The sequence below is a fragment of the Serratia sp. OLAL2 genome (assembly GCF_002752475.1).
GTDB lineage: Bacteria > Pseudomonadota > Gammaproteobacteria > Enterobacterales > Enterobacteriaceae > Serratia > Serratia bockelmannii.
Map to the genome: position 1 here is coordinate 1 of NZ_MSTL01000016.1, position 56,101 is coordinate 56,101.

A 56,101-nucleotide genomic window follows, 5' to 3' on the forward strand; every position below is an offset into this window, starting at 1 on the left:
TTACTGCATGAATTTTACTTCAGTTAGTCACTCTTCAAGACTTGATATTTTTTTGCATCCGAAGATGCTGGATATCGTCTTGTGGAGTGCCCACACAGATTGTCTGATAAATTGTTAAAGAGCAGTGCCGAGAAACTCATCGGCGCGGGCTGCGTATATTACGCTTTTCGCCCTGAGAGTCAAGCGTTTATTTCGCCTTCTTCTCGCTGACCCGGCGGCTTGTCAGTCGTTGTTCCCGGTCAGTGGAGGCGCATTATAGGGAGTTCTCGGCGGGCCGCAACCCCTAAATGCAAAAAACTTTTCAAGCGTTCAAATAATCACCAAAAACGCCTTTTTAGGATGTTTATTAGTCAGAAAATACCGGTTTTAGCACAGTAATAGCGGCAAACCCTGTAAACAGGGACAAACGAAGGTAAAGAAAAGGGAGCGGTCACCCGCTCCCTTTCATCTTTATTACGCTTAATTGCCGTTATTGTCGGGCAACGATATGGTCGTTTTCCACATCCAGCGTTACCAGCTTGCCGGGGATCAGCTTGCCAGACAGGATTTGCTGCGCCAGCGGGTTCTCGATCTCCTGCTGAATAGCACGCTTCAACGGACGCGCACCATACACAGGGTCGTAACCGGTTTTGCTCAACAGAGCCAGGGCCGGTTCGGTCATGGTCACTTCGTAACCGCGCTCTTCCAAACGCTTGTACAGACGCGACAGCTGAATCTTGGCGATCGCGGCAATGTGTTTCTCGCCCAGCGGGTGGAACACCACCACTTCGTCGATACGGTTGATGAACTCCGGACGGAAGTGGTGACTCACCATCTCCATCACCGACTCTTTCATCTGCGCGTAGTTCATCTGACCGAAATGCTCCTGGATCAGATCGGACCCCAGGTTGGACGTCATGATCACCACAGTATTGCGGAAATCGACGGTACGGCCTTGACCATCGGTCAGGCGGCCGTCATCCAACACCTGCAACAGAATATTGAACACGTCCGGATGCGCTTTCTCGACTTCATCCAGCAGAATCACCGAATAAGGCCGGCGACGTACGGCTTCCGTCAGGTAGCCGCCCTCTTCATAACCGACATAACCTGGAGGCGCACCGACCAGACGCGACACGGAGTGTTTCTCCATAAACTCGGACATATCGATACGCACCATAGCGTCGTCGCTGTCGAACAGGAACGAAGCCAGTGCCTTGCAGAGCTCGGTTTTCCCCACCCCGGTCGGGCCGAGGAACAGGAACGAACCGATCGGCCGATTAGGATCGGACAGCCCCGCACGGCTGCGGCGGATCGCATTGGAGACCGCGCTGACCGCTTCGTCTTGGCCAATCACTCGCGAATGCAGTTCTTGCTCCAGGCGCAGCAGCTTGTCGCGCTCACCTTCCAGCATTCTGGCCACCGGGATCCCGGTGGCACGCGCCAGCACTTCAGCAATCTCCGCATCGGTCACCCGGTTACGCAACAGCTTCATGCTCTTGCCTTCGGCCTGCGTAGCGGCGGCGAGCTGTTTCTCCAGCTCAGGGATCTTGCCGTACTGCAGTTCCGACATCCGCCCCAGATCGCCGACGCGGCGCGCCTGCTCCAGGGTGATTTTGGCCTGCTCGAGTTCAGCCTTGATGTTCTGGGTGCCGGAGAGCGACGCTTTTTCCGCTTTCCACTCTTCTTCCAGCTCAGAATATTCGCGCTCTTTCTGCCCCAGCTCATCGCTGAGCATGTCCAGGCGTTTCTTGCTGGCGTCGTCAGACTCTTTATTCAGCGCCTGCTGTTCCAGCTTCAATTGGATGATGCGGCGCTCAAGCCTGTCGAGCGACTCCGGCTTGGAGTCCATCTGCATGCGAATGCTGGACGCCGCTTCGTCGATAAGGTCAATAGCCTTGTCCGGCAATTGACGATCGGCGATATAGCGGTGCGAAAGCGTTGCCGCCGCCACGATGGCCGGGTCGGTGATTTGCACGTGGTGGTGCAGTTCATAACGCTCTTTCAGGCCGCGCAGGATAGCGATGGTGTCTTCCACGCTCGGCTCCGCCACATACACTTTCTGGAAACGACGTTCGAGCGCCGCATCCTTCTCTATATATTGACGATACTCGTCGAGCGTAGTCGCGCCGACGCAGTGCAGCTCGCCGCGCGCCAGCGCCGGTTTGAGCATGTTGCCTGCATCCATCGCGCCATCCGCCTTACCGGCGCCGACCATGGTGTGCAGTTCGTCGATAAACAGGATAACGCTGCCTTCCTGCTTGGCCAGATCGTTGAGCACGCCTTTCAGACGCTCTTCAAACTCGCCGCGATATTTGGCCCCGGCGATCAAGGCGCCCATATCGAGGGACAATACGCGCTTGTGCTTCAGCCCTTCCGGCACTTCGCCGTTAATGATGCGCTGCGCCAGGCCTTCGACGATGGCGGTTTTACCCACGCCAGGCTCGCCGATCAGCACCGGGTTGTTTTTGGTACGACGTTGCAGCACCTGGATGGTGCGGCGGATCTCTTCGTCACGGCCGATCACCGGATCAAGCTTGCCCTGCTCGGCGCGCTCGGTCAGATCGATAGTGTATTTCTTCAATGCTTGCCGTTGGTCTTCGGCGCCTTGATCTTCCACGCTGTCACCGCCTCTCATTTGTTCAATGGCTTTGCTGATTTTGTCGGCCGTCGCACCGGCCGCTTTCAACAAGTCGGTCAACGAGCCGCGATCTTCCAGCACCGCAAGCACAAACAGCTCGGAAGAAATGAATTTGTCCGCGCGCTTCTGCGCCAGCTTGTCGCACAGGTTCAGGACGCGCACCAGCTCATGGGACGGTTGAACGTCGCCACCGGTGCCTTCTACCTGCGGTAAACGGGACAGCGCCTGTTCGATCTCGGTGCGCACACGCCCGGCATCGATACCTGCGGAAGTTAATAGTGGACGAACCGTGCCCCCTTCCTGATTAAGCAGGGCGCTCATCAGATGTAGCGGTTCAATAAACTGGTTGTCGTGCCCAAGGGCTAGTGACTGGGCATCGGCGAGGGCAAGCTGGAATTTGTTGGTAAGACGATCCAGACGCATAACACCTCCAAGATGGGTCGAAATTGCTACTGGAGATTAAATGAGGTCATCCCTCAAATTTTCAAGGTTATCTCGACGCTAAATTTTCGGTACAACGCCATGCGTCGTTGGATCGTCCTAATTCAATAGGTTATATCAGCCAGATTAAACTTGCCAGACGTCCGGTTATTCCGTCGCGTCGATAGGAGAAAAAATGGCTCGTTTCGTTAACCGTGCAGCGATCGCCACCATAGATGGCCTGAACGCCTGCACGCAACAAGCGTTGGCGAGCCAGCAGGTAGATATTAGCCAAAAACTTATCGCCGTGCGGGGTAAATGCCGCTGCAGCTTCAGCATCTTCCGCCATGAAAGCGGCCCGCACCTCTGGCCCGACCTCAAACTGCTGCGGACCGATCGCCGGCCCCAGCCAGGCGCTAATCTGGCTCGGTGCGGCGCTGAACGCCGCCACGGTTTGCTCCAGCACGCCGTGGCACAATCCGCGCCAGCCGGCGTGGGCGGCAGCCACTTCGTCACCGTGCTGCGAGCAGAACAACACCGGCAGACAATCCGCCGTCATCACGGCACACACCTGCCCCGGCACATTGCTGTACACCGCATCCGCCCGCAAATCGGCAGGTGCTTTCCCCGTCAACGTCACCACGCGAGTGCCGTGCACCTGCTCGAGCCACACCGGCATCTGCGGCAAACCGGCGGCGATAACCAATCGTTCCCGATTGCGCTTCACCGCTTGCTCCTCGTCACCGACGTGGGTGCCGAGGTTCAGCGAGTCATAAGGTGGCAGGCTGACGCCGCCGCCGCGCGTGGTACTGCAAGCTTTAACGCCGGGAGGCAACGGCCAGTCAGGCAGAATGAGCGAGCTCATTACCAGTCCATCTGATCTTTGAATTCTTCGGTGTCCGCCTTCAGCGCGTTGATCAGATCAACCATGTCCTGCGGCAGCGGCGCATGCCACTCCATCTGGATGCCGCTGATCGGGTGGTACAAACGCAGCATGGTGGCGTGCAGCGCCTGACGGTCAAAGCCACGCAGCGTGCTGATGAAGGCTTCCGAAGCGCCTTTCGGCGGACGTGGACGGCCGCCGTACAGCGGATCGCCCACCAGCGGATGGCTGATATAGGCCATGTGCACGCGGATCTGGTGAGTACGGCCGGTTTCCAGGCGCAGGCGCAGGCGAGTATGCGCACGGAAGTGTTCCATGATGCGGTAGTGCGTTACCGCCGGCTTACCCATCGGGTGCACCGCCATGTGGGTACGCTTGGTGGAATGGCGCGCGATAGGCTCTTCTACCGTACCGCCGGCGGTCATGGTACCGATCGCCACCGCTTCGTATTCACGGGTGATTTCGCGCGCCTGCAGCGCTTCCACCAGCCGGGTTTGCGCCGGCACGGTTTTCGCCACCACCATCAGGCCGGTGGTGTCTTTATCCAGACGGTGCACGATGCCGGCACGCGGCACGTCGGCGATTTCCGGATAATGATACAGCAGCGCATTGAGCACCGTGCCGTCTGGGTTACCGGCACCGGGATGCACCACCAAATCGCGCGGCTTGTTGATCACCAGGATGTCGCTGTCTTCATAGACGATATCCAGCGCGATATCCTGTGGCTCCCAACGCGCCTCTTCTTCAATCTGTGCATCGATGGCGACTGTCTCTCCGCCCAGCACCTTCTCTTTCGGTTTATTTGACGTTTTGCCATTGACCTTCACCCGATCGCCCAGGATCCACTCTTTTATGCGAGATCGTGAATAATCAGGGAACAATTCGGCCAAAGCCTGATCTAAACGTTGTCCGAGTTGAGATTCGGCCACCGTTGCGGTGAGTTGTACTTGTTGTGCCATATGCAGCTTCTTCGTTAACGTTGGGTTTTCACGGCGATGCCGTTTAATATAATGTGCTATTGTACCTGGTCTTTGTCGGGAGCTTAACGGACAGTCTCCCGGAATAACACCCTGAGGATAATCAAAACGTCATGACGCGTATGAAATATCTGGTGGCGGCAGCCACGTTGAGCCTGGCGCTGGCAGGTTGCTCCACATCCAAGGATGCGGTTCCCGACAACCCACCTTCGGAAATCTATGCTACCGCGCAGCAAAAACTGCAGGACGGTAACTTCAAGGGCGCGATTACGCAACTCGAAGCGTTAGATAACCGCTATCCTTTCGGGCCGTATTCCCAGCAGGTCCAGCTGGATTTGATTTACGCCTACTATAAGGCCGCCGACTTGCCGATGGCTCAGGCATCCATCGATCGCTTCATGCGTCTGAACCCGACGCACCCGAACATCGATTACGTGATGTACATGCGCGGCCTGACCGACATGGCGCTCGATGACAGCGCGCTGCAGGGCTTCTTCGGGGTTGACCGTTCTGACCGCGATCCTCAGCACGCTCGCGCTGCGTTCCGCGACTTCAGCCAGTTGATTCAGCAATACCCGAACAGCCAATACGCGACCGACGCCAACAAGCGTTTGGTGTATTTGAAAGACCGCTTGGCCAAGTATGAGCTTTCGGTGGCGGAATACTACACTAAACGCGGTGCTTACGTCGCGGTCGTTAATCGCGCCGAGCAGATGTTGCGTGAATTCCCGGATACCAAAGCGACGCACGACGTGTTGCCGCTGATGGAAAATGCCTACAAGCAGCTGCAGCTGAACGGCCAGGCTGACAAAGTGGCCAAAGTGATCGCCGCCAACCCGCAATAAGCGCGCGTCGGTAACGGCAGAAAAACAAAACGGCAGCCTCGGCTGCCGTTTTCATTGGCGTCGACCTGGTTTTCACTGGAAAAATACACAAGTAAAAACACGGTGTTAGCTAGCGCTCCTCACCGGTCAACTCATCGATAATGCGCCATCCGGCGGCAACTCTCAAGCATTAGATAGCCAATTCAAATGCTGAATCACAGATTGAACTAACTTTGCAAAAAGTGACAAAAAATCGTGATTTACATCACGCATTTAAACAAAAAGCGGGGTATGCTGGGTTCACCAAGACGGAAAGACAGAGAGGTAAGTTATATGACATTGAACATTACCAGCAAACAAATGGATATCACTCCCGCAATCCGCAATCACGTCGAAGACCGTCTCACCAAACTGGAAAAATGGCAGACCCAGCTGATAAACCCACATATCGTCTTATCTAAAGAACCGCAGGGGTTTGTCGCCGACGCTACCATTACCACGCCTAACGGCCCGCTGGTCGCCAGCGCCAAACATGATGACATGTACACCGCCGTTAATGAGCTGATCGCCAAGCTGGAACGCCAGTTGAACAAGGTGCAGCATAAAGGCGAAGCGCGCCGCTGCAATGCCAGCGTGAAAGACATCGTGCCGGAAGTCACGCAAGAGCAGGAATAACCGTCCGACAGCGATTGCCGCATCAAACGCGCCCGAGGGCGCGTTTTTTGTCGGGTATTTTTGTTGACGGGGTAAAAGCCAGCGGTTACTTTAAAACCTGTTCGCATTAACCTTAGGTAGACCATGCCACGCACACCGTTTTTCTTCGCATTCTTTTTTACCTTCCCCTGACTGGGAGGCGTTTCGTCGTGTAAGAAAGAATGCGAAGACGAACAACAAAGCCTCCTGGAAACAGGAGGCTTTTTTTATGGCTGTTTTACAACGAATAAGAACTGAAGGCGGAAGCTGATTATGACTGACAACCCGTTATTGGTGCTGCGCGAGCGCATCAGCGCACTGGACTTGAAACTGTTGGCCCTGCTGGCGGAACGCCGTGAGCTGGCGATCGAAGTCGGCAAGACCAAGCTGCACTCTCATCGCCCGATCCGCGATAAAGAGCGCGAGCGCGATCTGCTGGATGCGCTGATCGCCGCCGCCAAGCCTTACGACCTGGACGGCTTTTACGTCACCCGCCTGTTTCAACTGATCATCGAAGATTCCGTCCTGACCCAGCAGGCGTTGCTACAGCACCAGCTCAACCCCGTCAGCCAACATTCCGCCCGCATCGCCTTCCTCGGCCCAAAAGGCTCTTACTCACATCTGGCAGCACGCCAATACGCTGCCCGCCACTTCGATCAGCTGATCGAATGCGGCTGCCAGAAGTTTCAGGATATCTTCACCCAGGTGGAAACCGGCCAGGCGGACTATGCGATTCTGCCTATCGAGAACACCAGCTCCGGGTCGATTAACGAGGTGTACGATCTGCTGCAGCACACCAGCCTGTCGATCGTCGGCGAACTGACCAACCCGATCAATCACTGCGTTCTGATTGCCGGCGACAGCGATCTGAGCCAGATTGAAACCGTCTACAGCCACCCGCAACCGTTCCAGCAGTGCAGTCAGTTCCTGAACCGCTTCCCACACTGGAAAATCGAATACACTGAAAGCACAGCGGCCGCGATGGAGAAAGTCGCCAAGCTGAATTCGCCGAAGGTGGCTGCTCTGGGCAGCGAAGCCGGCGGCGCACTGTATGGGCTGCAGGTGCTGGAACACAACCTCGCCAACCAGCAGCAGAACATCACCCGTTTTATCGTCCTGGCGCGCAAAGCGATCGACGTCTCCGAACAGGTGCCGGCCAAAACCACGCTGATCATGGCGACCGGCCAACAATCCGGCGCACTGGTCGAAGCGCTGCTGGTACTACGCGACAACGGCATAATCATGACCAAGCTGGAGTCACGCCCGATCAACGGCAATCCGTGGGAAGAGATGTTTTATATCGATGTGCAGGCCAACCTACGCGCCGAGGCGATGCAAAAAGCGCTGCGCGATCTGACGCCAATCACCCGCTCGCTGAAGGTGCTGGGCTGTTACCCGAGCGACACCGTGGTGCCGGTCAACCCATCCTGAAACCATAAAAAAAGGGTTCGGCTTGGCCGAACCCTTTACGTTTACTGCCCGCGTTTCACTGCCGGCTGTCGTTAGCCTGCCGCAACAGCGTGCGGCTCTCCACCAGAAAGCGCTGGGCGTAATCGCCGAACCAATGCTCTACCTTGCGGAAGCTATCGATAAACGCCTGTTTGTCGCCATGCTCCAACAGCTTGATCGCCTCGCCGAAGCGCTGGTAGTAACGCTTAATCAGCGCCACGTTTTCTTCCGACGACATGATGATGTCAGCGTACAGCTGCGGATCCTGCGCGAACAGGCGGCCAACCATCGCCAGCTCCAGCCGGTAGATCGGCGAGGAGAGCGCCAGCAGCTGCTCCAGTTGCACGTTCTCTTCCGCCAGGTGCAACCCGTAGGCGAAGGTGGCGAAGTGCCGCAGCGCCTGAATAAACGCCATATTCTGATCGTGTTCGACCGCGCTGATACGATGCAGCCGCGCCCCCCACACCTGCAGCTGTTCAAGCAGCCATTGGTAAGCCTCCGGTTGGCGGCCATCGCAGTAAACCACCACCTGCTTCGCCACGCTGCCCACGTCCGGACCAAACATCGGATGCAACCCCACCACCGGGCCGCTGTGCGCCGCCAACATCGCATGCAGCGGACGATTCTTCACCGACGCCAGATCCACCAGAATGCAGTCGTCGGGCAACGGCGGCAGGCGGCTTATCACCTGCTCGGTCACATGGATCGGTACGCTGACAATCACCATACCGGCGTCGGCCAACAGCTGTTCCGCCTGCGGCCAATCTTCCTGATCCAATACCCTGACCTGATAACCCGACAGCGTCAGCAGACGGTTGAACAGCCGGCCCATCTGGCCGTTGCCGCCGATGATGACGATCGGCCGCAGCTGCGGGCACAGAGTTTTAAAACCTTTATCGTTCTCGCTGACGTACGATTCGCGCATCACACGGCGCAAGACGTCCTCGATCAAATCCGGCGGCACGCCGAGGTTTTCCGCCTCCTGGCGGCGCGAGGCCAGCATCGCCGCCTCGCGTTCCGGCACATAAACCGGTAAACCGTGGCGGCTTTTCACCTCACCGACTTCCGCTACCAGATGCAGGCGTTTCGCCAGCAGATCCAGCAACGCTTTGTCCACCTCGTCGATTTGATCGCGCAGTGCGGTCAGTTCTGCCACCATAACTTACTTTTCTCCCGTACGGGCCGTCAGCGCAGCGCCGAGTTCCTGATGCATGTGGCGCAGCAGCGTTTCCGTGCTCTCCCAGTCGATGCAGGCGTCGGTGACGGATACGCCGTAACGCATGTCAGCACGCGGCTGTTCGGAAGACTGATTGCCCTCATGCAGATGGCTCTCCAGCATAATGCCGGTAATCGAGCGGTTACCCGCTTTAATCTGCTCCACCACGGACTCGGCCACCGCCGGCTGACGGCGATAGTCTTTATTCGAGTTGCCATGGCTGCAATCTATCATCAAGGACGGATGGAGTCCCGCCTCGAGCATCTGTTTTTCACAGGCCGCAACGTGCTCGGCGCTGTAGTTCGGGGTTTTACCGCCGCGCAGGATCACGTGCCCGTCCGGATTGCCCTGAGTCTGCAGCAGGCAAACCTGGCCCGCCTGGTTGATGCCGACGAAGCGATGCGGCATGGCAGCGGCGCGCATGGCGTTGATGGCGGTGCCCAGGCTGCCGTCGGTGCCGTTTTTGAACCCGACCGGCATCGACAGGCCAGAAGCCATTTCACGGTGGGTCTGCGATTCGGTGGTACGCGCACCGATCGCCGACCAGCTGAACAAATCCCCCAGGTACTGCGGGCTGTTCGGATCCAACGCTTCGGTAGCCAACGGCAAGCCCATGCCCACCAGATCCAGCAACAGGCGACGCGCGATATGCAAGCCTGCTTCAACGTCAAACGAACCGTCCATGTACGGATCGTTGATCAAACCTTTCCAGCCGACAGTGGTTCTGGGTTTTTCAAAATAAACGCGCATAACGATATACAGCTGATCGCTCAAGTCAGCCGCCAGGGTTTTCAAACGACGGGCGTAGTCCAGTGCCGCATCCGGATCGTGGATCGAACAAGGCCCACACACGACCAACAGGCGATGATCGCCCCCCTGCAAAATGTTGGCGATGGTGTTACGCGCGGTGGCGATTTCATTTTCGTCGTCGGCGCTGAGCGGGAACTGGTTCTTCAGCTCCTCCGGCGTGATGAGAACCTGTTCTGCACTGATGTGTACGTTATTGAGCGCGTCTTTTTGCATGATGCTATTCCTGTCGTTTGGCGTTATGCGTTGAAATGGAACATTGAGCGTTTCAGGGCTCTACCCTATCACGATATGTAAAGTTTTCAATCCAATTTCCGTAAATAAAAAATTACCATAATTTCTCTTATGAGAGAACATGCATAAACACATCAAGAAAATACAATAAAAACAAACAAATTCAATTAAATAATAAATTCACGAGCGCCTCAAAACGCACCTATTCGCCTTCCCGGCGAAAGCCCCGCACCGTAAACATATATGTACAACTTGTTTTACAGGCAAGATACGCCGCCCGTCTCGGCGCCAACGAACGGGCAGGCGCGGATACCGTCAGACTCAGCACGAAATGCCGCCGAAAGCGATGAATTTCAGTAGAAGAAAAGCGAATAAATGAGGAATAAAAATTAAAAACTTAAGCTAATAGCGGCTATTTTTGTCGCTGAAATGAACCGATATAATGTGACCGTCATCAACAATAACCACCCTTAACAACTGGATCCAAGATGCTCTCTTCTCGCGCTCGTCGCGCTTTTCCGCTGTATATTTGCTGCTTAACGACTTTCACCAGTGTTTCAGCCTTTGCCGACAATACGCTTTTCACCGCGATGGACGATCCGGCCACCGCCAAGAAACCATTCGAAGGCAACGTGCAGGCGGGCTACAACGCCCAGTCAGGCAACTCGCAGAGCTCCACCCTGCTTGCCAACACCAACATGACCTGGTTCAACAGCGATGCGGCGTACAGCCTGTGGGGGGCGGCTAACAACACCACCTCCTCCAACGTGCGCTCGTCCGAAAAATACCAGGCCGGTGGCCGTACGCGCTATAACCTGACCGATCGCAACTACCTGTTCGGCCAGGCCGGCTGGCTGAGCGACCGTTTCAACGGTTACGACTCACGCTCCACGCTGACCGGCGGCTACGGCCGTCAACTCCTCAACGGGCCGCTTAGCGATCTGCGGGTGGAATTCGGTCCCGGCGTGCGCCATGACGAATACCATGGCGGCGGCCGCTCGACCAAAGGGTTGGCCTATGGCGCGGCCAACTATTCCTATCAGCTGACCGACAACACCAAGTTCATTCAGGGCGTTTCCGCACTGGCGAACGAAGAAACCACGCTGAACTCGGAAAGCGCGTTGAACGTGGCGATCAACGATCGCTTCTCGCTGCGCGTGGCTTACACCGTGACCTACAACAGCAAACCGCCGGCCTCGGCGCCGAAGAACACCGACACGACGACCTCGGTCACGCTGGTCTACGGCCTGTAATTTCCCCCCAATATTTCTCAAAGCCCATCATTGATGGGCTTTTTTTATGCCTGCCGCCCTCTTTTGCACAATCTGCTAAAAATATTCACCCCACCCATTGACGACTTTAGCAAATAGCTTAATACTGTATGCATATACAGTAATTATTATACAGCCTCGGGGCATGATGGATTTCGATAGAGAGTGGCCAGAAACGCATCGATAGCCGCCACAGCTCCCGAGAGACTGTAAACAAAGCGAGCATAAGCTATGGAGAAAATCACCTCATTCATCACCTACGCCATGGCGTTGTTTCTCGCCTGGCTCGGCAAGCTGTCACCGCAGGACATTGCCTTTCTAGTCGGTGCGGCGGTAGGCATCGGCACGTTTCTGGTGAACTGGTACTACCGACGTAAAAGCCTGCAGATCTTGAAGGCTATTGAACGCAATGCGGCATCACGGAGGAAAATTTACGATGAATGCAATCGTTAAGCGCTGCAGCGTCGCCACCGTTTTGGCCATCGCCGTGCTATTGCCGTCATTTGGCGAGCTGCAAACCTCAGAAGCCGGCCTCAGGCTGATCGCCGATCTCGAAGGCTGCCGCCTGTCGCCTTACCAGTGTAGCGCCGGGGTGTGGACACAGGGCATTGGACACACTGCCGGCGTCATCCCAGACAAGATGATAGATGAACGCAAAGCCGCGGTGGATTTGGTAGACGATGTTCGCCGCACCGAACGCGGCATGGCCGCTTGCCTGCCGCATACGCTCTCGCAACAAACCTATGACGCAGTGATCGCCTTCGCCTTCAATGTGGGCGTCGGCGCAGCCTGCCACTCTACGCTGGTCGCGCTGCTGCAACAGCGCCAGTGGCGGCAGGCCTGCGATCAGTTACCACGCTGGATTTACGTAAACGGAAAGAAAAATAAGGGGCTGGAACAGCGACGCGCCATGGAACGCGCACTGTGCTTGCAGGGGATTGCCTCATCATGACGAGTTCGCTCGCCAAAGGGTGATGCCACAACAATTTCACTTAATTTGTTCAAGGGGGTTCTTATGATGCACTGTCCACTATGCGGTCACGTGGCCCACACTCGCTCCAGCCGCTATCTGAGCGAGTCGACCAAAGAGCGTTACCATCAATGCCGCAACATCAATTGCAGCTGCACGTTCGCCACGCACGAGTCCGTCGCGCGGGTGATCGTCAAACCTGGCGATGACATTATCCCGGCGCAGCCTCACCCGCCGGAGAGTCAGCATAAACAAAGCGCCGCGGCGCTATAATGCAAAAAGCTTGCTTATGCAGGCTTTATTATGTTGGCGGCGCGCAGACAAAATCTCGCAAATGTAACCAGTCGAGATTTAAGATAAAAAAAGGGGTTGGCATAATGCCAACCCCTGATAACTATTAACTTTTGGATGCAGCGTTAGCCAACGCGGTTCAGACGCTCTTTGATACGAGCAGCCTTACCAGTACGCTCACGCAGGTAGTACAGTTTAGCTTTACGAACGGCACCACGACGTTTCACAGCAATGCTGTCGATTACTGGGGAGTGAGTCTGGAATACGCGCTCAACACCTTCGCCGTTGGAAATCTTACGAACAGTGAATGCAGAGTGCAGACCGCGGTTACGGATAGCGATAACCACGCCCTCGAATGCCTGCAGACGTTTTTTGCTACCTTCAACGACCCATACCTTCACTTCCACGGAATCACCCGGACGGAATGCAGGTACGTCTTGTTTCATCTGCTCTTGTTCAAGTTGCTTAATAATGTTGCTCATAATATGTCTCTTACCCTAGGTAAACTGATATATCGGTCCCGTCTGTTGTCAGACGTTTCCTTCATAGTCCTGTTGCCTGGCCTGATGTTCCCGTTGGAACTCAGCCAGCAACACCGCTTGCTCGTCAGTCAGAGCTAGGCTTTCTAGAAGTTCAGGTCTTCTAAGCCAGGTTCGGCCCAGCGACTGCTTTAAGCGCCAGCGACGTATCTCGGCATGGTTACCCGACAGCAGAACTGGCGGTACCTCCATCCCTTCCAACACCTCTGGGCGGGTATAGTGCGGGCAGTCCAGCAATCCGTCGGCGAAGGAGTCTTCCTCCGCTGAGGCCTGATGGCCCAGCACACCCGGTATGAAACGGGCGACTGAATCAATCAGGGTCATTGCCGGCAGTTCCCCGCCGCTGAGAACGTAATCGCCGATTGACCATTCTTCGTCAATTTCGGCTTGGATTACGCGCTCGTCTATCCCTTCGTAACGGCCGCATACCAGAATCATCTTCTGATTGGCCGCCAGTTCGCACACGCCGGTTTGATCCAGCTTGCGCCCCTGAGGTGACAGATAAATCACCTTTGCTCCCTCGCCTGCCGCTGCTTTCGCCGCATGAATGGCTTCCCGTAAAGGTTGCACCATCATCAGCATTCCCGGGCCGCCGCCGTAAGGGCGATCGTCCACGGTACGATGCCGGTCGTAGGTGAAGTCGCGAGGACTCCAACACTGCACGCTCAGCAGGCCATTTTTTACTGCCCGGCCAGTCACCCCGTAATCGGTGATAGCGCGGAACATCTCAGGAAACAGGCTTACAATACCGATGAACACAAGCCAATCCCCTTACCGTTATTCCACTTGCTTCGACCGTTTGATCCGGGGGTCAAAAACCAGGATCCCAATCTGCCTCAATCACGCGGGCAGTGAGATCGACTTTCTTGATAACCTGCCCATGAAGAAACGGAATCAACCGCTCCTTCATGCCGAACGCATCTTTCAGGTTCGCTTTCACAACCATCACATCGTTCGAGCCGGTTTCCATCATATCGATGACTTTACCCAGCTCGTAGCCGGCGGTGGTGACTACCTGGCAGCCCATCAGGTCTTTCCAGTAGTAATCGTCACCCTCCAGCGGAGGAAGTTGCTCAGAATCCACCATAATCTCGCGATTAGTCAGCAGATTCGCCGCGTCCCGATCGTCAATGCCTTTGACCTTGATGATCAGATCCTGACTGTGGCGCTTCCAGTCTTCCAACTCGATATGCTGCCACTGACCCGCCTGCTGGATAAACCACGGCTGATAGTCAAAAATGCTTTCGGCGTTCTCGGTGGATGAAAACACTCTGAGCCAACCACGAATGCCGTAAGCGGACCCCATTTTACCGAGTACAATCGGCTGCTTAGGCGCTACCGGTTTGAGTTGCTTGCTCATTGCCACCACCGCGACAGATTAAGCTGCTTTCTTAGCGTCTTTGATCAGCGCGTGAACGCGATCAGAAACGGTTGCACCCAGACCAACCCAGTGCTCGATGCGGTCCAGGTCCAGACGCAGTGCTTCAGCCTGACCGGAAGCGATCGGGTTGAAGAAGCCAACGCGCTCGATGAAACGACCATCACGAGCGTTGCGGCTGTCGGTCACTACTACTTGATAGAACGGACGCTTTTTAGCGCCGCCACGTGCCAAACGAATTGTTACCATAACATCCTCTTTAGTTAATAAAACAGCCGGGCCCCATTGAGGGACGGGGCCCGGTTGCAATATAAAAAGCCCGAAAATTTTACTCATTTTGGCGCAAAAAGCAATCTAAAGCGTCGATCGCAGGGGACAACTTTTGCAGCCTGTCAAATTTCGGGCGGTTTTCACCGCGAACGGCGAATGCTGAAAGCGCCCGCACTCAGCGTGCGGAGGCCCATCAGCGGCCTGGGAAGCCCGGTGGCATCATACCTTTCATGCCGCGCATCATCTTCGCCATACCGCCTTTCTTCATCTTCTTCATCATACGCTGCATTTCGTCGAACTGCTTCAGCAAGCGGTTGACGTCCTGCACCTGCATGCCGGCCCCCATCGCGATGCGGCGCTTGCGCGAGCCCTTGATGATTTCAGGTTTGGCGCGCTCTTTCAGCGTCATCGAGTTGATGATCGCCTCCATGCGCACCAGCACTTTGTCGTCCATCTGCGATTTGACGTTGTCCGGCAGTTGGCCCGCGCCCGGCAGCTTGCTCAACATGTTGGCCATACCGCCCATGTTGCGCATTTGCTTGAGCTGCTCCAGGAAGTCGGTCAGATCGAAACCGTCGCCCTTCTTCAGCTTGTTGGCCAGTTTCTCCGCCTGCTCGCGGTCGACCTTGCTTTCGATATCTTCGATCAGTGACAGCACGTCGCCCATGCCCAGGATGCGTGATGCCACGCGATCCGGGTAGAACGGCTCCAGCGCTTCGGTCTTCTCGCCCACGCCGAGGAATTTGATCGGCTTGCCGGTGATGTGGCGGATGGACAATGCGGCACCGCCGCGCGCGTCGCCGTCGACCTTGGTCAGCACCACGCCGGTCAGCGGCAGCGCTTCGTTAAACGCCTTGGCGGTATTGGCGGCGTCCTGGCCGGTCATGGCGTCAACCACGAACAGGGTTTCCACCGGCTTGATCGCCGCGTGCACCTGTTTGATCTCGTCCATCATCGCTTCGTCAACGTGCAGACGGCCGGCGGTATCGACGATCAGTACGTCGTAGAATTTCAGCTTGGCCTGTTGCAGCGCGCGATTGACGATGTCGATCGGTTTTTCTTTAACGTCAGACGGGAAGAAATCGATGCCGACACCTTCCGCCAGCGTTTCCAGCTGTTTGATCGCCGCTGGGCGATAAACGTCCGCGGAAACCACCAACACTTTCTTCTTCTGTTTTTCTTTCAGGAACTTGCCGAGCTTACCGACGCTGGTGGTTTTACCGGCGCCCTGCAGGCCCGCCATCAGCACCACCGCCGGCGGCTGGGCCGCCAGATTCAGCTCGGTGTTGACTTCGCCCATCGCGGCGATCAGCTCACCCTTGACGATCTTGACGAACTCCTGCCCCGGCGTCAGGCTCTTGTTGACTTCATGACCAACCGCGCTTTCTTTGACGCGGTTGATGAAGTCGCGCACCACCGGCAGCGCAACGTCCGCTTCCAGCAATGCCATACGCACTTCACGCAGGGTTTCCTTGATATTCTCTTCGGTCAGCCGCCCGCGGCCGCTGATATTGCGCAACGTGCGCGACAATCGATCGGTTAAATTTTCAAACATCGTCTCATGCTCAACGTGTAATGACAGGCCGCTCCGGCGACACAATTGCGCCGATGATAACACGAAGCGCGGCGGATCTCTGCCTCAGCGTTGGAGATAGGTTGGAGTGAAACGCGCGCAACGTTATACTGACACTCCTATTAACCACGCCGAAGCAAAATTAAACGCTATGCCAGTTTTCTCCATTGTGGCTTTGATGGCCTACCTGCTCAGCCTTGGACTGATCATTCCCAGCTTGTTGCGGAAGAACAGCGCATACCGTCGACTGGCCCTCGTCTCGGCGGTGGTGGCGCTGATTTGCCACGCCATCGCGCTGCAGCAGCGCATCTTTGACGTCAGCGCCGGGCAGAATCTCAGCCTGCTGAACATTGGTTCCATCGTCAGCCTGATCATCTGCTCGGTGATGACCTTCGTCGCCTCGCGCGATCGCGGCTGGTTCCTGCTGCCGATCGTCTACAGCTTTGCGATGATCAACCTGGCCTTCGCCAGCTTTATGCCCGGCGAGTTCATTACTCACCTGGAAGCCAGCCCGGAATTGATGGTGCATATCGGCCTGGCGCTATTCTCTTACGCCACCCTGATCATCGCCGCGCTCTACGCCTTGCAGCTCGCCTGGCTCGACTACCTGTTGAAAAACAAGAAGCTGACCTTCAGCGCCGACATGCCGCCGCTGATGAGCATCGAGCGCAAGATGTTCCATATCACCCAGATCGGCGTGGTGCTGCTGACGCTCACCCTGTGCACTGGCCTGCTGTACATGGATAATCTGTTCAGCAAAGAGAACGTGCACAAAGCCGTGCTGTCGATCATGGCCTGGTTCGTGTATATCGTGCTGTTGTGGGGCCATTACCATGAAGGCTGGCGCGGCCGCCGCGTCGTCTGGTTCAGCTTCGCCGGCGCCTTCCTGCTGACGCTCGCCTACTTCGGCAGCCGTCTGATTCAGCAGGTAATGGTGCGCTAAGCCAGCCCGGCCCAATTCTCCCTCTCTATAAGGAATACTGCATTGGAGCATGTGTCGACGGGGACCCTCATCATTATCCTGGTGATCATGATCGTGGTCTCCGCTTACTTCTCCGCTTCCGAAACCGGCATGATGACGCTCAACCGTTATCGCCTGCGTCACCTGTCCAAACAGGGCAACCGCTCGGCACGTCGGGTGGAGAAGCTGCTGCAAAAACCGGATCGGCTGATCGGCCTGGTGCTGATCGGCAACAACCTGGTCAACATCCTCGCCTCGGCGCTGGCGACCATCGTCGGCATGCGGCTGTATGGCGATCTCGGCGTGGCGATCGCGACCGGCATACTGACCTTCGCCGTGCTGCTGTTCGCCGAAGTGCTGCCGAAGACCTTCGCCGCACTCTATCCGGAACGTATTGCCTTCCCCAGCAGCGTCCTGCTGGCCCCGTTGCAAAAGGTGATGTTCCCGCTGGTCTGGCTGCTCAACGGCATCACCAGCCTGACCTTGCGCCTGTTCGGCATTCGCACCAACGTGCGCATCAGCGACGCCGTCAGCAAGGATGAGCTGCGTACCATCGTGCGCGAATCCCAGTCGCAGATCTCCCGCCGCAATCAGGACATGCTGATCTCGGTGCTGGATCTGGAAAAGGTGACGGTCAACGACATCATGGTGCCGCGCACAGAGATCGTCGGCATCGACGTCAACGACGACTGGAAGTCGATCATGCGCCAGCTGACCCACTCGCCGCACGGCCGCATCGTGCTGTATCGCAGCTCGTTGGACGACGCGATCGGCATGCTACGCGTGCGCGAAGCCTACCGCCTGATGACCGAGAAAAAAGAGTTCAACAAAGAGAACCTGCTGCGCGCCGCCGATGAGATCTATTTCGTACCGGAAGGCACGCCGCTCAACGTTCAGTTGGTGAAATTCCAGCGCAATAAAGAGAAGGTCGGCATCGTGGTCGACGAGTACGGCGACATTCAGGGCTTGGTCACGGTGGAAGACATTCTCGAAGAGATCGTCGGCGACTTCACCACCTCGATGTCACCGACGCTGGCAGAAGAAGTCACGCCGCAGAGCGACGGTTCGGTCTTGATCGACGGCACTGCCAACGTGCGCGAGCTGAACAAGGCCTTCAACTGGACCTTGCCGGCCAATGAAGCCCGTACCGTCAACGGTATGCTGCTGGAAGAACTGGAAGAGATCCCCGAAATCGGCACCCGGGTGCGTATCGGCCATTACGATATCGACATTCTCGACGTACAGGGCAACATGATCAAACAGGTGCGAGTCACGCCGATCACCTCGCTGCAGTCCAGCGTCGGCCATCACTAACCGCAGGCCAGAACGTAAAAAAGACGCGAAATCGCGTCTTTTTTTATCTCTGCGGGAAACTCGCGGCTAGATATGCAGTTCCTGCAGTTTCTCTTTCGGCAGCGCCAGCTCGTCGTTGTGGTTAACCACCACGTCGTTATCCAGGATGTGCTTGGCGATCTCCTGCGCTTCTTCCAGCGAGTGCATATGGTAAGTGCCGCACTGGTATTCGTTCAGCTCAGGGATTTTGCGCTGGTCAGTCACTTTCAGCACGTCGGCCATTGCCGCTTTCCAGGCATCGGCAACGCGCTGCTCTTCCGGCACGCCGATCAGGCTCATGTAGAAACCGGTACGACAGCCCATCGGGGAGATGTCGATAATCTCCACGCCCTGGCCGTTCAGGTGGTCGCGCATAAAGCCGGCGAACAGGTGTTCCAGCGTGTGAATGCCGCGTTCGGGCATCACTTCCAGGTTCGGGCGGCAAAAGCGCAGATCAAACACCGTGATGGTATCGCCATGAGGCGTTTTCATGGTTTTCGCAACGCGGACAGCCGGGGCTGCCATACGGGTATGATCGACGGTAAAGCTATCCAGCAATGGCATTTCGCTACCTCCTCGTAAAAGAGCATTTATTTCGAAACTTTTTTTCCTAACCGGGAAACCTTTTCCAACCCTGCGAGTCTGAGTATGTGAAAGACGCGCATTTGTTATCATCATCCCTGTCATCAGAGATGCATATTTGGCCACATTGATGTGGCCTTTTTCTTTTTCAGCTTCCGCCGTTTTGCTTCAGGAACGCTTCAAAGCTTAGCGTATCATTGGCTTCTATGTCGCGTTGGCGCTGCCACGAGGCTTCCCGCTCTTTATCCAGCTCGGCCTCATTCAGGATTTCCAACGGTTCTTCCAGCAACGTCTGGCGATACTGCTCCGCCAGCTGCAGACCGACGCGCCCAGTGCCTTCCGCCTTCATCGCCTTCAGAATGCGCGCGGAGAAGGTCAGCTCAGGATCGTCGAACGCGGCGACCAGCTCATCGCACACCTGCTGGTATTGACGGTTGCCGGCTTCGCCGTCCAACACTTCCGCGACCCGACGCAGATCGGCGAACAGCGCCTTACCCACTTTTTCCAGCGGCTCATGGCTGGCACCACAGCCGATGCCGATGGTCTGGCCCGGCTTGCGCCCTTCCAGAATCACCCGGTTCCAGTTCTTGCGCGTGCACAGCAGTTCATCGCTGCTCATCTCCGGCGCATCGGCCAGCGCGCACCACACCAGGAACAGATCCAGGAAACGCGCCTGCACCGCATCCACGCCGATCGGCGAGAACGGGTTGATATCCAGCGAACGCACTTCGATATATTCGATACCGCCGCGCAGCAGCGCGTCTGACGGCGTCTCGCCGCTTTTGGTCACGCGCTTCGGCCGGATCGGCGCATACAGCTCGTTTTCGATTTGCAGCACGTTACTGTTCAACTGCAGGTAGCGGTCACCCTCTTTCACGCCCAGCTTGGCGAACTCTTCGGAAGGCGTAACGATCGCCCGCTTCAGACCGGCCACATAGCTGTGCAGATCGTTGAAGGTGATGCCCAGATTACTCTGCGACTTGTTGGTGTAACCCAGGTCGCTCAGACGCAGCGAGGTGGCGTACGGCAGATAGCACATCCCCTGCTCGGTGCGTTCGAACGGCAGAGTGGTCTCGCGCCCTTTGAGGAACGAAGAACAAATGGCCGGCGATGCGCCGAACAGATACGGGATCACCCAACCGAAACGGTAATAGTTGCGGATCAGGCGGAAATACCCCGCCGAGATCTGCTCTTTACCGCTTTCTGCGTCCTGCACGCCAGCCCAGGCCTGCCAAAACTCCAGCGGCAGCGAGAAGTTGTAGTGCACGCCGGAAATGGTCTGCATCAACGCGCCATAGCGATTCTTCAACCCTTCGCGGTACAGCGTCTTCATGCGGCCGATGTTCGACGAACCGAACTGCGCCAGCTCAATATCCTGCTCGGCTTCGATAAAGCACGGCATGCTGAGCGGCCACATGCGCTCATCGCCAATATTGCGCGCCACGTAGCGATGAATATCGCGCAGGAACGTCAGCAGGTGATCGATATTGTCATCAACCGGCGTAATAAACTCTAACAGCGCCTCGGCGAAGTCCGTGGTGATCCAGTGGTGCGTCAATGCCGCCCCCAGCTTTTCCGGATGCCCGGTGGTCGCCAAGGTGCCGTTCGGCGTGACTCGCAGCGTTTCACGCTCGATGCCGCGACGAATGCCTTTTAATGCCTGAGGATGGGCTTCCAACCAAGAAAGCGCCTGTGATACGTCCGGGATCAAATTGACCTCCCGCTTCTAAAAACAATAACTCGTAAGCATACTGAATCCGCACCCGAGAGAATATTGAGTTATATTCACTTGGTTACTGCCACCAGGCAATGCCCTGTACCGTTATCATAGCCAAAACGATGTAACGCAGCGCCTTTCCGATACACAGAAACAGCGCGACAGAGCCCCAGGGCATGCGCAGCCAACCTGCCAACACGCACAACAAATCGCCCACCACCGGCACCCAGCTGAGCAGCAGCGCAGCCGGGCCGAAGCGTTGCAGCCACCTGAGCGCCGTTGCCAGCCCCCGCTGTGGTTTCAACGCCGGTAACAGGCGCCCGATAATGACATTGGTCAAGCCACCCAGCGTATTGCCCAAGGTCGCGGCCAATACCAGCAACTCCGGCGAGACGCGACTCTGGGTCAGCAAGGCGACCAGAACGATTTCTGAATTTCCCGGCAGCAGCGTCGCACTGAGGAAGCTACTGCCAAATAACGATATTACGGCTAGCGTACTACTCACAGCGTGCGGACGTCTACCACAGCCATACCGGCACTTTTCGCCGCCTGAATGCCAAATTCGGCATCTTCAAACACCACGCATTTTTCCGGCGGCACGCCGATCAGTTCAGCACAGCGTAAGAAGGTATCCGGCTCCGGTTTATGGCGCTGTACGTCGTCCGCGCCGACGATCGCGTCGAAGCAGTCGAACAGGCCGAGATGACGCAGCAGCATTTCCGCCATGCGGTGCTCGCTGCCGGTACCGACCGCCATCGGACGGCGACCGTGATAGGACTTCACCACCTCGATCAGCGGCAAGGGACGCACGCTATCCAGCAGCATCGCTTCCACCGCGCGGGTTTTCTCCGCCGCCAGGTGATGGGGATCGAGGTCGGCCTGATGGCTGGCGATAATCGCCTGAGCGATGCGCCAGGTCGGCGAACCGCTCAGCGCCACCATGGCCGTTTCATCAAACGTCATGCCATAACGGGACAACACTTCATGCCACGCTTTACGGTGCGTTGGCTCGGTGTCCAGAATCGTGCCGTCCATGTCGAAAATAAGACCCTGATAGCGGTCGTACATCGTTACTCCATGATCGTTGAGGAAAGAAAACTACTTTAGCGTAAAGCCGATGGGTTGTCGCTGACTGCGTCATAGCGGAATGTGCTGTGCCTAATCGTACACAAAGGGGAAAGAGGGGGAGATAGATAAAGGCTGAAAAGCGAAAAACCCGCCGAGGCGGGTTTCTCTTAGATGGTGCATCCAGGAGGATTCGAACCTCCGACCGCTCGGTTCGTAGCCGAGTACTCTATCCAGCTGAGCTATGGATGCATGTCTATTTTTTTACTGCTTGCCTGCTTCGCTAACGAAACACGACAGAAAGAATGGTGCATCCAGGAGGATTCGAACCTCCGACCGCTCGGTTCGTAGCCGAGTACTCTATCCAGCTGAGCTATGGATGCACAGGAATTCTTTTTTGATACCGTATGGTACGTTGTTACTACCCCACCATACTGCAAAATATGGTGCATCCAGGAGGATTCGAACCTCCGACCGCTCGGTTCGTAGCCGAGTACTCTATCCAGCTGAGCTATGGATGCAAATGGCGGTGAGGCGGGGATTCGAACCCCGGATGCAGCTTTTGACCGCATACTCCCTTAGCAGGGGAGCGCCTTCAGCCTCTCGGCCACCTCACCATACGCTTCTTTCGAATTGTGCCTAACTTGCTTTGGATAAGCTCATCGGCACTGCGTGGCGCACATATTACTTTCTCCGACTTTTAAGTCAAACAATTTTTCCCAACTCATGCGCGTTTGCACAATTCACACCCAACATGGGCGATTTCACGGCAAAAAGGGCGTTTTATCAACAGGCAACCGCAGCGTCTGTGGCAACAAAGCAGGAAACTCACCGGGAAAATAATCACGAAAAAGAGAGGGGAGAACGAAAGAAGTGGGTAAAACGATGCAGTAGCGTCTCGTCTGGCAACGAGACGCTGCTTCGGAATCAGTAAGTCGTCTGCTGAGACTTCTCTGCCTGAATGCGCTGATAGATTTCTTCACGGTGAACCGAAACCTCTTTGGGGGCATTCACACCAATACGCACCTGGTTGCCTTTTACCCCTAGCACAGTGACCGTAACCTCATCGCCAATCATGAGGGTTTCACCAACTCGACGAGTCAGAATTAACATTCTTTGCTCCTTGAAAGATTAAAAGAGTCGGGTCTCTCAGTTTCCCCGTCATTATCCATCATATGTGGTGAAAACGTAAGCCGCGCAATCCACAATAAGTGTAAGCAGACTTGGTCCCACCTCAGATAATGGTAAGTTTAGCCGACCTGAAAAACTTTGTTCCCGCAATTGTAACTAAATTGTGTTAGCACAGTATGAAAACGCCATAATCAACAAAGTATTATGGCGTTTGTGCGTGCTATTTATTTATGTTCACAGCTTCGAGGCCACCCAGGCTTCTACGCTGTTTAACGCCGCTGGCAGGGCGTTGATATCCGTCCCCCCCGCCATCGCCATATCAGGGCGACCACCGCCCTTGCCGCCGACCTGCTGCGCCACGTTGCCGATCAACTCGCCGGCTTTCACGCGGTCAGTCAGATCCTTGGTCACGCCCGCGACCAGGCTGACTTTGTCATCAGCCGTCGTCGCCAACACGATAATGGCCGAACCCAATTGATTTTTCAGGTCATCCACCATAGTGCGCAGCATTTTGGCTTCGACATTGTCCAACTGGCTGACCAACAGCTTCACGCCGTTAACCACTTTCGCCTGACTGGACAGCGACGCGCTTTCCTGCGCCGCCTGCTGATCTTTCAGTTGCTGCAGTTCTTTTTCCAGCACGCGGGTGCGATCGAGCACCGAGCGCACTTTATCGGTCAGGTTGTTGCTATCGCCCTTCACCAACTGCGCAACGTCTTGCAACAAATCGCTTTGCTGATGCAGCGTAGCTATAGCGCCAGCACCAGTTACCGCTTCAATACGGCGAATGCCCGCCGCGGTGCCCGACTCGCTCAGAATGCGGAACAGGCCGATATCGCCGGTGCGGCTGGCGTGGGTGCCGCCGCACAGCTCGGTGGAGAAGTCGCCCATGCTCAGCACGCGAACGTTGTCGTCGTACTTCTCACCGAACAGCGCCATCGCACCCTTCTCTTTGGCATCTTCCAACGCCATCAGCTCGGTCTGCACCGGCAGGTTACGACGCACCTGCTGGTTAACCAGATCTTCCACCGCGCGAATTTGTTCCGGCTTCATCGCTTCGAAATGCGAGAAGTCGAAGCGCAGGTATTTGTCGTTAACCAGAGAGCCTTTCTGCGCAACGTGCTCGCCCAACGTTTGGCGCAGCGCAGCGTGTAGCAGGTGGGTCGCGGAGTGGTTCAGGCGGATGCTGTTGCGGCGCTCAGTGTCGATCTGCGCGTCCACGCGATCGTTCAGCTTCAGCGAACCTTGCGCCAGCTTGCCTTGATGGCCGATAGCCTGACCGTATTTCTGGGTGTCGTTGACCACAAACTCGGCGCCTGCGGTTTTCAGCACGCCTTTATCGCCGACCTGGCCGCCGGATTCACCGTAGAACGGCGTCTCGTCCAGCACCACCACCGCCTCTTCGCCAGCGTTGATCTGATCGACCGGCTGGCCGTCGCGGAACAGCGCAATGACCATCGCCTGCTGCTCGTCGTGATCGTAGCCGCTGAACTGGCTGCTGCCGTCCACACGGATCAGGCTGTTGTAGTCGGCGCCGAAGCCGCTGGATTCGCGCGCGCGGCGGCGCTGTGCTTCCATCGCCTCTTCAAAGCCCGCTTCGTCGACTTTCAGACCGCGCTCGCGGCAGACGTCAGCGGTCAGGTCCACCGGGAAGCCGTAGGTATCGTACAGACGGAAAGCGGTTTCGCCGTCCAGGGTATCGCCCTGCAGCTTGGCCAGCTCTTCATCCAGCAGCGCCAGACCACGCTCCAGCGTACGGGCAAACTGCTCTTCTTCGGTTTTCAGCACCTGCTCCACCAGCGACTGCTGGCGTTTCAGTTCATCGGCCGCCGGGCCCATCACTTCGATCAGCGGCGCCACCAGCTTGTAGAAGAAGGTGTCTTTCGCGCCCAGCATGTTGCCATGGCGGATCGCACGACGAATGATGCGACGCAGCACGTAGCCGCGGTTTTCGTTAGACGGGATCACGCCGTCAGACACCAGGAAGGCGCAGGAACGGATGTGGTCGGCGATAACGCGCAGAGATTTATTGTCCAGATCGGTCGCACCGGTCACTTTCGCCACGGCGGCAATCAGGGTGCGGAACAGGTCGATCTCATAGTTGGAGTTCACATGCTGCAACACCGCCGCGATGCGTTCCAGGCCCATACCGGTATCCACCGAAGGTTTCGGCAGCGGCAACATGGTGCCGTCGGACTGACGGTTGAACTGCATGAAAACGATGTTCCAGATCTCGATGTAGCGATCGCCGTCTTCTTCCGGGCTGCCCGGAGGACCACCCCAAATGTGATCGCCGTGATCGTAGAAAATCTCGGTGCACGGGCCGCATGGGCCGGTATCGCCCATCTGCCAGAAGTTATCGGAAGCGAAAGGCGCGCCCTTGTTGTCGCCGATGCGGATAATGCGCTCGGCCGGTACGCCGATTTGCTTCTGCCAGATGTCGAATGCTTCGTCATCGGTTTCATACACGGTGACCCACAGTCGCTCTTTCGGCAGGTTGAACCAGTTTTCACCGGTCAGCAGTTCCCACGCGTAGCTGATCGCATCGTGCTTGAAGTAATCGCCGAAGCTGAAGTTGCCCAGCATTTCAAAGAAGGTGTGGTGACGAGCGGTATACCCGACGTTTTCCAGGTCGTTATGCTTGCCGCCTGCGCGCACGCAGCGCTGCGAGGTAGTGGCGCGGGAATAGGCGCGTTTGTCGAGCCCCAGGAAAACATCCTTAAATTGGTTCATGCCGGCATTGGTAAACAGCAATGTCGGATCATTGTTAGGCACCAGGGAGCTGCTTGCTACAACCTGATGACCCTTACTATGAAAGAAATCGAGAAACGCTTGACGGATCTCAGCGGTGCTCTTGCTCATAATTTTCCTGGAAAGGCTAGAATAACGACACGTGAGCCGGTGGCGCGTCATCCCGACGATGACAACCAGCTCACGAACAAAAAGTGGGGATAAGATAAATTTTCTTCAGAGGGAAGTAAAACCCCGTGTGCGCTCATTGCGCAAAATCACGGTAAATTGACTGAATTTCTTCCTGGAAAAAGCCGCGATAGAGCAGATAACGCTGCACTTTGGCTTTCTCTTTCCAGTCAGTTGGCAACGCATCGCCAAATTTTCGCTGCGCCACCTGTTTCGCCTGTTCACACCAGTCGATGTCGCATTCCGCCAGCGCGTCCTGTACCAGCGCTTTGTCGACGCCCTTTTGCATCAGTTCGCTGCGGATGCGCTGCGCGCCGTAACCTTTGCGGCTGCGGCTGCCAATGTAGCTGTGGGCGAAACGCTTATCGTCCAGCCAATTATGCTGATAACAGTAGGCGATAACCTGCTCGATCAGCGCAGGATCTACCGGCTCTTCAGCCACCGGCGGTGATGTCGACGCATGTGGCCCCTTGCCGCCAAAACGGGCTTTCGCCACAAACGGCTGCGCCGCAAGTTTGCGGCGCAGTTCAGCTTCACTATGATCGCGTTGCGACAGCAGGCGCATGGCGCGGCTTAGCAGGTCATTCATCATTTGAGCCTGAATTCAGGGGATGTGCGCCACATAAACGGCGGCGCACATCTTCAGCGATTAAAACTGCTCGCTGGTTTCCGCTTCGTCATCTTCGAAGTCGTCACCGGAGGCAGCCACCAGCTCACCGCCGCTGTGCAGCAGCAGGTCGCGCAGTTTCTTATCCAGCTCGGCGGCGATAGCCGGGTTTTCTTTCAGGAAGTTACAGGCGTTCGCCTTGCCCTGACCGATCTTCTCGCCGTTATAGCTGTACCAGGCGCCGGCTTTTTCGATCATCTTGTGCTTCACGCCCAGATCGACCAGCTCACCACGGCTGTTGATGCCTTCGCCGTACATGATTTGGAATTCAGCCTGTTTGAACGGCGCAGCGATTTTGTTCTTCACCACTTTCACGCGGGTTTCGCTGCCCACCACTTCGTCGCCCTCTTTGATGGCGCCGATACGACGGATATCCAGGCGTACCGAAGCGTAGAACTTCAGGGCGTTACCACCGGTGGTGGTTTCCGGGTTGCCGAACATCACACCGATCTTCATACGGATCTGGTTGATGAAGATCAGCAGGGTATTGGCGTTTTTCAGGTTGCCGGCCAGCTTACGCATCGCCTGGCTCATCATGCGCGCCGCCAGACCCATGTGCGAATCGCCGATTTCACCCTCGATTTCCGCCTTCGGCGTCAGCGCCGCCACGGAGTCGACGATGATGACGTCAACCGCGCCGGAGCGGGTCAGCGCATCACAGATTTCCAGCGCCTGCTCGCCGGTGTCCGGCTGGGAGCACAGCAGGTTGTCGATATCAACGCCCAGCTTTTTCGCATAGATAGGATCCAGCGCATGCTCAGCATCAATGAACGCACAGGTTTTTCCTTCGCGCTGCGCAGCGGCGATCACCTGCAGCGTCAGGGTAGTTTTACCGGACGATTCCGGGCCGTAGATTTCGACGATGCGGCCCATCGGCAGGCCGCCAGCGCCCAGAGCGATATCGAGTGACAGTGAGCCGGTGGAGATCGTTTCCACGTCCATGGAGCGGTCTTCACCCAGGCGCATGATGGAGCCTTTGCCGAACTGTTTCTCAATCTGGCCCAGTGCCGCAGCTAACGCCTTTTGCTTGTTCTCATCAATAGCCATTTTTGCTCCTTCGTTTCGCAATGCCGGTGTTACCCCACACTGCCACTGAATGTATGTTGTGCAGGAAATGTCACTAATTATACTGTATGGTCATACAGTATCAAGCCTAATTTACAAAAATTCGTCGATGGCGGTTTGCAGCGCGAAAATCGTCGCCTGCAGCCGCACCGCATCGCGGTCGCCCTCGAATTGCATCTTGCGCGACAGCCCCCGGCCATCGCTGCCGGCGAAACCGAACCACACGGTGCCGACCGGCTTTTCCGCGCTGCCGCCGTCCGGGCCGGCGATGCCGCTCACCGACAGCGCCAGATCGGCCTGCGCCGCACGCAGCGCCCCTATCGCCATCTCGCGCACCACCTCTTCGCTGACCGCGCCGTGCGCCGCCAACGTCGCTTCGTTCACCCCCAGCAGGTCATGCTTTGCCGCATTGCTGTAGGTGACGAAACCGCGATCGAAATAGGCGGAGCTGCCGGCGATATCGGTAATGGCCTTGGCGATCCCCCCCCCGGTGCAGGATTCCGCACAGGTGATCCAGCGGCCCTGAGCCTTCAGTTTCTCCCCTGCCAGCACGCTGAGCTGACGCAGTTGGTTTTCACTCATAATCCCTCCCTCGCGAATTCAGGTATATGCGCCCGATAGTAGCATTTATCAAGGCGCTGCAGCGGCTGACACGTTGAAATGCGCAGCGCCTCGCAGGAGGTGCGGTTTTAAGCGCCCGGCCAAGCTGCTAGTATCAAAAGAAGCGCCCCATCGAGCGGCGGCGCACCAGCACAAGGAACATCACGGAGGCGGCACGCTGCGGCGGCGGCCTCAGGGCGCACCAGAAGAGATTAGGATGATAGCGTGAAAAAAACGTTGGGCGTATTCTTGCCGTTGTACACCACCACCCTGCTGCTGCTGTTGGGCTCGGGCCTGCTCACCACCTACGTCTCGCTGCGGCTGACCTCCATCCACGTCAGCAGCGTGCTGATCGGCGCTATCATCGCCGCCAACTACATCGGGTTGGTGATCGGCGGCAAGGTCGGCCACTTTCTCATCGCCCGCGTCGGGCATATCCGCGCCTACGTGGCCTGCGCCGGCATCATCACCGCCGCGGTGCTGGGGCACGGCCTGACGGAGTTCATTCCCGCCTGGGTCGCGCTGCGTCTGGTGATCGGGCTGTGCATGATGTGCCAATATATGGTGCTGGAAAGCTGGCTGAACGACCAGGCGGAATCCAACCAGCGCGGCATGGTGTTCGGCTTCTATATGGCGGCGACCTATCTCGGCATGTCGCTGGGCCAGATCGTGCTGATGCTGCAAAGCAATCTGGGCATCACCACGCTGCTGGTGATCGCGCTGTGTTTCGCGCTCTGTCTGGTGCCGATCGCTCTCACCACCCGCACCAATGCGCGACACATGTCGCCGGCCCCGATGGAGCTGCGCTACTTTGTCGGCGCCATTCCCAAGGTGCTGGCCACCACGTTGGTGATCGGCATGGTGGTGGGCTCGTTTTACGGCCTGGCGCCGGTCTACGCCAGCCTGCAATCCTTAACCACTCAGCAAACCGGCCTGTTCATGGCGCTGGCCATCTTCGCCGGGTTGGTGGCGCAGTTCCCGCTCAGTTGGCTGTCGGATCGCTATAACCGCCCGTTGCTGATGCGCTTCAACGCCATTTTGCTGATCGTGGCGGCGCTGCCGCTGGCGCTGCTGCCGCACATCGATTTCCCGCTGCTGCTGGCTGTGGGGTTCGTCGTCAGCATGCTGCAGTTTACGCTCTATCCGCTGGTGGTGGCATTGGCCAACGATCTGATCGAGCCGGAGCGCCGCGTCTCGCTGGCCGCCTGTCTGCTGATGGCGTTCGGCGTCGGCGCCAGCATCGGGCCGTTGGCGGTCGGCGCACTGATCGAGCCGCTTGGCGGCAATATCCTGTACGCCTTCTTCGCTTTGTGCGGCGTACTGCTGGCGGCCCTCGGCCGGACGGCGAAAGCGGAGGAACCGCAGCTGGCACAGGACGCGCCGGTGCCGCACATTGCGCTGCCGGACAGCCTCGCCAGTTCACCGCTGTCGCCGGCGCTCAATCCAACCTTCGATGAGCAGATCATTCACGACACCATGCCGCCGCCGGAAGCGGCGCCCGATGTCGAGGAGCCACAGCCCGAAGAACAGGAGGCGGAACCCTTGCCTCAGGGGGCCGATCCGCAAGAGGACACCGGCCTGAAAAAGGCGCACGCCATGCTGTAAACGGCGGGCTACAGATCCTGGAAGGAGCCCAGCATAAAACCGCGTTCGGCGATCGCCGCTTTCAGCGTCGGCGCGGTCAACACATCCAGCTCGACGAGGCGCGGGTGGCAGTATTTGCTCTGCAGGATCGTCGCATCGAGGAACGCCGGGTGGCACATCATTTCCAATGACTCGGCGCCCTGCTCGTCGGCGCGCGCCAACCTCTGCAGGAACAAGGCTTCGGAAATCGTTTCACCGTAGAACCCCGCGTCAAACGCGTCGGTGCTGTAGGGCGTCTGCAACGCAATACCGCGCCGTTTCGCCTCTTCGCGATCGAGGCGCAGCGGCAGACCCTGTGCCTGCGCAAACGCCTCCACCAGCGGGTAAATCTGCGGCTGCATATGCACATGGTGGTGGCTGTCGATGTGCGTTGGCGCCCTGCCGAACAGCGTCATAAACCGCGTGAACTGGCGCTGCAGCTCCTCCTGAATCTCGTCCAGCTGCAGCTCGCCGGCCTCGGCGCGGTGCCACAGCCATTTGCCCAGCTCGCCATGCTCATTGACCAGCGAAGGCATGGCGCCCAGCGGCCTGCCATGGGTCAAAACGAAATGCAGCCCGATCGGCAACCCCGGATATTGCCGGCTGAGCGCCGCCGCGTGCTGGGCGCCGCCGCCGTTCACCATCGCCGTGGTGGAGGAAACGACGCCATGCTGATACGCCTCGACGACACCGTAGTTCTGTCCTTTGCTCAGGCCGAAGTCGTCGGCATTCACGATCAGTAGTTTTTCCATAATGGCTCCCGCAGGATGAATTTTCGGCAAGGAAAAGCCGACCGACCGGCGCGGCATTCCCCTTCTCGAAGGTAAAAATCGAATGATTAACCGGCCGGCGGCCTAAAGCTCATCGGCATATCGGCGTTAATACTGATCGGGAGCGGCCCTAAAGAGGGCCGTAACACTTTTTTCGGTAGTTGCCTGGGGTCACGTCGGTGAGCCGCTTGAAGTTTTTAATGAACAGACTGACGTCGCCATAGCCAGAATCAAAGGCGATATCGGAAACCGAATAGTTGGTGACCTCCAGCTGCGTCTTGGCGAAGTTGATGCGGATCTCGTTGATCACCTGCATCGGCGTCTTCTGGTAGTAGCGCCGCATCGCCCGGGTCAGATATTCCTGGGTTTTCCCCGACAGCGCCACCATGTTCGCCAACGCCCTTTCGCCGAACATCGCCTTGTCATGCATGCCGGCGAGGGTGTTCTTCAGCCACTGCGGGATATCATCGCCGCCGTCATTGTCTTCTTTATAGTGACGAATACGGCTGATCACATAGAAAGTCAGCGTTTCGAGAAATTCGGCGAAGTCATCCTCGCGAAACTGTGGCGAACTCACCACCGACTCGATGTAGGCCAAGAACTCGCTTCTCAGGCTGTAGGCTTGCGAGGCGACAAAGCAACGCGGCAGCTGCTGCAAATAGTGCTCTTCAAAGAACGCTTTGCTGACCGCCACGTTGAAGATTTTCGTCGCGCCGAACTCGTAAAAGCTCTGGTGGTAGGAGCCGATAGGGATAAAGACGAAATCCCCGCGTTCCAGCAGCACCCGCTTGCCGTTGATCTCCTGATAACATTTGCCGCTCAGCACGATGGTGAACTCGTAATAATCGTGCTGATGCAGCCCGGTGGCGCTTTCCACCTTGTTGTAGATAAACAGGTGAAAATCTTTGCAGTTAAAGAAATCCTGCTCGCGAATCAGCTTCACGTCGTTGGCACTCAGCGAAATTCGGTTATCGGACACGGCACCGGCCTCCCGTTAGTCAAACCCGTTGCGTCTGGCCGCCTCGGCAAACCAGTAGCCGCTTTTCTTGATAGTGCGGCGCTGATCCGCCCGATCCAAGCGCACCAGCCCATAACGATTCTTGTAGGCATTCAGCCAGGACCAGCAGTCGATAAAGGTCCACAGATGATAGCCCTTGCACTGCGAGCCTTCCGCCAGCGCGCGGTGCAGCCACTTCAGATGCTCGCGAATAAAGTCGATGCGGTAATCGTCCTCCACCCGCCCATCGGCGCCGATAAACGCCTCTTCGCCCTCGACGCCCATGCCGTTTTCGGAAATATAACAAGGCAGATTGCCGTAGTTCTCTTTCAGATCCATCAGGATGTCGTACAGCCCCTTCTCGTAGATCTCCCAGCCGCGGTGCGGATTGATTTTGCGGCCCGGCATTGCATAGTAACTGAACAAATCCTCCGGCGATGCGATCGGCCCCTCGGCACGACGCCCCGCTTTCGCCTGTACCCTGCGCGGCTGGTAGTAATTGACGCCGAGGATATCCACCACGCCGCCTTCGATCAGCGGCGCATCCTGCGGCTCGCAGTAGGGCATCAGCCCATGGCGCTCCAGCAAGTGCAGCAACGCCGCCGGATAACGCCCTTTGGCGACCGGATCGAGGAAACTGCGGTTGAGCAGCAGATCGGCGTCGTATGCGGCCTGCCGATCCTCCGGCGCGTCGGAGCGCGGATAGGTCGGGCTCAGATTCAGAATAATGCCGATGCTCCCCGGCAGCCCGCGCGCTCTGAAACGCTGCACCGCCATGGCGTGCGCCAGTACGCTGTGATACGCCACGGTGATCGCCCGTTTGAAATCCACCACGCAAGGGTAATGCAGGTCATTCAGGTAACCGGCCTCCACCGGCACGATCGGCTCGTTGAAGGTGAACCAGTGGGTGATCCGATCGCCAAACAGACCGAAGCAGATGTCGGCATAACGCGCATAGGCTTCGACAACTGCCCGGTTTTCCCAGCCGCCGCGCTGCTGCATGCACAGCGGCATATCGAAGTGATAGAGATTGATAAACGGGGTGATGCCCTGCGCCAGCAGCTCGTCGATCATCGCGTTATAGAAGGCCACCGCCTGCGGGTTCACCTCGCCGTCGCCGTCCGGGATCAGCCGCGACCACGAAATCGAGGTTCTGAAGGTATTGTGGCCCAGCGTTTTGAGCAGCCCGATATCGGTACGGAAATGGTCGTAAAAGGTCGAGGCCTCGGCCGGCCCCACCCGATCGTGAAAGCGCTCGGGCGCAATCTCGTACCAATAATCGAAGATATTGCGGCTCTTGCCGTCCCGCGCTGCCGCACCTTCAGACTGCGGCGCGGAGGTGGCGCTGCCCCACCAGAACCCGTCGGCAAATTGATATTCCATACTCGTGTCCCTCGCGGGGCGGCCGCGCCGCCCCGTTCCACAGTTAGAATTTCAGCGCCTTGGCGATGTCTTCTTCGCTTTCCGTCGCCGCGTCGATCTGGCTCTGCGCCTTGTTGGAGATCGCCACGAACGGCAGATAAATCACGGTGGCGACCGCCAGGTTGAACAGGCTCAGCAACATGGCCATGATGCTGCCGTTGGTGTTGAAGAATGCCCCCAGGCCGACCGGCATGGTCCAGGGCGCAATGTTGGTGATCGGCGGGATCAGCCCGGAGTAATAAGCCAGCGAGGTGATAATGGTCAGTACCGGCTGCACCAGGATGAACGGAATGAACATCACCGGGTTCATGATCACCGGCAGGCCGAACAGAATCGGTTCGTTGATCTGGAAGATGCCGGACGGCGTCGCCAGCTTGGCGACCTGGCGGTAATCTTCGCGGCGCGAGGCGATGAAGATGGCGATGATCAGGCCCAGCGTCGAGCCGGTGCCGCCAAGGTAGATGTAGGAGTCGACGAACGGTTTCGCCCACATATGGAACTCTTTGCCGGCGGCCACCGCCGCTTCGACCGAACCGTATTTGTTGTACAGCTCCACGTTTTCCAGCGCGAACGGCGTCATGATGCCGCTGTCCAGCGCCGCCAGCGCCATGGAGCCGTGCACCCCGAAGAACCACAGCAGCGAGGAGAACAGCACGTAAACCCAGCCCACCACGCTGCCCATCTTGGCCAGCGGCGCCGAAATGCCGTCCATGATGATCTGGTGGAAGTTGGTGCCCCAGTGCGCCAGCGCGAACGCCACCAGCCCCATGATGGAGAGGATGATGAAACCGGGGATCAGCGACGAGAAAGAGCGCGACACCGAAGCCGGCACGCTGTCCGGCAAGCTGATCACCCAGTTGCGCCGTACGATGAAAGCAAACATCTCAGCCACCGCCAGCCCGATCACCATACCGGAAATGATGTTGGCGCCGCCCAGCCAATTGGCGCCCACCGCATAGGCCTCGCCGACGTTGAACGGCGTGACGGTCATGAAGGCCGCCACCGCCAGCAGCGCCGAGGCCAGTGGATCGACCTTGCGCTCTTCGGCCAACGCCATGCTGATAAAGAACGGCGTCATCAGGGACATGATCCCTAGCGTACCGTTATAAACGCTGCCACCAATGCTCTTCAGGCTATTCAGCGTCTCGATGGTGGAGGCGTCCAACCTTACGCCCAATGAATAGAAAAACGATCCCTCGCCGAAGCTCAGGAACACGTTGTTGATCAACACGAACATCGCCCCGGTCAAAGTCAGCGGCATCAGGCGGATAAAGCCGTTCTTGATGGCGTTGACATGGGGCTGCTTACCGATTTTTACGGCGAAAGGCAGGATAACCTTCTCGAGCGAGGCAATGAGGGTATTCACGGCGGCCTCCTGTTATTGATTGGCTTTCTTGATGGCGGCCACCGCGGCCTTCAGTACGCCCAGCCCATCGACCTTGCCGTACAACAGCGGATCGATGACTTCAACAGGTTTATTGGGCAGCTGTTTCTGCACTTCCGGCAGGGTGTAGGCGATCTGCGGCCCCAGCAGGATCAGATCCGCTTCAACGCCTTTCTCCGCGGCCAGCGCTTCCGGATAGGCGGCGATGATCACCGGCACTTCATATTTTTCGGCCTGCGCCTTCATTTTTGATACCAACAGGGAAGTGGACATACCGGCAGAACAAAACAGATAGATTTTTTTCTTTTCCATACCAAGCACCTCAGATAATCAAAAAAACCCGGTGTTATTTGTATGCCAGATGCAATCACGATTGCTTCACGCACATTCCTTATGAAAATTTCCGTCACGTTGCCCTGGTTACAGACAGTATACGGAGCATGAAAAACGGATCGGTAAGCCAAGAGGATAGAGAACCGTCTCTCATTGACCTGATGGATTGACCCTCTTCACATTTTGCACAAAAAAATAGTGTGACCGGGCTCTCAAATAACCGCTAATAACTCAGAATATTCTTAATAAATAATCAAATAACAATTATAAACAGCAAGTTATGAACTCGCTGAGAATTTAAGAGGTTATTTGCGCCTGAACAAACGGCGAGGGAATAAAAATAGTTCAAGCTTGATTCGGCTGCTGCCATCCGAACGCGACGGCAGCAGGCAAAGAGGATTACATGGGCAGACGCAGCAACTCGATCACCGTGGCCAGCGCCACGGAATGGTTCCTGCGGTTGGGGTAATAGAGGTAAAAACCGGGAAACGGCGTGCACCAGTCGGCCAGCACCCGCCGCAGCCGCCCGCTCGCCAGGTATTCTTCCACCTCCTGCTCGATGGCAAAAGCGATGCCGACGTTCGCCAGCGCCGCCTGCACCATCATCCTGCCGTCATCGAGTATCAACGGGCTGTTAACCGCCACAGAAAATCGCTGCTCCCCCTGCTGAAAAGCCCATTTGTAGCGCTCGCCTGAAGAGGCTTTGCGCCAACCGATGCAACGGTGCTGCAGTAAATCCCGCGGATGCGTCGGCTCGCCGTGCCGCTGAAAATAGTCCGGCGTGGCGACGATGGCGAAACGCAGATCCGGTGTCAGGCGCACCGCGCGCATATCGTTATGCAGGTCCTCACCGAGCCGGATGCCGGCGTCAAAACCTTGCTCGACGATATTGGCGAACCCCTCGTCCGCCACCACTTCCAGCGTAATGCCGGGGTATTCGCTGGCCAACCGCCCCAGATGCGGCACGATGGCGAGATCGATCGCAGAACGCGGCGCGTTGATGCGCACCAGGCCGCGCGGCCCTTCGCGAAACGCATTCAGGCTCTCGAGCGCGGCGTCGATGTCGGTAAAAGCCGGCACCAGCTGCGCCAGCAGATGCTCTCCGGCCTCCGTCGGCGAGACGTTGCGGGTGGTGCGGTTCAGCAGGCGAATGCCCACCTGCGCCTCCAGTTCGCGCAGGGTGTGGGTCAGCGTCGGCGGCGTCACGCCCAATCGGGCGGCGGCGCGGCGGAAGCTGCGTTCACTGGCGATAGCCACGAAGGCCGCCAGGCCGGACAGTTCGGGTTTCTTCATGCTATTAATATAAATTATCTAATAGTGAGATGAATTTTTAGCGGATAGTTATCCGTCATCTAACAACATAGCATTGCGATCGAACCCATTACCAGGTATCGAAGCGATGATTAATGCTACAGCTCCAACTCATGAAACACCGCGCCGTTTGGCGGACAAAGTCGTACTGGTGAGCGGCGGCGGTACCGGTATCGGCCGCGCTGCGGCGCTGGCCTATGCCCGCGAAGGTGCCAACGTCGCGCTGGTCGGCCGTCGCGCGGCGGAAATCGAAGCCACGGCGCGCGACATCGCGCTGGCCGGCGGCGACGCCCTGCCCATCGTGGCCGACGTCTCCCAGGAAGACGATATCCGCAGGCTGCTCGCCACGGTGAGCGCCCACTACGGCCGGCTCGACGTCGCCTTCAACAACGCCGGCATCATCGGCAACTTCGCCCCCATCACCGAACAGAGCAGCGAGGATTTTGACCGCGTGATCGCCATTAACCTTCGTGGCGTCTGGCTGGCGATGAAATACGAGATTGAAACCTTCCTGGCACAGCATTCAGGCGGCGTGATCATCAACACGTCCTCCTGGCTGACCCACGGCGCGCTGGCCGGCTCATCCAGCTATTCCGCCAGCAAAGGCGCGCTCGATGCGATGATCCGCGCGGTGGCGCTCGAATACAGCGGCCAGGGCATCCGCGTCAACAACATCAACCCCGGCATCATCGACACGCCGATGGCGCGCGGCAGCGTGGCCGACAGCGCGGCGTTCGCGCCCTTTATCGCCCACACGCCCGCCGGCCGCCTGGGCGAATCGGAAGACATCGGCGATGTGGCGCTGTGGCTGGCGACGGACGAAGCCCGCTTCATCACCGGCCAAAGCCTGCTGGTGGACGGCGGTTACACCATCGCCGGCATGCGCTGAGGAGACGACGCCATGAACTACGTACGGCTTGGCGACAGTGGTCTGCAGGTGTCCCGCCTCTGCCTGGGCTGCATGACCTACGGCGATCCGGCCTGGCGGCCCTGGGTGCTGAAAGAAGATGAAGCGCGCCCCTTTATCCGCGAGGCGCTGGAAGCGGGCATCAATTTTTTCGATACCGCCAACATTTACTCCGGCGGAGAAAGCGAGCGCATTCTCGGCCGCGCGCTGAAGGCGTTCGCCCGCCGTGAAGACGTGGTGATCGCCACCAAAGCCTACTTTCCGATGGACGCGCAGCCGAACAGCCGCGGACTGTCGCGCAAGCACCTGCTGCACAGCGTCGACGCCTCCTTGCAGCGGTTGGGGACGGATTATCTCGATCTGTTCGTGCTGCACCGCTTCGACACCGAAACGCCGATCGAAGAAACTGCCGACACCCTCGACGGCCTGGTGCGGGCGGGCAAAATCCGCTATCTCGGCGCCTCTTCGCTGCACGCCTGGCGCCTGATGAAAATGCTGGCCTTTCAACGTCAACACCGCCTGGCGCCGTTTATTTCGCTGCAAAGCCAATACAACCTGGTGACGCGTGAAGACGAAGAGGAGCTGATCCCGCTGTGTCTGGAGGAGGGCCTTGGCCTGACGCCCTGGTCGCCGCTGGCCCGCGGCGTACTGGCCGGTTCCGGCAGTGGCGGCACGCTGCGCGCCGCCACCGACGAACAGGCGCCCCGTTGGTACGGCGGCAGAAACGAAGTGGAACGCACCGTCGCGGCGGTAGCGGAGGTGGCGGCCACGCGCGGCGTTCCACCGGCGCAGATCGCGCTGGCCTGGCTGCTGGCCAAACCCGGCGTGGCGTCGCCGCTGGTGGGCATGTCCAAGCCGCACCATCTGCAGGATGCGCTGGCAGCGCTCACCCTCAGGCTATCGCCGGAAGACCTAGCCGCGCTGGAGGCGCCAATGGCACAGGCTGCCCGCCCCGAGCGCTGGTAGCCCCTTTTCCCCCATTCCCGGAGAGAAACATGTCATATGCGCTTACCGCGCGAGCAGCGTTGTTCACCCTCGCCGCCGCACTCCCCCTGACCACTCCGGCGCAGGCCGCCGCCAATACCCACTGCGCCGAAAGCAGCATGACGCTGCCGCCCGGCGCGCTTTATCCCAACGGCATCGCCCGCGCGACGGACGGCACGTTGTATGTCGGCCTGATCACCAGCGGCAACGTGCTGCGCAAGCGGCCGGGTAAAGCGTGGGAAACCTTTTTCCCTGGCGCTGACACGGTGTTCGCCTCAAACGCGCTGCGGCTGGACGAACGGCGCGGGTTGCTGTGGGGCAATTCGCCGGACTTCCTTTCCGGCGGCAAAACGCGGGCCAACCGCATCTATGCGCTGAATGTCGCCGATGGCACCCTCAACCGCAGCCTGGCACTGCCGACGGGGGAAATGGGCAACGATATCGTGCTCGGCGCAGACGGCACGGTGTACGTAACGGAAACCCGCGGCGGCGGCATCCTGCGCCTGCGGCCGGGCGAAGCGGCATTCAGTACGCTGTTTCAGGATGCGCGATTGGCGGCCCCCAGCGGGCTGGGCGCCGCCGGGATCGTGCTGCTCGACGATCGGCTGATGGCTGTCGCCAATTTCGGCACCGGTAAGCTTTATACCCTCAGCTATAACGATCCGCAGCCGCAGCTGACGGAAATGCAGCTGCCGCGCCTGATTGAAAACCCGGACGGAATGGGATTGGCGCCGGACGGCGCGCTGATCGTGCTGGAAAACGGGATCCAGAGCGGCCAAGGGCGGATCCTGCGGATCCCGTCACCCAAGGCGGCAGGGATGCACCAACTTGAGGTCTTGCGCGAAGGCATGGAGTCGCCGGTTAACCTGACTATCACCCCACAAGGCTGCGCCTTCGTCAGCGAGTCGCGCATCCGCCACCGTCTGCTGCCCGGCCATGAAACCGAAGTGCCCGACAGTTTCCGCCTCTATCAACTGCCCCTGCCTCTCACCGCCGCGCAATAAAGTCGCCGCCCCACTGCGGGCGGCGACTTGCGTTGTATCGTTAACATCCAATAAATTGAAACTATTTACTTCGATGCCATTAATCAGACTTATGATTAATCCTAACTTAATAACCTGATTTTAATTAAATTGTTCCGCCGCGTATCGCTGATTATACTTGCCTTATCTCCCGCCTCATTTATCGAGCGTAAGCATGAGCCGATACCATGTTTCCAGCAGCGAAGGCCAATATGAGAAAGAATCCGGCGAGCAAGTTCTAGCCAACAAGCTGGGTATTGCCGATAGCAATGAACTCGACGATGCCGAATTGGTATTGCTGGAACAGCTCTACCATTCCATTTTCGAACAGCATTTTCCATTAGGGAAAATCACCGTCGAGATGATCAAGGGCTGGCATCGCCGCTGGTTAGGCAATATCTATGCATGGGCTGGTCAAGCAAGAACTGTCAATATCAGCAAAGGGGGCTTTATGTTTGCCCCTTCGACGCGATTGCCCAAACTACTGGACGATTTCGAGGTGGAATACCTGGCCCGTTACACACCTTGCTCAGCCATGAGCGAAGAACAGCTGATAGAAGCGATTGCGATAATCCATGTTGAACTGATACTCATACACCCTTTCAGAGAAGGGAATGGCCGTTTGTCACGGCTGTTGGCCGATGTGATGGCGGTTCAGGGCGGGCATAAACCGTTGGATTATCAAAGCTGGGAGCAAAACAGAGCCCAGTATATCTCAGCGATTCACTCAGGTATGAACATGAACTACGAACCAATGAAACACTGGGTCAGTCAAGCACTAAGAAGATATTAGGCAAGGCGCAAATGAGCAAATTTTTTACGCGCTTCTTCTAAAGAAGCTTCAACTCTGGCTGAGGGTTGACCTGTTTCAACCGCCGTTGATGTCGCCACGGAACGCGCAATGTCCGTACGGGACGGCTTGGCATAACCCACCTGCACTTTTTTGCTGTTACTCATGACAACCTCTGTTCGCAAATTTGTTGAAGACATTATATCAAGGAATGTACAGGACTTCATTCCCTTGCCTCTCACTCCCGAGCCATAGCCTCACCACCACTCCGTGCGGCAACACTTGCGTTGTTGCCCGCAGGCGAACGACAATCTCGCTGCGTTACAAACCGGCCTTGCGCAGCGCTTCCCATTTTTACCTGTGACAGCCGATTGCCCGCTGGGCTAGTATAAGCGTCTGTGCAAACCTTGGGTTTGAGCGCGCCGTTTGGCGTTTTGATGATTTGATTTGCGCCGCCCGGCAAGCGCTAAAAGGGGCGGCGTCTGCTGAAACAATGTGATAGCGAATGACGACAATGAAAATCACAGTTCCCTTTACATTCAATGGATTGGAAAAATAATCGCATGAATAGCACCGATAAACTCGATTCGCACACGCCGATGATGCAGCAGTACCTGCGCCTCAAGGCCCAGCATCCTGAAATCCTGCTGTTCTACCGCATGGGCGACTTCTACGAGCTGTTTTACGACGACGCCAAGCGCGCTTCCCAACTGCTGGATATCTCGCTGACCAAACGCGGCGCTTCGGCGGGTGAACCGATCCCGATGGCCGGCGTGCCGCACCACGCGGTGGAGAACTACCTGGCCAAGCTGGTGCAGCTTGGCGAATCCGTCGCCATCTGCGAACAGATCGGCGATCCGGCCACCAGCAAAGGGCCGGTCGAGCGCAAAGTGGTGCGTATCGTCACCCCCGGTACCATCACCGACGAAGCGCTGCTGCAAGAACGCCAGGACAACCTGCTGGCGGCGATCTGGCAGGATGCGCGCGGCTTCGGTTACGCCACGCTGGACGTGAGCTCCGGCCGCTTCCGCGTCGCCGAGCCGCAGGATCTGGAAACCATGGCCGCCGAGCTGCAGCGCACCAATCCGGCCGAGCTGCTCTATCCGGAAACCTTCGAACACATGGCGCTGATCGAACAGCGCCACGGCTTGCGCCGCCGTCCGCTGTGGGAATTCGAACTGGAGACCGCACGCCAACAGCTCAACCTGCAGTTCGGTACCCGCGATCTGACCGGCTTCGGCGTCGAGCAGGCGCACCAGGCGCTGCGCGCCGCCGGCTGTCTGCTGCAGTACGTCAAAGATACTCAGCGTACTTCGCTGCCGCACATTCGCGGCATCACCATGGAGCGTCAGCAGGACGGCATCATCATGGACGCCGCCACCCGCCGCAACCTGGAGCTGACGCAGAGTCTGTCCGGCGGCAGCGACAACACGCTGGCGGCGATCCTCGATCGCACAGTCACGCCGATGGGCAGCCGCATGCTGAAACGCTGGCTGCACATGCCGACCCGAGACATCAAGGTGCTGACCGCCCGCCAACAGGCGATCGACGCATTGCAGGAGCTGTTCGCCGATCTGCAGCCTTCGCTGCGCCAGGTGGGCGATCAGGAGCGAATTTTGGCGCGCCTGGCGCTGCGTACCGCGCGTCCGCGCGATCTGGCGCGCATGCGTCATGCTTTCCAGCAATTGCCGGACATCCGCGCGCTGCTGCAAGACGTGGACACCCCGCACGTGCAGCAGCTGCTGGCGCAGGTGGGCCAGTTCGACGAGCTGCGCGAGCTGCTTGAACGCGCGGTGATTGAATCGCCGCCGGTATTGGTGCGCGACGGCGGCGTGATCGCCCCCGGTTACAACAGCGAGCTGGACGAGTGGCGCGCGCTGGCCGATGGCGCCAGCGACTACCTCGACCGGCTGGAGATCCGCGAGCGTGAAAAGCTGGGGCTGGACACGCTCAAGGTCGGTTTTAACGGCGTACACGGCTACTACATTCAGGTGAGCCGCGGCCAAAGCCATCTGGTGCCGATCCACTATGTGCGCCGCCAGACGTTGAAAAACGCCGAGCGCTACATCATCCCGGAATTGAAAGAGTACGAAGACAAAGTGCTCACCTCCAAGGGCAAGGCGTTGGCGATCGAGAAAAGCCTGTACGACGAACTGTTCGATCTGCTGCTGCCGCACCTGGCGGAGCTGCAGCAGAGCGCCGCCGCACTGGCCGAGCTGGACGTGCTGGCCAACCTGGCCGAGCGCGCCGATACCCTGAACTACGCTTGCCCGACCATGAGTGAGCAGCCGGGGATCCGCATTACCGAAGGCCGCCACCCGGTGGTGGAGCAGGTGCTGAGCGAACCGTTTATCTCCAACCCGCTCACCCTGTCGCCGCAGCGCCGCATGCTGATCATTACCGGCCCGAACATGGGCGGTAAAAGCACCTATATGCGGCAAACGGCGCTGATCGTGCTGATGGCGCACATCGGCAGTTACGTGCCGGCCACCAAGGCCACCATCGGCCCGGTGGATCGCATCTTCACCCGCGTCGGCGCGGCGGACGATCTGGCTTCCGGCCGCTCCACCTTCATGGTGGAGATGACCGAAACCGCCAACATCCTGCACAACGCCACCGAACACAGCCTGGTGTTGATGGATGAAATCGGCCGCGGTACCTCCACCTACGACGGCCTGTCGCTGGCCTGGGCCTGCGCCGAGAACCTGGCTAACCGCATCAAGGCGATGACACTGTTCGCCACCCACTACTTCGAACTGACGACCCTACCGGAGAAAATGGAGGGCGTGGTCAACGTGCATCTGGACGCGCTCGAACATGGCGACACCATCGCTTTTATGCACAGCGTACAGGACGGGGCTGCCAGCAAAAGCTATGGCCTGGCGGTCGCCGCGCTTGCTGGCGTGCCGCGCGACGTCATCAAGCGCGCCCGCCAGAAGCTGCGCGAGCTAGAGTCTATCTCCAGCCACACCTCATCGGGCAGCGTCGATGCCACCCAGATGACGCTGCTGCAGGAAGAGGCCTCGCCGGCGGTTGAAGCCCTGGAAGCGCTGGATCCGGATTCCCTGTCGCCGCGCCAGGCGCTGGAATGGATCTACCGGCTGAAAAATATGGTGTAGTCAGGCGCCAGACGCAGGCATAAAAAAACGGTGAGCATAATGCTCACCGTTTTTATTTGATGCGGTTCAACAACCGGCGTTATTCGCGGAACAGCGCCTCAATGCTCAGGCCCTGCATCTGCAGAATCTCACGCAGACGGCGCAGACCTTCAACCTGAATCTGACGGACGCGCTCGCGCGTCAGGCCAATCTCCCGACCTACGTCTTCCAGCGTCGCCGCTTCATAGCCCAGCAGGCCGAAACGACGCGCCAACACTTCACGTTGTTTGGCGTTCAGTTCGAACAACCATTTGACGATGCTTTGTTTCATATCGTCATCTTGCGTGGTGTCTTCAGGCCCGTTGTCCTTCTCGTCGGCCAGAATGTCCAGCAGCGCTTTCTCCGAATCCCCGCCCAGCGGCGTATCCACCGAAGTGATGCGCTCATTCAGGCGCAGCATGCGGCTGACGTCATCCACCGGCTTGTCGAGTTGCTCGGCAATCTCTTCAGCGCTCGGTTCATGATCCAGCTTATGGGAAAGCTCGCGTGCGGTGCGCAGATAGACATTCAGTTCTTTGACGATATGGATAGGCAAACGAATAGTACGGGTTTGGTTCATGATCGCCCGTTCAATCGTCTGACGGATCCACCAGGTTGCATAAGTGGAGAAGCGGAAACCGCGCTCCGGGTCGAATTTTTCCACTGCGCGAATCAAACCGAGGTTACCTTCTTCGATCAGATCCAGCAGCGCCAGACCACGGTTGCTGTAGCGGCGGGCGATTTTCACCACCAGCCGCAGGTTGCTTTCAATCATGCGACGGCGGGACGGCACGTCACCGCGCAGAGCACGCCGCGCAAAATAGACTTCTTCCTCTGCGGTCAGCAGAGGTGAATAACCGATCTCACCCAGATAGAGCTGCGTCGCATCCAATACGCGTTGCGTAACGCCTTGAGACAACAGCTCTTCTTCCGCTAAATCGTTCTCGCTGGTCTCTTCTTCTACCAGCGCTTTTTCATCAAACGACTCGGCCTCAGCTCCATTCTCGTCGAAATCCGCATCATCATGTAACTCGTTAACTTTCAGCGTATTTTGGCTCATATGCTGCTCCTACCCGTGATACCGCGAGCAGAATCTCAGCGTATTCTGCCCAATCTATCGCTGCGGAAGATAACGCAGCGGGTTTACGGATTTCCCCTTGTAACGAATTTCAAAATGCAAACGTACTGAACTGGTACCGGTGCTACCCATGGTGGCTATTTTTTGACCCGCCTTCACTTCTTGTTGTTCCCGGACCAGCATTGTGTCGTTATGAGCGTAGGCGCTCAGGTAATCATCATTATGTTTGATGATGATTAGATTACCGTAACCCCGTAAAGCGTTGCCTGCATACACTACGCGACCATCGGCGGTAGCAAAGATAGGCTGCCCACGAGAACCGGCGATATCGACACCTTTATTCCCACCTTCTGATGAGGAAAAGTTATCAATAACCTTACCGTCAGTCGGCCATCTCCAGGTACTGACCGGAGCGCTGTTGCTGACGGTGCTGCTCACGGGAGGAGCGGCTTCCGGCGCGGTAACAGGCGCAGTCGCGGTCCCAACCGCTGCGGCACCTGCTGCAGGTAACATCTTACCTACATTCTGTTTACCCGAGTTTTCAGAATACGCGTTAGTTGATTGAGAATCAACCGTTGCCGTCTGGATCTGGGCGCTGGAAGGTGGCTTCGGAACGCCGCCTTTGGTCGCGTCTGTCGTCGCCAACATGCCGCCGCCGCCGTTGGCAGAACCATTACCAAGCTGAATGGTTTGGCCAACATTCAGGCTGTATGGCTCGGGAATATTGTTGCGCTGCGCCAGGTCGCGGAAATCGTTGCCGGTGATCCAGGCGATGTAAAACAGCGTGTCGCCGCGCTTGACCGTATAAGTTTCGCCGCCGCTGTAGCTCCCTTTAGGGATGGCGTTATAACTGCGATTATAGACAATGCGGCCCTCTGGGCTGGCCTGCTGCGCTCCGCCATTATTATTGCCGGATGGAACGGCGCCGCCGCCCACGCTGCTGATAGGGGCCGACGTTGAGGCCGTATTCGTACAACCCGCCAACCACAAACTTACCATCGTACACACCGCTACCCGGCGTAACGTAATCATTGGGCTTCCCGTGCTCATGCTTCCCCCATGACAGCAATATCAGTGATATATCCAAAATACCCTTTACATCGTAGCCGAGCTTTTGCCACTTCCCAGTTTCTGCGATGTAAAGGCGCCGCCGGCCGATCCCTGAACGCCAGGTCATCTCCCGCCGGAGCATCAAAACGCGCGCCAATGCTAACCACATTGGCGTCGCCGCACCATAAGACAACTACGTAGAAAGGCCAATTCTAGTGAAAATTAGCCTGATTGGAACGAGAAAACCTTATCCGGACGTGATGAAAGTGCAACAGATTTTGCAGACGGTCGAAAAATCAGACAATCGCTAGGCCAATTCGCCTTTCACCAGCGGCACAAAGCGCACCGCTTCGACCGCATCGACCACGAAATCGTTGCCATGACGCTGAATGCGTTTGAGGGTTTGGGCCTGTTCGCCCACCGGCAACACCAAAATGCCGCCGTCGTCCAGCTGCTCCACCAGCGCCTGCGGGATCTCCGGCGGTGCGGCGGTGACGATGATCGCATCGAACGGGCCGCGCGACGCCCAGCCCTGCCAGCCATCGCCGTGGCGAGTGGAAACATTATGAAGATCGAGCTGCTTCAGGCGGCGCTTGGCCTGCCACTGCAGCCCCTTGATGCGCTCGACGGAACAAACGTGTTGCACCAGATGCGCCAGGATGGCGGTCTGATAACCGGAACCGGTGCCGATCTCCAGCACCCGTGAAGTGGGCTTCAGATTCAGCAGCTCGGTCATCCGCGCCACCATATAGGGCTGAGAAATGGTCTGGCCGGAACCGATCGGTAATGCAGTGTTTTCGTAGGCTTTGTGATCCAGCGCTTCGTCGACAAAACGCTCGCGCGGCACCGCTTCGATCGCTCGCAGCAGCTTTTCGTCCCGGATCCCTTGCTGACGCAGCTGCGTCAGCAATGTTTGCATACGCTTGTTCACCATTCCCCGCTAACCTCTGCCTTGGTTAACCATGTTGTCACGACTTCCTGCGCCGCGTAGGCGGTCAAATCCACCTGTAGCGGCGTGATCGCCACATAGCCTTGTTCCACCGCCGCAAAGTCGGTATCCGGCCCGACATCAAATTTATCACCAGGCGGCCCGATCCAGTAGAGATTTTGTCCACGCGGATCCTGCTGGCAGAAGACCTTATCGGCAGGATGACGGCTGCCACAGCGGGTAACGCGCAGGCCTTTGATATCCGCCAGCGGCAAATCCGGCACGTTGATATTCAGGATTTTTCCGGTGCGTAACGGTTCACGCTGCAGCGCACGCAGGATGCGGCAGGTAATGGCCGCTGCGGTCGCGTAGTGTTGGTGACCGTTCAGAGACACTGCCAGCGCGGGCAGCCCCAGGTGTCGGCCCTCCATCGCCGCCGCGACGGTGCCGGAATAGATGACGTCATCGCCTAAATTCGGTCCGGCGTTAATGCCGGAGACGACGATATCCGGCGCCGGGCGCATCAATGCGTTGACGCCAAGGTAAACACAGTCGGTCGGCGTCCCCTGCAGCACCGCGATATCGCCGTTGGCCAGCGTCTGCGTGCGCAGCGGCGACTCCAGCGTCAGGGCGTTGGAAGAACCGCTGCGGTTACGATCCGGCGCCACGACCTGCACCTCGGCGAACTCCCGCAGCGCCGCCGCCAGCACCTGAATGCCCGGGGCGCTAACGCCGTCATCGTTACTCAGCAATATCCGCATCACTGTTATCCTGCTGCATGATTTCGCGAACTACGCTGGTGGCGAAGCTGCCTGCCGGCAGCCAGAAGCGCAGTTCCACGGTAACGTCATCCCACCAGTTCCACTGCAAATTTTGCGGCTGCAACAGCAGGGCCCGACGAGCGGGTTCGACACGCTCGCGCTTTAAAAGCGTAAGCAATTCCGGTTGTTCCGCCAAGCATTGTTGTTCAAAAGCCAAGGCTTTGCCGGCGGTGCCTGGCTCACCGTCGCCCGGCAACGCCGCGGTGACAACCAACTCGCCGGCATCCAGCCGTTGCTGCAACGTCTCCAGCTCATCGGCCTTGGCGACGAACCAGCTGCCGCGGCCGCTCAACTGCAGGGCGTCCCCCTCCAGCACGGTGCGCTGCAGGCCGTCGGCCAGGCGCCGGCCGACTATCAGATTGAACAGCGCGCTGCGGCTGGCGGAAAGGTAGAAGCTGCGTTTGCTGCGCTCTTTGACGCGGATTTCGTCGTTTGCCCAGCGACGCGCCATCACCAGATTGTTGCCGCCGCGGCCGAAACGCTGGCTGCCGAAATAGTTTGGCACGCCCTGCGCGGCGATAGCCTGCAGACGGTTTTCCACGTCCTGACGATCGGAAATGTGGCGCAGCACCAGCGTAAAGTGGTTACCCTTCAGGTTGCCGATGCGCATTTTGCGCAGGTGGCGGGCGAACGAGAGCACCTCGCAGCCTTCCAGCGCAAACTGTGAGAAATCCGGCGTGTCCTTGCCCGGCATATGCAGGCAGAACCACTGTTCGGTCACCGCGTGGCGATCCTTCAAGCCGGCATAGCTGACGGAACGGGCGTGAATACCGGCGAAGCGCGCCAGATAGTCGGCCACGAACTGGGTATTGCAGCCGTTTTTACGGATGTTCACCAGCACGTGCTCGCCTTCGCCGTCCGGCGCAAAGCCCAGGTCTTCCACCACCACGAAATCTTCCGGATTGGCTTTCAACACCCCGGTGCTCTGCGGCCGGCCATGCAGCCAGGTCAGTTTCGCCATATCCATGCGGTTATTCCTTGATCAGCAAGGCGACCGCTTCGCAGGCGATGCCCTCGCCGCGCCCGGTGAAGCCGAGCTGCTCGGTGGTCGTGGCCTTCACGTTGACGTCATCCATATGGCACTGCAGATCTTCCGCCAGGAAGACGCGCATCTGCGGGATGTGCGGCGCCATTTTCGGCGCCTGAGCGATAATCGTGATATCGAGGTTACCGAGGCGGTATCCTTTGGCACGGATACGTTTCCAGGCTTCGCGCAGCAGCTCGCGGCTGTCCGCGCCCTTGAAAGCCGGATCGGTATCGGGGAACAGCTTGCCGATATCGCCCAGCGCCGCAGCGCCCAGCAAGGCGTCGGTCGCGGCGTGCAGCGCAACGTCACCGTCCGAGTGGGCCAGCAAACCTTTGTCGTAAGGGATGCGAACGCCACCGATCACCAACGGGCCTTCGCCGCCGAATTTATGTACGTCAAAACCGTGACCGATACGCATGATGCGCTCCTTAATTGTCTAACTGAGTCAAATAGAACGCCGCCAGCGCCAAATCCTCCGGCCGCGTTACTTTAATGTTGTCCGCCCTGCCGGCGATCAGCTGCGGATGATAACCGCAATACTCCAGCGCCGAGGCTTCGTCGGTGACGTTAGCGCCTTCATCCAGCGCGCGCTGCAGGCACTGCTTGAGCAGCGGCAGCGGAAACAGCTGCGGCGTCAGCGCATGCCACAGATCCTGCCGTTCGACGGTGTGGGCGATGGTGTCGCGGCCAGGTTCGGCGCGTTTCATGGTGTCACGCACCGGCGCGGCAAGAATGCCGCCGACCTTGCTGTGTGCGGTGATCGCCAGCAGGCGCTCGAGATCGTCGGCGTGCAGGCAGGGGCGCGCAGCGTCATGCACCAGCACCCAGTCCGCGTCGCCCGCGAGCTTCAGCCCGGCCATCACCGAATCGGCGCGCTGTTTGCCGCCCTGAGTGACGGTCACCCGCGGATCCTGGGCGATCGGCAACTGTTCGAACTGGCGATCTTCCGGGCCGATCGCCACGATCACCCGCTCGATGCGCGGGTGGCGCAACAGGGCATGGATAGCGTGTTCGACGATGCTGTGCCGGCCGATGGTTAAATATTGCTTCGGGCATTCCGCCTGCATGCGGCTGCCGATACCGGCAGCGGGCAGGACGGCAATCACCGAGGGAAAGGTGCCTGCGGAGTGATTCATGCGTTATTTTTGTGCGTTATTTTGCGAGGAAGACGCCGCGTTGCGTCTGGATTGGTCAGGAACCAGACGATAGAAAGTCTCACCGGGCTTGATCATGCCCAGCTCATTACGCGCTCGCTCTTCGATCGCTTCCTGACCGCCGTTCAAATCATCGATTTCGGCAAACAGCTGATCGTTACGCGCTTTCAACTTGGCGTTACTGCCCTGTTGGACCGCAACGTCTTCATTGACTCGCACGTAATCGTGAATACCATTTTTGCCCAGCCACAGTGAATACTGTAACCAACCGAGCAATGCCAGCAATAGCAGCGTAAGTTTTCCCATCTCCGCCCCCTGAAAAACCGACCAATCATCCCACAACTTCTCGTTGGACTCCACACTGAGAGCGGCATTTCAGCGCCAAATTCAGAATACGGATGAAGGGTTCCCGAGTTTATCGCCTAATTCCGTGGTGAAAGCGGCAAAAAAAGCCCCTTTTGCCCGGCACGCGCGGCGCATTTTCCGATGAGACACGCACTGCCCTTTTCCCATTATGCAGCAAGAACCACTGCATCGCCGCTTGCTGACCCATTTCTTACGCCAAAGCAACGTCAAAAGTGAATATTTAACACCATAGAAAGAATAATTATCATGCAGTGGTTGCACTTTCATTCATTGGAGCTTATTTTTATGCACTCACAGTGCATAAATAATTCCAATATATAACCATTCATTATCGGGGATCGCGATGTTAAAACGTTTAGTTCTGATCGGCGCCTGCCTGGCCGCCACCTTCTCCACCGCCGCGTTAGCGGCTGAAACGACCTACGTCGTCGGCTCCGGCGGCACCTATCGGCCGTTCGAGTTTGAAAACAGCCAAAAGCAGCTGGAAGGTTTCGACATCGACATCATCAAAGCGGTGGCCAAGGCCGAAGGCTTCCAAATCAAACTGATCAATACGCCGTGGGAGGGGATCTTCGCCACGTTGAATTCCGGCGATCGCGACATCATCATTTCCGGCATCACCATCACCGACAAGCGCAAGCAAATGGTTGATTTCTCAGCGCCTTACTTCCCGGCCGAACAGGCTATCGTGGTGCCGCAAGACTCGACGGTGGACTCCATCGCCGCGCTCAAGGCGCTGAAGGTCGGCGTGGTGAACTCCAGCACCGGCGACATCGTGGTGTCCGACGTGCTGGGTAAAAACAGCACCGCTATCAAGCGCTTCGACAATACCCCGCTGATGCTGCAAGAGCTGTATGAAGACGGCATCGGCGCGGCGGTCGGCGACGTCGGCGTGGCCAAGTTCTATATCAAAACCCACCCTGAGAAAGCCTTCAAGTTGGTGCCCGACGCCAAGTTTGAGCGCCAGTATTTCGGCATCGCCGTCGCCAAAGGCAACGATGAGCTGCGCAACAAAATCAACGCCGGCCTGAAGAAAATCGTCGCCGACGGCACCTACGCCAAGATCTACCAAACCTGGTTCGACAGCAACGTACCGACGCTGCCGGCGGAATAATGCCCTGCCGCCGGCGCCCGCATGGGCGTCGGCGCGCCACCGTTTCAGCCTACCAAGAAGGAACACCCTTTGAACTTCCGCTGGGAGATCATCCAGGAATACGCGCCGTTGTTTATGGAAGGCGCCTGGATGACCATCAAATGCACCATTATCTGCGTGCTGCTGGGCACCACCTGGGGCTTGATCCTCGGGCTGGGCCGCTTGGCGCAGGCGCCGCACGGCATCTGGAAACCCATCCTGCATTACGGCGTTCAGTGGCCGGTACGCATCTACATCAGCGCCTTTCGCGGCACGCCGCTGTTCGTGCAGATCATGGTGGTGCACTTTGCATTGGTGCCGCTGTTCATCAATCCGCGCGACGGCCTGTTGGTCACCAGCGGCCTGATGAGCGTCGATTTCGCCCGTGCTCTGCGCGCCGACTACGGTGCCTTTCTTTCCTGCGTGGTGGCGATCACGCTCAACGCCGGCGCCTATGTGTCGGAGATCTTCCGCGCCGGGATCCAATCGATCGATCGCGGCCAGATGGAGGCTTCGCGTTCGCTGGGCATGAGCTACGGCAAGACCATGCGACAGGTTATCTTGCCGCAGGCCTTCCGCCGCATGCTGCCGCCGCTGGGCAACAACGCCATCGCGATCGTCAAGGATTCGTCGCTGGCCTCCGCCATCGGCCTGGCGGATCTGGCCTATGCCGCCCGTACCGTCTCCGGCGCCTACGCCACTTACTGGGAGCCCTATCTGACCATTTCGCTGGTCTATTGGGTCATCACCTTCCTGCTCTCGCTGCTGGTGCAACACATGGAAAAGAGGTTCGGTAAAAGTGATTCGCGTACATAACCTGCAAAAACAGTTCGGCGAGAGCCACGTGCTGCGCGGCATTTCCTGTCAGATCGCCGCCAATGAAGTGGTGTGCGTCATCGGCCCTTCCGGCTCAGGGAAGAGCACCTTCCTGCGCTGTATCAACGCGCTGGAAACGCTCTCCGGCGGCGAGATCGAGGTGAATGGCTTCGCTGTCCACGATCAGAAAACCGACCTGAACAAAATGCGTGAAAGCGTGGGCATGGTATTTCAGCGCTTCAACCTGTTCCCGCACATGACGGTGTTGGAAAACATCATCATGGCACCGGTAAGCGTGAAGAAACTGCCGCGCGCCGAAGCCATTACGCAAGCTGAACAGCTGCTGCGCAAGGTCGGCCTGCTCGACAAGATTGACGCCTACCCCAACAGCCTGTCCGGCGGCCAGCAGCAGCGGGTGGCGATCGCCCGCGCGCTGGCGATGGAACCGAAGATCATGCTGTTCGACGAACCGACCTCCGCGCTCGATCCGGAGCTGGTGGGCGAAGTATTGGCAGTGATGAAATCGCTGGCCCACGAGGGCATGACCATGGTGGTCGTCACGCATGAGATGGGCTTTGCCCGCGAGGTGGCCGACCGGGTGCTGTTTATCGATCAGGGGATCATTCAGGAGGAAGGCGCACCGCAGCAGATCTTCAGCCATCCGACTAATCCGCGCACTCAGGCATTTCTAAGCAAAGTTTTGTAACCTTCGGCACCGCTTTGCAATCCTTCGGGCGCCGGCATCGGCGCCCGCTCCCTCACCACCCGGTCAGGAAGCTGAACACCAGCCAGAACAGGCACAGCACAATGGTGCCGGTCAACAGCAGCGTCAAGATCAGACGACCGCGCAGCAGCATGCTGAGGGTGATGCCGATCAACACCGACAGCGGCATCAGCGCCAGGAAGAATGGCCAGGTATAAAGCAGGAAAAACAGCGTGTTGGAACCGTAAACCAGAAACGGCAACGCGAACGCCAGCCAGTAGAAAACAAAGCCGCTGACGCCGCCCAGGAAAGAATAAGAAGGCTCCTCTCTCTCCTGTTTTGATTGCTTGGCGTCGATCAAGATAGGCGTGACATTTTGCATAGTGATCCCTGGTTATTCGGCTCGCTCTGCGGCGGCTTAGAGTAAAAAGCGCATGGCGAAAAACGCCACACGCTTTTTTTGAATTCAGGGTTTGATAATAGCCTGACCACGCAACACGTCTAACAATTGCGCAATCAAATTTGTTACCAATTGTTGGCCATCAAGGTGGATTTCCGGCTGCTGCGGCGCCTCGTAAACCGCGTCGATACCGGTGAAATTGCGCAGCTCGCCGGCGCGCGCTTTCTTATACAATCCCTTCGGATCGCGCGCCTCGCAGATCGCCAACGGCGTATCGACAAACACCTCGATAAAGCGATCGTCGCCGAGCATCTCGCGCACCATTTGCCGCTCGGCGCGGTGCGGCGAAATGAACGCGGTCAGCACCACCAGCCCAGCGTCCACCATCAGCTTGGCCACTTCCCCCACCCGGCGAATGTTCTCGCGCCGATCCTCGTCGGAGAAGCCGAGATCGCGGCACAGGCCATGGCGCACGTTATCGCCGTCCAGCAGGTAGGTGCTGACGCCGAGCCCATGCAGCGCCTGCTCCAGCGTGCCGGCGACGGTGGATTTGCCCGAGCCGGACAGCCCGGTAAACCACAGCACCGCGCCGCGATGGCCGTTGCGCGCTTCGCGATCCGCGCGCGTCACCGCGTGCGGATGCCAAACCACATTTTCGTCGTCCGGCCCGGTCGCCCTCAGTTCAACGGCCACCTTATCGGCCACCGAGCAGATCGCGCGCGCCCCAGTGCGGGAAGTGCTTGCGCACCAGCGCATTCAGCTCCAGCTCGAAGGCGCTGAATTCGCCGCGCGCCGCCGATGCGGCCTGCAGCGTCTCACGCACCAGACCGGCACCAACCGTCACGTTGCTCATGCGATCGATAAAGATCAGCCCGCCGGTGTCGTGATTGTTCTGGTAGCTGTCCAGCACCAGCGGTTCGTCGAAGGTCAGTTCCACCAATCCGATGCCGTTGAGCGGCAACGTGTCGGCCGGATGCTGCGTCAGCGTATTGATCTCCACCTGATGACGGATGCTCTCCACGCGTGCGCGGGTCTTTTTACCGGCGATCTTGATGTCGTAGCTCTGGCCCGGCACCAACGGCTGCTCGGCCATCCATACTACGTCCACCAGCGCGCTCTGCGCCGCCTGCAGACTTTCGCCAGCGTCGACCAGCAGATCGCCCCGGCTGATGTCCACTTCATCCTTCAGCACCAGCGTAATCGCCTCGCCCGGCACCGCTTCTTGCAGATCGCCGTCGAAGGTCACGATGCGCGCCACGCTGGACTCCACACCGGAAGGCAGCACTTTGACCCGTTGCCCCACCCGCACCACGCCGGCAGACAGCGTGCCGGCATAGCCGCGAAAATCGAGGTTCGGGCGGTTGACGTACTGCACCGGGAAACGCAGCGGCTGGTTTTCTCGCTCGCTGATCACGTCAACGCTCTCCAGCACTTCCAGCAGCGTCGGGCCGCTGTACCACGGCATATGGGCGCTTTCGCTCGCCACGTTGTCGCCGTCCAGCGCCGACAGCGGCACAAATTTGATGTCCAGGTCGCCTGGCAGCTGCTGGGCGAAGGTCAGGTAATCCTGTTTGAACTGCTCGAACACCGCTTCCTGATAGTCCACCAGATCCATCTTGTTCACCGCGACCACCAGATGGCGAATGCCCAGCAGGGTCGCGATAAAGCTGTGGCGGCGAGTCTGATCCAGCACCCCTTTGCGCGCGTCGATCAACAGGATCGCCAGATCGCAGGTCGAGGCGCCGGTGGCCATGTTGCGGGTGTACTGCTCATGCCCCGGGGTATCGGCGATGATAAACTTGCGTTTTTCGGTCGAGAAGTAGCGATAGGCCACGTCGATGGTGATGCCTTGTTCGCGCTCGGCCTGCAGGCCGTCCACCAGCAGCGCCAGATCGAGCTTCTCGCCCTGGGTGCCGATGCGTTTGCTGTCGCTGTGCAGCGTCGACAGCTGATCCTCGTAGATCTGGCGGGTATCGTGCAGCAGGCGGCCGATCAGGGTGCTTTTGCCGTCGTCGACGCTGCCGCAGGTCAGAAAGCGCAGCAGGCTCTTGTGCTGCTGCGCGTGCAGATAGGACTCGACGCCGCCCTGGTCAGCGATTTGTTGTGCAATTGCGTTGTTCATCCGGCGGCTCCTTAGAAATACCCTTGACGCTTTTTCAGCTCCATCGAGCCGGACTGATCGCGATCGATCATCCGCCCCTGGCGTTCACTGGTGGTGGAGACCAGCATTTCTTCGATGATCTCCGGCAGGGTTTGCGCCTGCGAGTCCACCGCGCCGGTCAGCGGCCAGCACCCCAGGGTGCGGAAACGCACCATGCGCTGGCTGATCACTTCGCCCGGCTGCAGATCGATGCGATCGTCGTCCACCATCATCAGCATGCCGTCGCGCTCCACCACCGGGCGTGGTTTCGCCAGGTACAGCGGCACGATGTCGATCTTTTCCAGGAAGATGTACTGCCAGATATCCAGCTCGGTCCAGTTCGACAGCGGGAACACGCGGATGCTCTCCCCTTTGTTGATCTGGCCGTTGTAGTTGTGCCACAGCTCCGGCCGCTGGTTTTTCGGATCCCAGCGGTGGAAGCGATCGCGGAACGAATAGATGCGCTCTTTAGCGCGCGATTTCTCCTCGTCGCGCCGCGCACCGCCGAAGGCAGCGTCGAAACCGTACTTGTTCAACGCCTGCTTCAGGCCCTCGGTTTTCATGATGTCGGTATGCTTGGCGCTGCCGTGCACGAACGGGTTGATGCCCATCGCCACCCCTTCCGGGTTTTTATGCACCAGCAGCTCGAAGCCGTACTCCTTCGCGGTGCGATCGCGGAATTCGTACATTTCGCGGAATTTCCAGCCGGTATCGACGTGCAGCAGCGGGAACGGCAGCGTGCCGGGGAAGAACGCCTTACGCGCCAGGTGCAGCATCACGGAAGAGTCTTTGCCGATGGAATACAGCATCACCGGGTTGGCGAATTCAGCGGCGACTTCACGGATGATATGGATACTCTCCGCCTCCAATTGCCGCAAATGAGTGAGTCGTTTTTCGTCCATAACAGGTCCTTAAAAGCCTTGCCTATGCCAAATTCACGACGGCCGGGCGCGCTGCCCCTTCCGTCTGCGATTGATGCCCGAACCAGGCGATTTGATGGTGCAGTTCCACCACTTCGCCGATCACCAACAGCGCCGGCAGCGGCGCCTGTTGGGCCAGGTGTTCCAGTTGTTCCAGCGTGCCGATCTGCACCTGCTGATCGGCGCGCGTGCCGCGGCTGATCACAGCCACCGGCGTCGCGGCAGCGCGACCGTGGGCGATCAGCCGCTGGCTAATGTCCGCCGCCTTCATCGTGCCCATGTAGATAGCCAACGTCTGCCGCGCCCGAGCCAGATCGGCCCAGTCCAGGCCATCGCCGTCGGGGCGGCAGTGGCCGGTGATAAAGGTCACGCTCTGCGCGTGGTCGCGGTGCGTCAGCGGAATGCCGGCGTAGGCGGTCGCCCCCGCGGCGG

General features: G+C 58.2%; 59 protein-coding genes, 4 tRNA genes and 1 other annotated feature (1 of these 64 cut by a window edge). Of the genes, 20 read left to right on the forward strand and 43 right to left on the reverse strand.

The genetic code is table 11. The annotated features are described in order from the left end of the window. Positions 1–469: 469 nt before the first annotated feature. The 3 genes from clpB to rluD form a co-directional block, all read right to left on the reverse strand. A complete protein-coding gene (gene clpB / locus BVU99_RS08865; RefSeq protein WP_025301647.1) occupies positions 470–3,043 on the reverse strand; it encodes an ATP-dependent chaperone ClpB in 2,574 nt (857 codons plus the stop codon). A 130-nt stretch (positions 3,044–3,173) separates the two neighbouring features. Further along, positions 3,174–3,905: a purine nucleoside phosphorylase YfiH gene (yfiH, locus tag BVU99_RS08870; RefSeq protein ID WP_099816560.1), complete on the reverse strand. Its 732-nt coding sequence runs from the start codon at positions 3,903–3,905 to the stop codon at positions 3,174–3,176. Continuing rightward, positions 3,905–4,882 carry a 23S rRNA pseudouridine(1911/1915/1917) synthase RluD gene (gene rluD / locus BVU99_RS08875; RefSeq protein ID WP_025301645.1) on the reverse strand — a complete coding sequence of 326 codons (978 nt, stop codon included), beginning with the start codon at positions 4,880–4,882 and terminating at the stop codon, positions 3,905–3,907. The genes yfiH and rluD overlap by 1 nt, the downstream gene beginning before the upstream one ends. 131 nt (positions 4,883–5,013) lie before the next feature. Between rluD and bamD the strand changes: the two genes are divergently transcribed. The 4 genes from bamD (at position 5,014) to pheA (ending at position 7,848) form a co-directional block, all read left to right on the forward strand. Continuing rightward, on the forward strand, positions 5,014–5,745 hold the full coding sequence (gene bamD, locus BVU99_RS08885) for an outer membrane protein assembly factor BamD (protein WP_004932456.1): 732 nt from the start codon (positions 5,014–5,016) through the stop codon (positions 5,743–5,745). 312 nt (positions 5,746–6,057) lie between these two features. Next, positions 6,058–6,399 (forward strand): ribosome-associated translation inhibitor RaiA, encoded by a 342-nt coding sequence (raiA, locus tag BVU99_RS08890; protein ID WP_004932457.1) that lies wholly within the window; start codon positions 6,058–6,060, stop codon positions 6,397–6,399. A 122-nt stretch (positions 6,400–6,521) separates the two neighbouring features. Beyond that, positions 6,522–6,648, forward strand: a sequence feature (Phe leader region). Further along, positions 6,523–6,570 (forward strand): hypothetical protein, encoded by a 48-nt coding sequence (locus tag BVU99_RS24950; RefSeq protein ID WP_101428074.1) that lies wholly within the window; start codon positions 6,523–6,525, stop codon positions 6,568–6,570. It overlaps the preceding feature by 48 nt. Before the next feature lie 42 nt (positions 6,649–6,690). Further along, entirely contained in the window at positions 6,691–7,848 is a 1,158-nt protein-coding gene (pheA, locus tag BVU99_RS08895) for a bifunctional chorismate mutase/prephenate dehydratase (RefSeq protein ID WP_025301644.1), read from the forward strand. Positions 7,849–7,903: 55 nt separating this feature from the next. Here pheA and tyrA read toward each other — a convergent pair whose 3' ends face one another. Together tyrA and BVU99_RS08905 are read right to left on the reverse strand one after the other, a co-directional pair. Then, positions 7,904–9,025, reverse strand: a complete 1,122-nt coding sequence (tyrA, locus tag BVU99_RS08900) for a bifunctional chorismate mutase/prephenate dehydrogenase (RefSeq protein WP_016929015.1) — start codon at positions 9,023–9,025, stop codon at positions 7,904–7,906. Between the two features lie 3 nt (positions 9,026–9,028). Next, positions 9,029–10,105 carry a 3-deoxy-7-phosphoheptulonate synthase gene (locus BVU99_RS08905; RefSeq protein ID WP_099816561.1) on the reverse strand — a complete coding sequence of 359 codons (1,077 nt, stop codon included), beginning with the start codon at positions 10,103–10,105 and terminating at the stop codon, positions 9,029–9,031. 506 nt (positions 10,106–10,611) lie between these two features. Between BVU99_RS08905 and BVU99_RS08910 the strand changes: the two genes are divergently transcribed. From BVU99_RS08910 to BVU99_RS08925, 4 genes are all read left to right on the forward strand, one after another. Continuing rightward, positions 10,612–11,376 (forward strand): DUF481 domain-containing protein, encoded by a 765-nt coding sequence (locus tag BVU99_RS08910; protein ID WP_143557845.1) that lies wholly within the window; start codon positions 10,612–10,614, stop codon positions 11,374–11,376. 249 nt (positions 11,377–11,625) lie between these two features. Beyond that, a complete protein-coding gene (locus BVU99_RS08915; RefSeq protein WP_025301641.1) occupies positions 11,626–11,847 on the forward strand; it encodes a holin in 222 nt (73 codons plus the stop codon). Beyond that, the gene (locus BVU99_RS08920) at positions 11,831–12,346 is read left to right on the forward strand and encodes a lysozyme (RefSeq protein ID WP_049208782.1); all 516 of its coding nucleotides are present in this window, start codon (positions 11,831–11,833) and stop codon (positions 12,344–12,346) included. Before BVU99_RS08915 ends, BVU99_RS08920 begins: the two co-directional genes overlap by 17 nt. A gap of 63 nt (positions 12,347–12,409) precedes the next feature. Beyond that, positions 12,410–12,637, forward strand: a complete 228-nt coding sequence (locus BVU99_RS08925; protein WP_025301639.1) for an ogr/Delta-like zinc finger family protein — start codon at positions 12,410–12,412, stop codon at positions 12,635–12,637. Positions 12,638–12,780: 143 nt separating this feature from the next. Here the strand turns inward: BVU99_RS08925 and rplS are convergent, their stop codons facing one another. The 5 genes from rplS to ffh form a co-directional block, all read right to left on the reverse strand. Then, positions 12,781–13,137, reverse strand: a complete 357-nt coding sequence (gene rplS, locus BVU99_RS08930; RefSeq protein ID WP_025301638.1) for a 50S ribosomal protein L19 — start codon at positions 13,135–13,137, stop codon at positions 12,781–12,783. 48 nt (positions 13,138–13,185) lie between these two features. Beyond that, entirely contained in the window at positions 13,186–13,953 is a 768-nt protein-coding gene (gene trmD, locus BVU99_RS08935; RefSeq protein ID WP_043143896.1) for a tRNA (guanosine(37)-N1)-methyltransferase TrmD, read from the reverse strand. A 52-nt stretch (positions 13,954–14,005) separates the two neighbouring features. Further along, the gene (gene rimM / locus BVU99_RS08940) at positions 14,006–14,554 is read right to left on the reverse strand and encodes a ribosome maturation factor RimM (protein ID WP_019455135.1); all 549 of its coding nucleotides are present in this window, start codon (positions 14,552–14,554) and stop codon (positions 14,006–14,008) included. An 18-nt stretch (positions 14,555–14,572) separates the two neighbouring features. After that, positions 14,573–14,821 (reverse strand): 30S ribosomal protein S16, encoded by a 249-nt coding sequence (gene rpsP, locus BVU99_RS08945; protein ID WP_004932501.1) that lies wholly within the window; start codon positions 14,819–14,821, stop codon positions 14,573–14,575. 214 nt (positions 14,822–15,035) lie between these two features. After that, positions 15,036–16,397 carry a signal recognition particle protein gene (gene ffh, locus BVU99_RS08950; RefSeq protein WP_004932504.1) on the reverse strand — a complete coding sequence of 454 codons (1,362 nt, stop codon included), beginning with the start codon at positions 16,395–16,397 and terminating at the stop codon, positions 15,036–15,038. A 169-nt stretch (positions 16,398–16,566) separates the two neighbouring features. On the opposite strand from ffh, the gene BVU99_RS08955 reads away from it, so the two are divergent. Then, positions 16,567–17,358, forward strand: a complete 792-nt coding sequence (locus BVU99_RS08955) for an inner membrane protein YpjD (RefSeq protein ID WP_004932506.1) — start codon at positions 16,567–16,569, stop codon at positions 17,356–17,358. Positions 17,359–17,400: 42 nt separating this feature from the next. Continuing rightward, positions 17,401–18,690: an HlyC/CorC family transporter gene (locus tag BVU99_RS08960; protein ID WP_016929024.1), complete on the forward strand. Its 1,290-nt coding sequence runs from the start codon at positions 17,401–17,403 to the stop codon at positions 18,688–18,690. Positions 18,691–18,756: 66 nt separating this feature from the next. Here BVU99_RS08960 and luxS read toward each other — a convergent pair whose 3' ends face one another. The 10 genes from luxS to alaS form a co-directional block, all read right to left on the reverse strand. Beyond that, entirely contained in the window at positions 18,757–19,272 is a 516-nt protein-coding gene (gene luxS / locus BVU99_RS08965; RefSeq protein WP_019455133.1) for an S-ribosylhomocysteine lyase, read from the reverse strand. Positions 19,273–19,438: 166 nt separating this feature from the next. Beyond that, positions 19,439–21,001, reverse strand: coding sequence for a glutamate--cysteine ligase (gene gshA, locus BVU99_RS08970; protein ID WP_015376703.1), 1,563 nt, complete (start codon positions 20,999–21,001; stop codon positions 19,439–19,441). Between the two features lie 82 nt (positions 21,002–21,083). After that, on the reverse strand, positions 21,084–21,512 hold the full coding sequence (locus BVU99_RS08975; protein WP_049294842.1) for a YqaA family protein: 429 nt from the start codon (positions 21,510–21,512) through the stop codon (positions 21,084–21,086). Next, the gene (yqaB, locus tag BVU99_RS08980) at positions 21,509–22,075 is read right to left on the reverse strand and encodes a fructose-1-phosphate/6-phosphogluconate phosphatase (RefSeq protein WP_025301636.1); all 567 of its coding nucleotides are present in this window, start codon (positions 22,073–22,075) and stop codon (positions 21,509–21,511) included. The genes BVU99_RS08975 and yqaB overlap by 4 nt, the downstream gene beginning before the upstream one ends. A gap of 172 nt (positions 22,076–22,247) precedes the next feature. Further along, positions 22,248–22,324, reverse strand: a tRNA-Arg gene (locus BVU99_RS08985). 54 nt (positions 22,325–22,378) lie between these two features. Then, positions 22,379–22,455: transfer RNA gene (locus tag BVU99_RS08990), tRNA-Arg, on the reverse strand. Between the two features lie 61 nt (positions 22,456–22,516). Further along, a tRNA-Arg gene (locus BVU99_RS08995) sits at positions 22,517–22,593 on the reverse strand. Between the two features lie 3 nt (positions 22,594–22,596). Then, positions 22,597–22,689 (reverse strand) — tRNA-Ser (locus BVU99_RS09000). 310 nt (positions 22,690–22,999) lie between these two features. Then, on the reverse strand, positions 23,000–23,185 hold the full coding sequence (csrA, locus tag BVU99_RS09005; RefSeq protein ID WP_004091602.1) for a carbon storage regulator CsrA: 186 nt from the start codon (positions 23,183–23,185) through the stop codon (positions 23,000–23,002). Between the two features lie 252 nt (positions 23,186–23,437). Further along, entirely contained in the window at positions 23,438–26,065 is a 2,628-nt protein-coding gene (gene alaS, locus BVU99_RS09010) for an alanine--tRNA ligase (RefSeq protein ID WP_099816563.1), read from the reverse strand. Here alaS and BVU99_RS25100 point away from each other — a divergent pair. Further along, a complete protein-coding gene (locus BVU99_RS25100) occupies positions 26,015–26,158 on the forward strand; it encodes a hypothetical protein (RefSeq protein ID WP_162180460.1) in 144 nt (47 codons plus the stop codon). The genes alaS and BVU99_RS25100 overlap by 51 nt on opposite strands. Positions 26,159–26,198: 40 nt before the next feature. Here BVU99_RS25100 and recX read toward each other — a convergent pair whose 3' ends face one another. From recX to pncC, 3 genes are all read right to left on the reverse strand, one after another. Further along, positions 26,199–26,711, reverse strand: coding sequence for a recombination regulator RecX (gene recX / locus BVU99_RS09015; protein WP_025301634.1), 513 nt, complete (start codon positions 26,709–26,711; stop codon positions 26,199–26,201). A 60-nt stretch (positions 26,712–26,771) separates the two neighbouring features. Then, positions 26,772–27,836 carry a recombinase RecA gene (recA, locus tag BVU99_RS09020; protein ID WP_004932541.1) on the reverse strand — a complete coding sequence of 355 codons (1,065 nt, stop codon included), beginning with the start codon at positions 27,834–27,836 and terminating at the stop codon, positions 26,772–26,774. Positions 27,837–27,947: 111 nt separating this feature from the next. Further along, a complete protein-coding gene (pncC, locus tag BVU99_RS09025; RefSeq protein ID WP_025301633.1) occupies positions 27,948–28,436 on the reverse strand; it encodes a nicotinamide-nucleotide amidase in 489 nt (162 codons plus the stop codon). 243 nt (positions 28,437–28,679) lie between these two features. Here pncC and BVU99_RS09030 point away from each other — a divergent pair, with 243 nt between their 5' ends. Then, a complete protein-coding gene (locus tag BVU99_RS09030) occupies positions 28,680–30,059 on the forward strand; it encodes an MFS transporter (RefSeq protein ID WP_099816564.1) in 1,380 nt (459 codons plus the stop codon). Between the two features lie 8 nt (positions 30,060–30,067). Here the strand turns inward: BVU99_RS09030 and chbG are convergent, their stop codons facing one another. The 6 genes from chbG to BVU99_RS09060 all read right to left on the reverse strand — a co-directional run bounded on the left by chbG (position 30,068) and on the right by BVU99_RS09060 (position 36,276). Further along, positions 30,068–30,829: a chitin disaccharide deacetylase gene (gene chbG, locus BVU99_RS09035; RefSeq protein ID WP_099816565.1), complete on the reverse strand. Its 762-nt coding sequence runs from the start codon at positions 30,827–30,829 to the stop codon at positions 30,068–30,070. Positions 30,830–30,977: 148 nt separating this feature from the next. Beyond that, positions 30,978–31,826 carry a transcriptional regulator ChbR gene (chbR, locus tag BVU99_RS09040; protein WP_043135810.1) on the reverse strand — a complete coding sequence of 283 codons (849 nt, stop codon included), beginning with the start codon at positions 31,824–31,826 and terminating at the stop codon, positions 30,978–30,980. 15 nt (positions 31,827–31,841) lie between these two features. After that, the gene (locus BVU99_RS09045) at positions 31,842–33,227 is read right to left on the reverse strand and encodes a glycoside hydrolase family 1 protein (protein ID WP_099816566.1); all 1,386 of its coding nucleotides are present in this window, start codon (positions 33,225–33,227) and stop codon (positions 31,842–31,844) included. A gap of 43 nt (positions 33,228–33,270) precedes the next feature. Continuing rightward, positions 33,271–34,632 carry a PTS N,N'-diacetylchitobiose transporter subunit IIC gene (chbC, locus tag BVU99_RS09050; RefSeq protein WP_099816567.1) on the reverse strand — a complete coding sequence of 454 codons (1,362 nt, stop codon included), beginning with the start codon at positions 34,630–34,632 and terminating at the stop codon, positions 33,271–33,273. 12 nt (positions 34,633–34,644) lie between these two features. Next, a complete protein-coding gene (locus tag BVU99_RS09055) occupies positions 34,645–34,962 on the reverse strand; it encodes a PTS sugar transporter subunit IIB (protein WP_004932561.1) in 318 nt (105 codons plus the stop codon). 420 nt (positions 34,963–35,382) lie between these two features. Further along, positions 35,383–36,276 carry a LysR family transcriptional regulator gene (locus tag BVU99_RS09060; protein WP_025301628.1) on the reverse strand — a complete coding sequence of 298 codons (894 nt, stop codon included), beginning with the start codon at positions 36,274–36,276 and terminating at the stop codon, positions 35,383–35,385. A gap of 106 nt (positions 36,277–36,382) precedes the next feature. Here BVU99_RS09060 and BVU99_RS09065 point away from each other — a divergent pair, with 106 nt between their 5' ends. The 4 genes from BVU99_RS09065 to BVU99_RS09080 all read left to right on the forward strand — a co-directional run bounded on the left by BVU99_RS09065 (position 36,383) and on the right by BVU99_RS09080 (position 40,000). Next, positions 36,383–37,183 (forward strand): glucose 1-dehydrogenase, encoded by an 801-nt coding sequence (locus tag BVU99_RS09065; protein ID WP_168186778.1) that lies wholly within the window; start codon positions 36,383–36,385, stop codon positions 37,181–37,183. A gap of 12 nt (positions 37,184–37,195) precedes the next feature. Continuing rightward, a complete protein-coding gene (locus tag BVU99_RS09070; protein ID WP_099816569.1) occupies positions 37,196–38,167 on the forward strand; it encodes an aldo/keto reductase in 972 nt (323 codons plus the stop codon). A 29-nt stretch (positions 38,168–38,196) separates the two neighbouring features. Further along, positions 38,197–39,189: a hypothetical protein gene (locus BVU99_RS09075; protein ID WP_244590498.1), complete on the forward strand. Its 993-nt coding sequence runs from the start codon at positions 38,197–38,199 to the stop codon at positions 39,187–39,189. A 193-nt stretch (positions 39,190–39,382) separates the two neighbouring features. Beyond that, complete coding sequence (locus tag BVU99_RS09080) at positions 39,383–40,000, forward strand: Fic family protein (RefSeq protein ID WP_025301624.1); 618 nt, start codon at positions 39,383–39,385, stop codon at positions 39,998–40,000. Here BVU99_RS09080 and BVU99_RS25105 read toward each other — a convergent pair. After that, entirely contained in the window at positions 39,997–40,164 is a 168-nt protein-coding gene (locus BVU99_RS25105) for a hypothetical protein (protein WP_162882342.1), read from the reverse strand. The genes BVU99_RS09080 and BVU99_RS25105 overlap by 4 nt on opposite strands. 396 nt (positions 40,165–40,560) lie before the next feature. On the opposite strand from BVU99_RS25105, the gene mutS reads away from it, so the two are divergent. After that, complete coding sequence (mutS, locus tag BVU99_RS09090; RefSeq protein ID WP_099816621.1) at positions 40,561–43,116, forward strand: DNA mismatch repair protein MutS; 2,556 nt, start codon at positions 40,561–40,563, stop codon at positions 43,114–43,116. Positions 43,117–43,195: 79 nt separating this feature from the next. Here the strand turns inward: mutS and rpoS are convergent, their stop codons facing one another. The 8 genes from rpoS to ftsB form a co-directional block, all read right to left on the reverse strand. Then, a complete protein-coding gene (gene rpoS, locus BVU99_RS09095; RefSeq protein ID WP_004932578.1) occupies positions 43,196–44,194 on the reverse strand; it encodes an RNA polymerase sigma factor RpoS in 999 nt (332 codons plus the stop codon). 54 nt (positions 44,195–44,248) lie between these two features. Further along, positions 44,249–45,244, reverse strand: coding sequence for a murein hydrolase activator NlpD (nlpD, locus tag BVU99_RS09100; RefSeq protein WP_162495996.1), 996 nt, complete (start codon positions 45,242–45,244; stop codon positions 44,249–44,251). A gap of 325 nt (positions 45,245–45,569) precedes the next feature. Continuing rightward, positions 45,570–46,196, reverse strand: coding sequence for a protein-L-isoaspartate(D-aspartate) O-methyltransferase (locus tag BVU99_RS09105; RefSeq protein ID WP_004932585.1), 627 nt, complete (start codon positions 46,194–46,196; stop codon positions 45,570–45,572). Then, positions 46,190–46,951, reverse strand: coding sequence for a 5'/3'-nucleotidase SurE (gene surE / locus BVU99_RS09110; protein WP_168186779.1), 762 nt, complete (start codon positions 46,949–46,951; stop codon positions 46,190–46,192). Before surE ends, BVU99_RS09105 begins: the two co-directional genes overlap by 7 nt. Further along, positions 46,932–47,978 (reverse strand): tRNA pseudouridine(13) synthase TruD, encoded by a 1,047-nt coding sequence (truD, locus tag BVU99_RS09115; protein WP_025301620.1) that lies wholly within the window; start codon positions 47,976–47,978, stop codon positions 46,932–46,934. Before truD ends, surE begins: the two co-directional genes overlap by 20 nt. A 4-nt stretch (positions 47,979–47,982) precedes the next feature. Beyond that, complete coding sequence (gene ispF, locus BVU99_RS09120; protein WP_004932594.1) at positions 47,983–48,456, reverse strand: 2-C-methyl-D-erythritol 2,4-cyclodiphosphate synthase; 474 nt, start codon at positions 48,454–48,456, stop codon at positions 47,983–47,985. Between the two features lie 10 nt (positions 48,457–48,466). Continuing rightward, a complete protein-coding gene (ispD, locus tag BVU99_RS09125; RefSeq protein WP_099816571.1) occupies positions 48,467–49,174 on the reverse strand; it encodes a 2-C-methyl-D-erythritol 4-phosphate cytidylyltransferase in 708 nt (235 codons plus the stop codon). A 3-nt stretch (positions 49,175–49,177) separates the two neighbouring features. Next, entirely contained in the window at positions 49,178–49,498 is a 321-nt protein-coding gene (ftsB, locus tag BVU99_RS09130; protein ID WP_021505314.1) for a cell division protein FtsB, read from the reverse strand. Positions 49,499–49,901: 403 nt separating this feature from the next. Here ftsB and BVU99_RS09135 point away from each other — a divergent pair, with 403 nt between their 5' ends. From BVU99_RS09135 to BVU99_RS09145, 3 genes are read left to right on the forward strand one after another with little or no spacing between them, the layout of a single operon-like run. Continuing rightward, the gene (locus BVU99_RS09135) at positions 49,902–50,672 is read left to right on the forward strand and encodes a basic amino acid ABC transporter substrate-binding protein (protein WP_025301618.1); all 771 of its coding nucleotides are present in this window, start codon (positions 49,902–49,904) and stop codon (positions 50,670–50,672) included. 21 nt (positions 50,673–50,693) lie between these two features. Further along, a complete protein-coding gene (locus BVU99_RS09140) occupies positions 50,694–51,506 on the forward strand; it encodes an amino acid ABC transporter permease (RefSeq protein ID WP_049204754.1) in 813 nt (270 codons plus the stop codon). Next, on the forward strand, positions 51,490–52,212 hold the full coding sequence (locus BVU99_RS09145; RefSeq protein ID WP_043135839.1) for an amino acid ABC transporter ATP-binding protein: 723 nt from the start codon (positions 51,490–51,492) through the stop codon (positions 52,210–52,212). Before BVU99_RS09140 ends, BVU99_RS09145 begins: the two co-directional genes overlap by 17 nt. A gap of 52 nt (positions 52,213–52,264) precedes the next feature. Here BVU99_RS09145 and BVU99_RS09150 read toward each other — a convergent pair whose 3' ends face one another. The 5 genes from BVU99_RS09150 to cysG form a co-directional block, all read right to left on the reverse strand. Continuing rightward, positions 52,265–52,591 (reverse strand): DUF3561 family protein, encoded by a 327-nt coding sequence (locus BVU99_RS09150; protein WP_025301616.1) that lies wholly within the window; start codon positions 52,589–52,591, stop codon positions 52,265–52,267. A gap of 84 nt (positions 52,592–52,675) precedes the next feature. Next, complete coding sequence (gene cysC, locus BVU99_RS09155) at positions 52,676–53,365, reverse strand: adenylyl-sulfate kinase (RefSeq protein ID WP_080287102.1); 690 nt, start codon at positions 53,363–53,365, stop codon at positions 52,676–52,678. Continuing rightward, entirely contained in the window at positions 53,304–54,731 is a 1,428-nt protein-coding gene (gene cysN / locus BVU99_RS09160) for a sulfate adenylyltransferase subunit CysN (RefSeq protein WP_043135846.1), read from the reverse strand. The genes cysC and cysN overlap by 62 nt, the downstream gene beginning before the upstream one ends. A gap of 11 nt (positions 54,732–54,742) precedes the next feature. Beyond that, positions 54,743–55,651 carry a sulfate adenylyltransferase subunit CysD gene (cysD, locus tag BVU99_RS09165; RefSeq protein ID WP_004932620.1) on the reverse strand — a complete coding sequence of 303 codons (909 nt, stop codon included), beginning with the start codon at positions 55,649–55,651 and terminating at the stop codon, positions 54,743–54,745. 22 nt (positions 55,652–55,673) lie between these two features. Beyond that, a protein-coding gene (cysG, locus tag BVU99_RS09170) for a siroheme synthase CysG (RefSeq protein ID WP_043135853.1) crosses the window boundary here: on the reverse strand, positions 55,674–56,101 show its end. The gene runs 1,003 nt beyond the window's last position; only the last 428 of its 1,431 coding nucleotides appear in the window; its start codon lies off the right edge, out of view; the stop codon is at positions 55,674–55,676.

Excerpts from the sequence above, each read along its gene's own strand:
- clpB (WP_025301647.1), bottom strand. The coding sequence starts at position 3,043 with ATGCGTCTGGATCGTCTTACCAACAAATTCCAGCTTGCCCTCGCCGAT.
- yfiH (WP_099816560.1), bottom strand. The coding sequence starts at position 3,905 with ATGAGCTCGCTCATTCTGCCTGACTGGCCGTTGCCTCCCGGCGTTAAA.
- rluD (WP_025301645.1), bottom strand. The coding sequence starts at position 4,882 with ATGGCACAACAAGTACAACTCACCGCAACGGTGGCCGAATCTCAACTC.
- bamD (WP_004932456.1), top strand. The coding sequence starts at position 5,014 with ATGACGCGTATGAAATATCTGGTGGCGGCAGCCACGTTGAGCCTGGCG.
- raiA (WP_004932457.1), top strand. The coding sequence starts at position 6,058 with ATGACATTGAACATTACCAGCAAACAAATGGATATCACTCCCGCAATC.
- pheA (WP_025301644.1), top strand. The coding sequence starts at position 6,691 with ATGACTGACAACCCGTTATTGGTGCTGCGCGAGCGCATCAGCGCACTG.
- tyrA (WP_016929015.1), bottom strand. The coding sequence starts at position 9,025 with ATGGTGGCAGAACTGACCGCACTGCGCGATCAAATCGACGAGGTGGAC.
- BVU99_RS08905 (WP_099816561.1), bottom strand. The coding sequence starts at position 10,105 with ATGCAAAAAGACGCGCTCAATAACGTACACATCAGTGCAGAACAGGTT.
- BVU99_RS08910 (WP_143557845.1), top strand. The coding sequence starts at position 10,612 with ATGCTCTCTTCTCGCGCTCGTCGCGCTTTTCCGCTGTATATTTGCTGC.
- BVU99_RS08915 (WP_025301641.1), top strand. The coding sequence starts at position 11,626 with ATGGAGAAAATCACCTCATTCATCACCTACGCCATGGCGTTGTTTCTC.
- BVU99_RS08920 (WP_049208782.1), top strand. The coding sequence starts at position 11,831 with ATGAATGCAATCGTTAAGCGCTGCAGCGTCGCCACCGTTTTGGCCATC.
- BVU99_RS08925 (WP_025301639.1), top strand. The coding sequence starts at position 12,410 with ATGATGCACTGTCCACTATGCGGTCACGTGGCCCACACTCGCTCCAGC.
- rplS (WP_025301638.1), bottom strand. The coding sequence starts at position 13,137 with ATGAGCAACATTATTAAGCAACTTGAACAAGAGCAGATGAAACAAGAC.
- rimM (WP_019455135.1), bottom strand. The coding sequence starts at position 14,554 with ATGAGCAAGCAACTCAAACCGGTAGCGCCTAAGCAGCCGATTGTACTC.
- rpsP (WP_004932501.1), bottom strand. The coding sequence starts at position 14,821 with ATGGTAACAATTCGTTTGGCACGTGGCGGCGCTAAAAAGCGTCCGTTC.
- ffh (WP_004932504.1), bottom strand. The coding sequence starts at position 16,397 with ATGTTTGAAAATTTAACCGATCGATTGTCGCGCACGTTGCGCAATATC.
- BVU99_RS08955 (WP_004932506.1), top strand. The coding sequence starts at position 16,567 with ATGCCAGTTTTCTCCATTGTGGCTTTGATGGCCTACCTGCTCAGCCTT.
- luxS (WP_019455133.1), bottom strand. The coding sequence starts at position 19,272 with ATGCCATTGCTGGATAGCTTTACCGTCGATCATACCCGTATGGCAGCC.
- yqaB (WP_025301636.1), bottom strand. The coding sequence starts at position 22,075 with ATGTACGACCGCTATCAGGGTCTTATTTTCGACATGGACGGCACGATT.
- csrA (WP_004091602.1), bottom strand. The coding sequence starts at position 23,185 with ATGTTAATTCTGACTCGTCGAGTTGGTGAAACCCTCATGATTGGCGAT.
- BVU99_RS25100 (WP_162180460.1), top strand. The coding sequence starts at position 26,015 with ATGAAAGAAATCGAGAAACGCTTGACGGATCTCAGCGGTGCTCTTGCT.
- alaS (WP_099816563.1), bottom strand. The coding sequence starts at position 26,065 with ATGAGCAAGAGCACCGCTGAGATCCGTCAAGCGTTTCTCGATTTCTTT.
- recX (WP_025301634.1), bottom strand. The coding sequence starts at position 26,711 with ATGAATGACCTGCTAAGCCGCGCCATGCGCCTGCTGTCGCAACGCGAT.
- recA (WP_004932541.1), bottom strand. The coding sequence starts at position 27,836 with ATGGCTATTGATGAGAACAAGCAAAAGGCGTTAGCTGCGGCACTGGGC.
- pncC (WP_025301633.1), bottom strand. The coding sequence starts at position 28,436 with ATGAGTGAAAACCAACTGCGTCAGCTCAGCGTGCTGGCAGGGGAGAAA.
- chbG (WP_099816565.1), bottom strand. The coding sequence starts at position 30,829 with ATGGAAAAACTACTGATCGTGAATGCCGACGACTTCGGCCTGAGCAAA.
- BVU99_RS09045 (WP_099816566.1), bottom strand. The coding sequence starts at position 33,227 with ATGGAATATCAATTTGCCGACGGGTTCTGGTGGGGCAGCGCCACCTCC.
- BVU99_RS09055 (WP_004932561.1), bottom strand. The coding sequence starts at position 34,962 with ATGGAAAAGAAAAAAATCTATCTGTTTTGTTCTGCCGGTATGTCCACT.
- BVU99_RS09060 (WP_025301628.1), bottom strand. The coding sequence starts at position 36,276 with ATGAAGAAACCCGAACTGTCCGGCCTGGCGGCCTTCGTGGCTATCGCC.
- BVU99_RS09065 (WP_168186778.1), top strand. The coding sequence starts at position 36,383 with ATGATTAATGCTACAGCTCCAACTCATGAAACACCGCGCCGTTTGGCG.
- BVU99_RS09070 (WP_099816569.1), top strand. The coding sequence starts at position 37,196 with ATGAACTACGTACGGCTTGGCGACAGTGGTCTGCAGGTGTCCCGCCTC.
- BVU99_RS09075 (WP_244590498.1), top strand. The coding sequence starts at position 38,197 with ATGTCATATGCGCTTACCGCGCGAGCAGCGTTGTTCACCCTCGCCGCC.
- BVU99_RS09080 (WP_025301624.1), top strand. The coding sequence starts at position 39,383 with ATGAGCCGATACCATGTTTCCAGCAGCGAAGGCCAATATGAGAAAGAA.
- BVU99_RS25105 (WP_162882342.1), bottom strand. The coding sequence starts at position 40,164 with ATGAGTAACAGCAAAAAAGTGCAGGTGGGTTATGCCAAGCCGTCCCGT.
- mutS (WP_099816621.1), top strand. The coding sequence starts at position 40,561 with ATGAATAGCACCGATAAACTCGATTCGCACACGCCGATGATGCAGCAG.
- rpoS (WP_004932578.1), bottom strand. The coding sequence starts at position 44,194 with ATGAGCCAAAATACGCTGAAAGTTAACGAGTTACATGATGATGCGGAT.
- nlpD (WP_162495996.1), bottom strand. The coding sequence starts at position 45,244 with ATGATTACGTTACGCCGGGTAGCGGTGTGTACGATGGTAAGTTTGTGG.
- BVU99_RS09105 (WP_004932585.1), bottom strand. The coding sequence starts at position 46,196 with ATGGTGAACAAGCGTATGCAAACATTGCTGACGCAGCTGCGTCAGCAA.
- surE (WP_168186779.1), bottom strand. The coding sequence starts at position 46,951 with ATGCGGATATTGCTGAGTAACGATGACGGCGTTAGCGCCCCGGGCATT.
- truD (WP_025301620.1), bottom strand. The coding sequence starts at position 47,978 with ATGGATATGGCGAAACTGACCTGGCTGCATGGCCGGCCGCAGAGCACC.
- ispF (WP_004932594.1), bottom strand. The coding sequence starts at position 48,456 with ATGCGTATCGGTCACGGTTTTGACGTACATAAATTCGGCGGCGAAGGC.
- ispD (WP_099816571.1), bottom strand. The coding sequence starts at position 49,174 with ATGAATCACTCCGCAGGCACCTTTCCCTCGGTGATTGCCGTCCTGCCC.
- ftsB (WP_021505314.1), bottom strand. The coding sequence starts at position 49,498 with ATGGGAAAACTTACGCTGCTATTGCTGGCATTGCTCGGTTGGTTACAG.
- BVU99_RS09135 (WP_025301618.1), top strand. The coding sequence starts at position 49,902 with ATGTTAAAACGTTTAGTTCTGATCGGCGCCTGCCTGGCCGCCACCTTC.
- BVU99_RS09140 (WP_049204754.1), top strand. The coding sequence starts at position 50,694 with ATGGGCGTCGGCGCGCCACCGTTTCAGCCTACCAAGAAGGAACACCCT.
- BVU99_RS09150 (WP_025301616.1), bottom strand. The coding sequence starts at position 52,591 with ATGCAAAATGTCACGCCTATCTTGATCGACGCCAAGCAATCAAAACAG.
- cysC (WP_080287102.1), bottom strand. The coding sequence starts at position 53,365 with ATGCGCTGGTGCGCAAGCACTTCCCGCACTGGGGCGCGCGCGATCTGC.
- cysN (WP_043135846.1), bottom strand. The coding sequence starts at position 54,731 with ATGAACAACGCAATTGCACAACAAATCGCTGACCAGGGCGGCGTCGAG.
- cysD (WP_004932620.1), bottom strand. The coding sequence starts at position 55,651 with ATGGACGAAAAACGACTCACTCATTTGCGGCAATTGGAGGCGGAGAGT.